At 41.0% G+C, this 57,671-nt stretch carries 57 protein-coding genes and 1 pseudogene (2 of these 58 only partly in view); 19 read left to right on the top strand and 39 right to left on the bottom strand.

The annotated features are described in order from the left end of the window. Both NSTC745_RS12710 and NSTC745_RS12715 read right to left on the bottom strand, forming a co-directional pair. Positions 1-1,471, bottom strand: partial view of a nickel-dependent hydrogenase large subunit gene (locus tag NSTC745_RS12710; RefSeq protein WP_445637454.1) — the 5' portion only. Its footprint begins 125 nt before the window's first position; only the first 1,471 of its 1,596 coding nucleotides appear in the window; the start codon lies at positions 1,469-1,471; the stop codon falls past the left edge of the window. Between the two features lie 122 nt (positions 1,472-1,593). Further along, positions 1,594-2,556, bottom strand: coding sequence for a hydrogenase (locus NSTC745_RS12715; protein WP_445637455.1), 963 nt, complete (start codon positions 2,554-2,556; stop codon positions 1,594-1,596). 830 nt (positions 2,557-3,386) lie between these two features. Between NSTC745_RS12715 and NSTC745_RS12720 the strand changes: the two genes are divergently transcribed. The 12 genes from NSTC745_RS12720 (at position 3,387) to hypB (ending at position 13,979) form a co-directional block, all read left to right on the top strand. Next, entirely contained in the window at positions 3,387-4,355 is a 969-nt protein-coding gene (locus NSTC745_RS12720) for a hypothetical protein (RefSeq protein ID WP_445637456.1), read from the top strand. 199 nt (positions 4,356-4,554) lie between these two features. After that, the gene (locus tag NSTC745_RS12725) at positions 4,555-4,821 is read left to right on the top strand and encodes a hypothetical protein (RefSeq protein ID WP_445637457.1); all 267 of its coding nucleotides are present in this window, start codon (positions 4,555-4,557) and stop codon (positions 4,819-4,821) included. Between the two features lie 8 nt (positions 4,822-4,829). Further along, complete coding sequence (locus NSTC745_RS12730) at positions 4,830-5,054, top strand: hypothetical protein (protein WP_445637458.1); 225 nt, start codon at positions 4,830-4,832, stop codon at positions 5,052-5,054. Between the two features lie 92 nt (positions 5,055-5,146). Next, a complete protein-coding gene (locus NSTC745_RS12735) occupies positions 5,147-5,995 on the top strand; it encodes a NifU family protein (RefSeq protein ID WP_445637459.1) in 849 nt (282 codons plus the stop codon). A 245-nt stretch (positions 5,996-6,240) separates the two neighbouring features. Continuing rightward, entirely contained in the window at positions 6,241-7,455 is a 1,215-nt protein-coding gene (locus NSTC745_RS12740) for a hypothetical protein (protein WP_445637460.1), read from the top strand. Then, on the top strand, positions 7,445-9,820 hold the full coding sequence (gene hypF, locus NSTC745_RS12745) for a carbamoyltransferase HypF (RefSeq protein WP_445637461.1): 2,376 nt from the start codon (positions 7,445-7,447) through the stop codon (positions 9,818-9,820). The genes NSTC745_RS12740 and hypF overlap by 11 nt, the downstream gene beginning before the upstream one ends. 34 nt (positions 9,821-9,854) lie before the next feature. Continuing rightward, positions 9,855-10,115: a HypC/HybG/HupF family hydrogenase formation chaperone gene (locus NSTC745_RS12750; RefSeq protein WP_445637462.1), complete on the top strand. Its 261-nt coding sequence runs from the start codon at positions 9,855-9,857 to the stop codon at positions 10,113-10,115. A 124-nt stretch (positions 10,116-10,239) separates the two neighbouring features. Next, entirely contained in the window at positions 10,240-11,424 is a 1,185-nt protein-coding gene (gene hypD, locus NSTC745_RS12755) for a hydrogenase formation protein HypD (protein WP_445637463.1), read from the top strand. After that, positions 11,421-11,669: a tautomerase family protein gene (locus NSTC745_RS12760; protein WP_445638590.1), complete on the top strand. Its 249-nt coding sequence runs from the start codon at positions 11,421-11,423 to the stop codon at positions 11,667-11,669. The genes hypD and NSTC745_RS12760 overlap by 4 nt, the downstream gene beginning before the upstream one ends. Before the next feature lie 69 nt (positions 11,670-11,738). Next, a complete protein-coding gene (gene hypE, locus NSTC745_RS12765) occupies positions 11,739-12,785 on the top strand; it encodes a hydrogenase expression/formation protein HypE (protein WP_445637464.1) in 1,047 nt (348 codons plus the stop codon). 19 nt (positions 12,786-12,804) lie between these two features. Then, positions 12,805-13,146, top strand: coding sequence for a hydrogenase maturation nickel metallochaperone HypA (gene hypA / locus NSTC745_RS12770; protein ID WP_445637465.1), 342 nt, complete (start codon positions 12,805-12,807; stop codon positions 13,144-13,146). After that, on the top strand, positions 13,137-13,979 hold the full coding sequence (gene hypB / locus NSTC745_RS12775; protein WP_445637466.1) for a hydrogenase nickel incorporation protein HypB: 843 nt from the start codon (positions 13,137-13,139) through the stop codon (positions 13,977-13,979). The genes hypA and hypB overlap by 10 nt, the downstream gene beginning before the upstream one ends. A gap of 64 nt (positions 13,980-14,043) precedes the next feature. Here the strand turns inward: hypB and NSTC745_RS12780 are convergent, their stop codons facing one another. The 7 genes from NSTC745_RS12780 to NSTC745_RS12810 form a co-directional block, all read right to left on the bottom strand. Then, positions 14,044-14,295 carry a hypothetical protein gene (locus NSTC745_RS12780; protein ID WP_445637467.1) on the bottom strand — a complete coding sequence of 84 codons (252 nt, stop codon included), beginning with the start codon at positions 14,293-14,295 and terminating at the stop codon, positions 14,044-14,046. A 150-nt stretch (positions 14,296-14,445) separates the two neighbouring features. Continuing rightward, on the bottom strand, positions 14,446-14,820 hold the full coding sequence (locus NSTC745_RS12785) for a hypothetical protein (protein ID WP_445637468.1): 375 nt from the start codon (positions 14,818-14,820) through the stop codon (positions 14,446-14,448). Then, a complete protein-coding gene (locus tag NSTC745_RS12790) occupies positions 14,810-15,817 on the bottom strand; it encodes an LLM class flavin-dependent oxidoreductase (protein ID WP_445637469.1) in 1,008 nt (335 codons plus the stop codon). Before NSTC745_RS12790 ends, NSTC745_RS12785 begins: the two co-directional genes overlap by 11 nt. 121 nt (positions 15,818-15,938) lie before the next feature. Then, a complete protein-coding gene (locus tag NSTC745_RS12795) occupies positions 15,939-16,274 on the bottom strand; it encodes a hypothetical protein (RefSeq protein ID WP_445638591.1) in 336 nt (111 codons plus the stop codon). Positions 16,275-16,794: 520 nt separating this feature from the next. After that, positions 16,795-17,106: a hypothetical protein gene (locus tag NSTC745_RS12800; protein WP_445637470.1), complete on the bottom strand. Its 312-nt coding sequence runs from the start codon at positions 17,104-17,106 to the stop codon at positions 16,795-16,797. A gap of 2 nt (positions 17,107-17,108) precedes the next feature. Further along, entirely contained in the window at positions 17,109-17,375 is a 267-nt protein-coding gene (locus NSTC745_RS12805) for a hypothetical protein (RefSeq protein ID WP_445637471.1), read from the bottom strand. 83 nt (positions 17,376-17,458) lie between these two features. Next, complete coding sequence (locus NSTC745_RS12810; protein ID WP_445637472.1) at positions 17,459-17,878, bottom strand: hypothetical protein; 420 nt, start codon at positions 17,876-17,878, stop codon at positions 17,459-17,461. A 916-nt stretch (positions 17,879-18,794) separates the two neighbouring features. On the opposite strand from NSTC745_RS12810, the gene cysK reads away from it, so the two are divergent. Then, the gene (gene cysK, locus NSTC745_RS12815; protein WP_445637473.1) at positions 18,795-19,754 is read left to right on the top strand and encodes a cysteine synthase A; all 960 of its coding nucleotides are present in this window, start codon (positions 18,795-18,797) and stop codon (positions 19,752-19,754) included. A gap of 265 nt (positions 19,755-20,019) precedes the next feature. Here cysK and NSTC745_RS12820 read toward each other — a convergent pair whose 3' ends face one another. From NSTC745_RS12820 to fdxB, 8 genes are all read right to left on the bottom strand, one after another. Beyond that, positions 20,020-20,535 (bottom strand): ArsC/Spx/MgsR family protein, encoded by a 516-nt coding sequence (locus tag NSTC745_RS12820; protein ID WP_445637474.1) that lies wholly within the window; start codon positions 20,533-20,535, stop codon positions 20,020-20,022. A gap of 87 nt (positions 20,536-20,622) precedes the next feature. Beyond that, entirely contained in the window at positions 20,623-21,234 is a 612-nt protein-coding gene (locus tag NSTC745_RS12825; RefSeq protein WP_445637475.1) for a cysteine dioxygenase family protein, read from the bottom strand. A 358-nt stretch (positions 21,235-21,592) separates the two neighbouring features. Beyond that, complete coding sequence (locus NSTC745_RS12830) at positions 21,593-22,078, bottom strand: hypothetical protein (protein ID WP_445637476.1); 486 nt, start codon at positions 22,076-22,078, stop codon at positions 21,593-21,595. 104 nt (positions 22,079-22,182) lie between these two features. Continuing rightward, on the bottom strand, positions 22,183-22,779 hold the full coding sequence (locus tag NSTC745_RS12835) for a cytochrome c oxidase subunit 3 (protein WP_445637477.1): 597 nt from the start codon (positions 22,777-22,779) through the stop codon (positions 22,183-22,185). 148 nt (positions 22,780-22,927) lie between these two features. Beyond that, complete coding sequence (locus tag NSTC745_RS12840) at positions 22,928-23,089, bottom strand: hypothetical protein (RefSeq protein ID WP_445637478.1); 162 nt, start codon at positions 23,087-23,089, stop codon at positions 22,928-22,930. 182 nt (positions 23,090-23,271) lie between these two features. Continuing rightward, complete coding sequence (ctaD, locus tag NSTC745_RS12845) at positions 23,272-24,963, bottom strand: cytochrome c oxidase subunit I (RefSeq protein ID WP_445637479.1); 1,692 nt, start codon at positions 24,961-24,963, stop codon at positions 23,272-23,274. Between the two features lie 147 nt (positions 24,964-25,110). Then, positions 25,111-26,085, bottom strand: a complete 975-nt coding sequence (locus NSTC745_RS12850; protein ID WP_445637480.1) for a cytochrome c oxidase subunit II — start codon at positions 26,083-26,085, stop codon at positions 25,111-25,113. Positions 26,086-26,691: 606 nt separating this feature from the next. Further along, positions 26,692-26,985 carry a ferredoxin III, nif-specific gene (gene fdxB, locus NSTC745_RS12855; protein ID WP_445637481.1) on the bottom strand — a complete coding sequence of 98 codons (294 nt, stop codon included), beginning with the start codon at positions 26,983-26,985 and terminating at the stop codon, positions 26,692-26,694. 1,069 nt (positions 26,986-28,054) lie between these two features. Between fdxB and NSTC745_RS12860 the strand changes: the two genes are divergently transcribed. Further along, a complete protein-coding gene (locus NSTC745_RS12860; protein ID WP_445637482.1) occupies positions 28,055-29,644 on the top strand; it encodes a helix-turn-helix domain-containing protein in 1,590 nt (529 codons plus the stop codon). Between the two features lie 93 nt (positions 29,645-29,737). On the opposite strand, the gene NSTC745_RS12865 is transcribed toward NSTC745_RS12860, so the two are convergent. Further along, positions 29,738-30,715 (bottom strand): sucrase ferredoxin, encoded by a 978-nt coding sequence (locus NSTC745_RS12865; RefSeq protein WP_445637483.1) that lies wholly within the window; start codon positions 30,713-30,715, stop codon positions 29,738-29,740. A gap of 930 nt (positions 30,716-31,645) precedes the next feature. On the opposite strand from NSTC745_RS12865, the gene NSTC745_RS12870 reads away from it, so the two are divergent. Then, on the top strand, positions 31,646-32,416 hold the full coding sequence (locus NSTC745_RS12870) for a Mut7-C RNAse domain-containing protein (RefSeq protein ID WP_445637484.1): 771 nt from the start codon (positions 31,646-31,648) through the stop codon (positions 32,414-32,416). A gap of 11 nt (positions 32,417-32,427) precedes the next feature. On the opposite strand, the gene NSTC745_RS12875 is transcribed toward NSTC745_RS12870, so the two are convergent. Further along, the gene (locus tag NSTC745_RS12875; protein WP_445637485.1) at positions 32,428-32,661 is read right to left on the bottom strand and encodes a hypothetical protein; all 234 of its coding nucleotides are present in this window, start codon (positions 32,659-32,661) and stop codon (positions 32,428-32,430) included. Positions 32,662-32,773: 112 nt separating this feature from the next. Between NSTC745_RS12875 and NSTC745_RS12880 the strand changes: the two genes are divergently transcribed. Both NSTC745_RS12880 and NSTC745_RS12885 read left to right on the top strand, forming a co-directional pair. Then, a complete protein-coding gene (locus NSTC745_RS12880) occupies positions 32,774-33,730 on the top strand; it encodes an ROK family protein (RefSeq protein WP_445637486.1) in 957 nt (318 codons plus the stop codon). 47 nt (positions 33,731-33,777) lie between these two features. Next, positions 33,778-34,419: an HAD family hydrolase gene (locus NSTC745_RS12885; RefSeq protein WP_445637487.1), complete on the top strand. Its 642-nt coding sequence runs from the start codon at positions 33,778-33,780 to the stop codon at positions 34,417-34,419. A 46-nt stretch (positions 34,420-34,465) separates the two neighbouring features. Here the strand turns inward: NSTC745_RS12885 and NSTC745_RS12890 are convergent, their stop codons facing one another. From NSTC745_RS12890 to NSTC745_RS12945, 12 genes are all read right to left on the bottom strand, one after another. After that, positions 34,466-34,672 carry an AbrB/MazE/SpoVT family DNA-binding domain-containing protein gene (locus tag NSTC745_RS12890; protein ID WP_445637488.1) on the bottom strand — a complete coding sequence of 69 codons (207 nt, stop codon included), beginning with the start codon at positions 34,670-34,672 and terminating at the stop codon, positions 34,466-34,468. Positions 34,673-34,734: 62 nt separating this feature from the next. Beyond that, positions 34,735-35,322, bottom strand: coding sequence for a Uma2 family endonuclease (locus tag NSTC745_RS12895; protein WP_445637489.1), 588 nt, complete (start codon positions 35,320-35,322; stop codon positions 34,735-34,737). Between the two features lie 42 nt (positions 35,323-35,364). Further along, positions 35,365-36,474 (bottom strand): glutamate 5-kinase, encoded by a 1,110-nt coding sequence (gene proB, locus NSTC745_RS12900; protein WP_445637490.1) that lies wholly within the window; start codon positions 36,472-36,474, stop codon positions 35,365-35,367. Between the two features lie 298 nt (positions 36,475-36,772). After that, the gene (locus NSTC745_RS12905; RefSeq protein ID WP_445637491.1) at positions 36,773-37,312 is read right to left on the bottom strand and encodes a YqeG family HAD IIIA-type phosphatase; all 540 of its coding nucleotides are present in this window, start codon (positions 37,310-37,312) and stop codon (positions 36,773-36,775) included. 54 nt (positions 37,313-37,366) lie between these two features. Beyond that, complete coding sequence (locus NSTC745_RS12910) at positions 37,367-37,993, bottom strand: hypothetical protein (protein WP_445637492.1); 627 nt, start codon at positions 37,991-37,993, stop codon at positions 37,367-37,369. Between the two features lie 155 nt (positions 37,994-38,148). Next, positions 38,149-38,721 (bottom strand): DUF3727 domain-containing protein, encoded by a 573-nt coding sequence (locus tag NSTC745_RS12915; protein ID WP_445637493.1) that lies wholly within the window; start codon positions 38,719-38,721, stop codon positions 38,149-38,151. 120 nt (positions 38,722-38,841) lie between these two features. Further along, positions 38,842-39,318 carry a Holliday junction resolvase RuvX gene (gene ruvX / locus NSTC745_RS12920; RefSeq protein ID WP_445637494.1) on the bottom strand — a complete coding sequence of 159 codons (477 nt, stop codon included), beginning with the start codon at positions 39,316-39,318 and terminating at the stop codon, positions 38,842-38,844. Position 39,319: 1 nt separating this feature from the next. Next, positions 39,320-40,573: a GNAT family N-acetyltransferase gene (locus NSTC745_RS12925; RefSeq protein WP_445637495.1), complete on the bottom strand. Its 1,254-nt coding sequence runs from the start codon at positions 40,571-40,573 to the stop codon at positions 39,320-39,322. A 204-nt stretch (positions 40,574-40,777) separates the two neighbouring features. Further along, positions 40,778-40,984: a hypothetical protein gene (locus tag NSTC745_RS12930; RefSeq protein WP_096534681.1), complete on the bottom strand. Its 207-nt coding sequence runs from the start codon at positions 40,982-40,984 to the stop codon at positions 40,778-40,780. A 152-nt stretch (positions 40,985-41,136) separates the two neighbouring features. Beyond that, positions 41,137-41,625 (bottom strand): hypothetical protein, encoded by a 489-nt coding sequence (locus tag NSTC745_RS12935; protein ID WP_445637496.1) that lies wholly within the window; start codon positions 41,623-41,625, stop codon positions 41,137-41,139. 157 nt (positions 41,626-41,782) lie between these two features. Then, the gene (locus NSTC745_RS12940) at positions 41,783-43,936 is read right to left on the bottom strand and encodes a pentapeptide repeat-containing protein (RefSeq protein ID WP_445637497.1); all 2,154 of its coding nucleotides are present in this window, start codon (positions 43,934-43,936) and stop codon (positions 41,783-41,785) included. Between the two features lie 55 nt (positions 43,937-43,991). Next, entirely contained in the window at positions 43,992-44,339 is a 348-nt protein-coding gene (locus NSTC745_RS12945) for a hypothetical protein (protein WP_445637498.1), read from the bottom strand. Between the two features lie 442 nt (positions 44,340-44,781). On the opposite strand from NSTC745_RS12945, the gene NSTC745_RS12950 reads away from it, so the two are divergent. Next, positions 44,782-45,213 carry a hypothetical protein gene (locus NSTC745_RS12950; protein WP_445637499.1) on the top strand — a complete coding sequence of 144 codons (432 nt, stop codon included), beginning with the start codon at positions 44,782-44,784 and terminating at the stop codon, positions 45,211-45,213. 92 nt (positions 45,214-45,305) lie between these two features. On the opposite strand, the gene NSTC745_RS12955 is transcribed toward NSTC745_RS12950, so the two are convergent. From NSTC745_RS12955 to petB, 6 genes are all read right to left on the bottom strand, one after another. Beyond that, entirely contained in the window at positions 45,306-45,677 is a 372-nt protein-coding gene (locus NSTC745_RS12955; protein WP_445637500.1) for a hypothetical protein, read from the bottom strand. 61 nt (positions 45,678-45,738) lie between these two features. Continuing rightward, complete coding sequence (locus NSTC745_RS12960; RefSeq protein ID WP_445637501.1) at positions 45,739-46,944, bottom strand: glycosyltransferase; 1,206 nt, start codon at positions 46,942-46,944, stop codon at positions 45,739-45,741. Positions 46,945-46,954: 10 nt separating this feature from the next. Further along, positions 46,955-47,944 (bottom strand): GDP-mannose 4,6-dehydratase, encoded by a 990-nt coding sequence (locus NSTC745_RS12965; RefSeq protein ID WP_445637502.1) that lies wholly within the window; start codon positions 47,942-47,944, stop codon positions 46,955-46,957. A 532-nt stretch (positions 47,945-48,476) separates the two neighbouring features. After that, on the bottom strand, positions 48,477-48,926 hold the full coding sequence (locus tag NSTC745_RS12970) for an ATP-binding protein (RefSeq protein WP_445637503.1): 450 nt from the start codon (positions 48,924-48,926) through the stop codon (positions 48,477-48,479). A gap of 704 nt (positions 48,927-49,630) precedes the next feature. After that, positions 49,631-50,113, bottom strand: coding sequence for a cytochrome b6-f complex subunit IV (gene petD / locus NSTC745_RS12975; protein WP_445637504.1), 483 nt, complete (start codon positions 50,111-50,113; stop codon positions 49,631-49,633). Positions 50,114-50,362: 249 nt separating this feature from the next. After that, the gene (petB, locus tag NSTC745_RS12980) at positions 50,363-51,010 is read right to left on the bottom strand and encodes a cytochrome b6 (RefSeq protein WP_096534690.1); all 648 of its coding nucleotides are present in this window, start codon (positions 51,008-51,010) and stop codon (positions 50,363-50,365) included. Positions 51,011-51,524: 514 nt separating this feature from the next. Between petB and ctpA the strand changes: the two genes are divergently transcribed. After that, positions 51,525-52,766, top strand: coding sequence for a carboxyl-terminal processing protease CtpA (gene ctpA / locus NSTC745_RS12985; RefSeq protein WP_445637505.1), 1,242 nt, complete (start codon positions 51,525-51,527; stop codon positions 52,764-52,766). Between the two features lie 208 nt (positions 52,767-52,974). Here ctpA and NSTC745_RS12990 read toward each other — a convergent pair whose 3' ends face one another. Together NSTC745_RS12990 and NSTC745_RS12995 are read right to left on the bottom strand one after the other, a co-directional pair. Beyond that, positions 52,975-54,285, bottom strand: a complete 1,311-nt coding sequence (locus NSTC745_RS12990) for a PAS domain-containing sensor histidine kinase (RefSeq protein WP_445638592.1) — start codon at positions 54,283-54,285, stop codon at positions 52,975-52,977. After that, positions 54,274-57,671: pseudogene (locus NSTC745_RS12995) on the bottom strand (AAA family ATPase) (its annotated part continues 1,767 nt past the right edge of the window); the annotation flags it as partial. The gene NSTC745_RS12990 and the pseudogene NSTC745_RS12995, both read right to left, overlap by 12 nt.

Here is a 57,671-nt window from a genome sequence, read left to right on the forward strand (position 1 = left end):
AAATGGGTGTGCCAATTAAAGCTTCTTCAATGGGGCCGCGCTTTCCTTGGCCGTCACGAGGGCCGATATTCCAAGTACCAGGCGCAATCACTTGGTAATTCTTAATCTTACCGCCTTCTATTTCCACCCAGTGGCACAAAGAACCCCGCGCTGCTTCCGTTGCACCCCAACCCTTGCCATCTTTTTCTTTGGGTTTGATATACCAAGGGTCGTTTAATTTAAATTCGCGCAAGCAATGTTCGGCTTGACGATATAACTTGACAATTTCGTGAAGTCGTGCTAACTGACGTACATGAATACTAGGGCCCTTCATCTGCTTGAAGACATCGAGGATGAAGGGGTCGTAGTGTTGCCAAGATTCGCCGTGTTTGCCACCTGCAACTAATTGCCGCGCTAAGGGGCCAGCTTCTAAACGCCCGAAATCTTTGTGCAGGACGGCACTTGCCCAGGAATAGGCGTTATCGAAGTCTTTGGTATTATTGGCAATGGGTTTAGTATTGCGATCGCCAGGATGAATATCCGCAGTCCCTTCATCGTACCAGGAGTGAGTTGTATTCTCGCGGGTAAAGGACTGATCCATTAAGACGTGAGTATCAGTGAAGCTGTCATAAACTCCACTTTTCATAATCATTGCTGCGTTTCGTCCTTCAATGGTCGGCTTTTGGTATTTATCCTCATGGGCTAAATATCCCCAAGTGACATATTTACCAACGCCAGCGCCATATCTATCTAAACCGATGTCCAAACCCATGCGCCAATAAAAACCCAAGTCAGACTCTCGATGATTGCGGTTTTCATCCAACCAGTCCAAAAAGTCATCATAACTTTGGATTTGTTCGTAACGTTCTAAAGAACAACCCAACCAAACTGGTTCTAACCAATTGGTGCGGAAATATTCCAGAATCGCCCAAGCGCGGGTAATATCCGTGAGGGTGGGGGCGCACATCACGCCACCAGGCACCATATAACTGCTGTGAGGCCATTGACCGCCCAATAGCGCATAAATTTCTACAGGTTTGGCAGAAATTGTCACGCCTAATTCGTAAGATTTACCAGTGAAGGCGGCAAAGCGTCTGGTAGCTTCGTCATAAAAGCGACTATTGCGGTATTTTTTATTAGTCAAATCAATGGCAAACAATCCATAAAAATAACGGGGAATACTTTGGATTGTTTCGACAATTTGACCGAGATTTCTTGCCAAAATTGCATTGCGGGGAACTTCTGTTTCCCAAGCTGTATCTAAAGCCCATGATGCCGAAGTTAAGTGAGAACCACCGCAAATTCCGCAAATTCGAGGCGTGACAATTAATCCGGCTTGGGGGTCTTTACCGCGTAAGATAATTTCAAATCCGCGAAATAATTCCGCATGAGTCCAGGCGTTGACTACTCTTCCGTGTTCGATATCAACTCGGACATCTAAATCGCCTTCAACTCTACCAACGGGCGATATATCTAATGTTTGAATTGTCATTAGTCATTTGTCCTTGGTCATTGGTCATTAGTCTTTGGTCATTGGTCATTGGTCATTAGTCATTGGTCATTGGTCATTGGTTTTTCACAAAGGACAAAGGACAAATGACAAAGGACGAATGACTAAACTGTAAAAAAGTCTTCTTCTGCCCAAGGTGGTGCTGCGTCTTTTGCCACCATTGTGAGTATGGCGTAGTCTTTTTTGTTGACTCCTGGCGGTAATTCTTTAGGAACCCCCATAACTGTTTGGGTTTTAAATACGGTTCCTGGTTTGAGGTCAAAGAAGGGAAATTCTGGTTCGGTGCAACCCAAACAAGGCATCCCGGCGCGGGTTTTGGAGGAGACGCGATTCCATAGGATGCGGTTGCAGGAGGAATGGGTCATGGGACCGCGACAACCCAAGTCATAAAACAGGCATCCTTTACGCTGACCGAATTCGGCGGTTGATGCTTTGTAGGCAAAGTGGACGTTACGAGTACAACCTGTTTGGGTATAGGTGTTGAAGAACGTTTGCGGACGATGCAGTTCATCGAGGGCGATGTCTGCTATGCGTCCAGTAGCGATCGCCACTAATATCTGCGTAATCCAATCGGGATGTGCGGGACATCCAGGAATGTTAATTACAGGTAATCCGGCTTGGGAGACGAAATCTTTGCCTAAAAAGCCGCCTTCTTGACGCTTGAGAAATTGTAACCCTTCCGATTCGCTGGGGTTGGGCGACATGGCGGGAATTCCTCCCCAGGTGGCACAGTCTCCCACAGCGACGATAAATTTGGCTGCTTTGGCGAGGTCTGTTAACCAATCTTTCATGGGGCGATCGGCAAAGCGATTCCATTCCCCAGTGCCGTTGGGAGCGTTGACAACACTACCTTCAAACACCAAAATATCTAGCGGAATTGTCTCAGAAATGCAATCCCGCAGCAGTGTTTGTAAGTTGTCGCCTAGTTCCAATCCCAAGGATGGATGCCAAAGTACCTTGATGCCAAAGTCGGCAATTAAATCGCAGACTGTCGGTTCTTCGGCGTTGAGAAATGACATGGTGTTACCGGAACAAGCACCACCTTGTAGCCACAGTACGTTAGTCATCGGCTATATGTTTTTCTATTGTTTACCAGACTCAGTGCTAAGTCCTAAGTCAGAAGTTACGAAGTTCTTCCCCTACTTCCTCATTTCCCCGATATTACCCACTCTCTACTTCCTACTCAGCACTGTGGATTGTGCATAATGTAGACGGTCAAGCTTGTAGAGTGTCACTTGTTTCTCTATATTTATTTTTCAACATAAGGTATTTTTTGATTCAACTCTCTTTTATTAAAAAAGAATTAATTATTAACATTGGCAGAGATTCCATCAAAGTAATTTAAACGATTATTTTTTTAATTTATGTAAAATCATTAACAAATAAAAAAATCCTAAAAATAAAATTGCTACTAATTTGAAATAAGAATGTGAATGAGGAGGGGTCACCAATCCCCTTATTAATAAAACCTTCTGCCTCCTGACTTCTGAATAGATTGTCAAAAAAGTTGCATATAAACAGACGGCATATATGTATGTCAACAATTCTATAAAGAATATTTTGATTGTGTATAGCAATGATACAAAAGATATTTTGAAAATATTCAGGTGTTTAAAGCTGACATTAATATTGGCAATTCCCCCCTAGAATTTGAGAAATAGAATGTTTTATATTTTAGGGATTGGGAATTGGGCATGGGGTATTGGTTATTCCCCGCGTCTTTCGATCTCCCTTATCTTCCTAGTCCCCAGTCACCAGTTCCTAAAGGGGAATTCCGCCAAAAGGACTCGAAGCCTGCGTAAATCAGTATGGCCCGTGATGAGACGCCAAAGTGTGTCTTAATCATTTGTGGGTGTCAGGAAACTCAAATTCCAGTTGGCTAGAGTATGGCAGAGTTATGACCCCTAGCATTACAGATTCAGCGGTGAAGGCTGCGATCGCGGCTATTACTTTAGAGTCAGCTTCAGCAGATGAAAAAATTCAAATGCTGATTGAAATCGCCCAAGGCTTTCAAAAAAAGCCCAAAACAGCCCAAGATTTGCGGAATGCAGTTAGCCTATATTACCGGGCTTATGAGATGTGTGGTGAGGAGTATCCCCTACTGAAAGCCAGGGCGCAAGTGGGGATGGCAGGAACGTTACAGGCAATACCGGATGTTAGCACGCAACTGCTAGTACAAGCGAAAGTCGGTTATGAAGAAGCGATACCGATTTTACAACAATTAGCTTCGCCAGAAGAATTGGCGGAAGCACAGATGAATTTTGGGCTAGTGTTACAGTCACTTGTGCCGTATAATTTAGCGCGGATAACTGATAGTATCCAAGCGTATCATGAAGCTTTGCGGGTATTTACTTGGCAGGATTACCCACAAGAATATGCTATTTTATACAATAATATTGCGATCGCTTATCTTTCCATGCCCTTAGCATCGGAACGGGAATATTTGCGTCAAGGGTTAGCAGTGCAATCATTTGAGACGGCACTAAAGCATATTAATCTCATTGACCATCCCAGAGAATATGCGATGTTGCAAAATAATTTGGGTAACGCTTTGCAATATTTAGTGAGTTCTCATCCTGTGGAGAATAACTTAAAAGCGATCGCGGCTTATGACGAAGCCCTAAAAGTGCGTAATTCCAAAGATACGCCCCTAGAGTACGCTAACACAATTTCCAACAAAGCTAACGCCTTATTCAACTTACCCGACGACCCAGAAAAACCAGAAGCAGGTAATTCTAATAACCTATTACAAGCACGTGCATACTATCAGCAAGCTTTAGAAATATTTACCAACCATCAGCAAATAGAACAAGCTGAAATAGTAGCCAAAGCATTACAAGATGTGCAATTAGAAATTAATAGTTAGAAGTTATGAGTTATGAATTTTGCCGTTGCTGAATTTGAATATAAAATTTAAAAACTAACTCTCCTCAACTCTTACTCTCTGCGACTCTGCGCCTCTGCGTGAAATAAATCATCTTCATACTCAGTAACTCCAGAATTTTTTATCTAACTTAACTCCTAACTCTTCAACCACCCAACTCAAGCCAGGAGGAAAATAAAGAATGCAAGATATATTGCTAACCATTACTACAGGAGATTTTCTCACAAATTTAGCAGCAGGCGAACTCAACCTCGCAACAGAATTTGTCTGGCTAATTACAGCAACAGTTTTATCTATGATTGGCGGCGCTATTGGCGGGATGCTATTAGCAGGTAAAGACATAGGCTATCAGTTTTCTGCAATGCTTGGTGCTTTATTTGCTCCTGCTGGCGTAATTCCTGCCATTATTATAGGTCTAGCCATACTCAATTTCTTAACTAGTTATTAGGAGGAAATATGTTACAACTCGGCTGGTATTCTGCTAAATTATTTTTTAAAGGAAAGCTACTGCGCGACCCTATATATTTTGTTCAGCAAATTACTATTGCTAGTGCTGTAGGTTCGCTACTACTTGTGTTATTTGCACAAGCACAAATACCTTTCTGCTTACCAATAACGTTATCTAGCTTAGTGACAGGAATGATTATGCCATTTCTGCTTAAAGATTTCAAAACGAAGTGAGTTGTATATTTGTCATTAGTCATTGGCCATTAAAAAGTTCTAAATAACCGATGACCAATGCCCAATGCCCCATGCCCTATGCCCCACATTCTATGTCTAACCTTGAAGAATTAGTTCAGGAAATTAACCGCTTTGAGGCAATTATATCCGAGTGGGATGAAAGCCAAAGGTGTGTAGCAGTAGGCTTGAAAAGAGCAATTGAAGCTTTGCACAAAGCAGCATTGACGAATTTCATTAAAAGCCTAAAAGAAGAATCAATGCCAGCTTTGCGTCATGCTGTTAGTGATGAAGTAGTATACGCTGTATTGCTTTATCACGAATTAGTTAAACCGCCAAAACCATCACTAGAACAGCGCATTCAATCTGCCCTTGAAGAAGTTCGCCCAGGCTTAAAAAGCCATAACGGAGATGTAGAATTAGTGGCAATTAAACCACCGGATACAGTAGAAGTTAAGTTAATAGGAACTTGCAGCAGTTGTCCGGCTTCTACTTTAACTTTATCTCAAGGAATAGAACAAGCAATCAAAAATCATTGTCCTGAAATTACGAAAGTTGTCGCTGTCAATCATGATACTGTTAAAACTGCTAATTCTAATTTCATCAGTCCATTTTCTTCGCAGTTAACTTCTAGTTGGGTAAAAGTAGCAACTCTCGAACAAGTTCCCGAATTGGGTGTGTTAGCAGTACAACTTGCTGGTACTTCGCTAATTTTATATCGCCAAGGTGTTACGTTGAAATGTTATCGTAATGCTTGCGCTCATCTAGGAAATCCTTTAGAAGGTGGTAAGGTTGAAAATGGTATTATTACTTGCCCTTATCACGGATTTGAGTATAATTTAGACACAGGTAAATGTTTGACTGTACTTGATATTTCGCTTCAGTCATATCCAGTCAACATTAAGGGTGATAAGGTTTTTGTGAAACTGCAAAAAGCTGGGTAAAATTTATCGACTATATTTTTTGTTTCACGCAGAGGAGCCACTGCGTTGGGCGGGTTCCCCGACTTGTTCGCCCTTGGCGTTCCCGTAGGGTAGCAAGTGGCGTCGCGCAGAGAAGAGGAGGCAAAGAAAAAATTTAGCAATAAGTTTGTTGATTATTTTATCTCAGAAATATCAAAATGTTACTGTTGTTACATGCTGTTAAACATTAATGTTTTTAAATATTTATCAGCCTCTATTTGCGCTTCATGGATATCCCAATTACAATTCATCCGACACCACCATTACCGCCAGAAACAATAGCAACTCCTCAAAAGTTACCTTTTTCATCTCAGGGGGCAGAGGTAATTTTAGGCAATATTATTCAAAGAGAACAATTAGTGATACCTGTAGCACCCAGCCCGACTACAATGTTTGGGCCTCGTGGTGCTTGTTTGTTCTCAAATGGCATATTGTGGGTGTCAGATACAGGACATCATAGATTATTGGGATGGCGGAATTTACCTACTAAAGATAGTCAAGCAGCTGATTGGGTAATTGGGCAACCTGACTTTTATCATGAAGGACAAAATGCTAAAGGTACAATTGGAAGAACTACTTTAAACGTACCAACTGGAATTTGTAGTTGTGTCGAAGGTTTAGCTGTAGCAGATGCTTGGAATCATCGAGTTTTGATTTGGAAAAATTTACCAGAACATAGTAATGTACCGGCAGATTTAGTATTAGGGCAAGTTAATTTTATCGATAACGAACCAAATAGAGGAACTCAACAAGCATCTGCCAATACAATGCACTGGCCTTACGGTGTTTTCTATCATCAAGGACGCCTATTTGTTGCTGATACAGGAAATCGCAGAGTATTAATTTGGCATCAGTTACCGACAGAAAACGGTCAACCTGCCGATATAGTTTTGGGACAGCCAGATATGATATCTCGCAATGAAAACGGCGGTGGTTCTCCAACCGCAGCGAGTATGCGTTGGTGTCACGATATTAATTTTTGGGGAGAAAATTTAGTTGCCAGCGATGCCGGCAATAATCGCGTTATGATTTGGCAAGGAATACCGACAGAAAATAATACTCCTTGTGCAGTGGTTTTAGGGCAGAAAAACTTTAATTCAGTGGAAATGAATCAAGGGGTTTATTATCCTAGTGCTAGTAGCTTGAGTATGCCTTATGGTGTGGGTGTGGCAGGGGAGTGGTTAGTAGTTGCGGATACTGCAAATTCTCGGTTGTTAGGATGGAGAAAGCCAGAGTCAATTCTATCACTGCAAGATACAACGGCAGATGCCATTGCCGGACAAAATAATTTTCAAAGTAAAAGTGAAAATCGTGATTTTGGATTGCCAAAACGAGATAGTTTAAATTGGTGTTACGGCATAAAATTTTGTGGCAAAACGGCAGTAATAGCTGATTCTGGAAATAATCGAATTTTGCTGTGGCAGTTTAATTATGGTGGCTGAAGAAATTAGAGTTCGCGGTACTGTTCAAGGAGTAGGATTTCGTCCTACTGTATATCGTATTGCTAAAGTTTGCGGTTTGAGTGGAGATGTTTGTAATGATGGCGGAGGTGTTTTAATTCGCGTATCTGGTAGCGAAGAAGCAATAACAGAATTTGTTACTAAATTACAAAGAGAATGCCCACCGTTGGCAAAAATTACTGAATTAATCAGAACTCCTTACAAAGGCGAATTTAACTTTGATAATTTTGTGATTTCTACTAGCGTCAATAGTGCAATTAAAACAGAAATTGCCCCTGATGCAGCGACTTGTCCGCAATGTCAAAAAGAAATTTTCGACCCTTTTAGCCGCTTTTACCGTTACCCTTTTACTAACTGTACTCATTGCGGCCCTCGGTTGAGTATTATTCGTGCCATTCCTTATGACAGATGCAATACCAGTATGTCTGCGTTTGTCATGTGTTCCGAATGTGCAAAGGAATACCACGATGTCGAAAATCGCCGTTTTCACGCCCAACCTGTAGCTTGTCATGCTTGCGGTGCTTCAGCTTGGTTAGAACGTGCTGATGGGAAAGCGGTTACTGCTTCTATGTTTTCGATGTTAGATGATGTTGATGCGGTTTGTACGCTATTGCAAAGAGGTGAAATTGTTGCAATTAAAGGTTTAGGTGGTTTTCATTTAGCTTGCGATGCAACTCAAGAAATTGCTGTAGAAAAATTGCGATATCGCAAAAGACGCTATCATAAACCCTTTGCTTTAATGGCACGTGATATTGAAGTAATTGAACGGTATTGTAATGTAAATAGTAAGGAGAAAGAATTATTAACAAGTCCTGCTGCATCGATTGTTTTATTGCAGAAAAGGGGACTGGGAATAGAAACTGAGAATAAATCTTCTGTGAATTTTAAGATTGCGGTTTCGGTTGCACCGGGGCAAAATAGTCTTGGTTTTATGCTACCTTATACGCCATTACATCATTTAATTTTGCGGCGAATGAATCGTCCAATTGTTTTAACTAGTGGGAATATTAGCGATGAACCACAATGTATTGATAATGATGAAGCTAGGGAAAAATTAGGGGCAATAGCTGATTATTTTATCCTTCATAATCGCGACATTATTAATCGAGTAGATGATTCGGTGGTGCAGGTTGTTGGCGAGAAAGTTCAAACAATTCGGCGTGCTAGAGGATACGCACCAGCAGCGATTAGTTTACCGCCAGGATTTGAGAATGTACCGTCGATTTTAGCAATGGGAAGTGAGTTAAAAAATACCTTTTGTTTGTTACGAGGAAAAGAAGCAATTCTTTCGCAACATCTGGGAGACTTAGAAAATGGTGGGGTTTTTCATAGTTATCAAGAAACTTTAAATTTATACTTAAATTTATTTGAACACGAACCAGAAATAATTGCAATTGATAAACATCCTGAATATCTTTCAAGCAAAATTGGTAAAGAATTTGCAGATAGAAATAAACTTAAAATTAACCAAATTCAACATCATCACGCGCACATTGCTGCTTGTATGGCGGAAAATAATATTCCTCTAGATTCGCCTCCAGTATTAGGTATTGCTTTAGATGGTTTGGGTTATGGGGAAGATGGTAATCTGTGGGGTGGAGAATTTCTTTTAGCTGATTACCGAAAATTTCAGCGCCTAGCAACATTTAAACCAGTAGCGATGATTGGCGGCGAACAAGCAATATATCAGCCTTGGCGTAATACTTATGCCCAATTAATAGTTGCTAATCTTTGGGATGATTGTCAAGAAAAATATGCTGATTTAGAAATAGTTCAATTTCTAAATAATAAGCCAATCAAGCTACTTAAGCAACTGATTGATAAAAGAATTAACTCTCTTCCAGCTTCTTCGGTGGGGAGGTTATTCGATGCGGTGGCGGCGGCTATCGGTATTTATAGAGATGAATGTAGCTATGAAGGACAAGCAGCGATCGCAATGGAAGCTTTAGTCAATGTTAACAGCTTAAATAATGATAAAGAAATGCTAATATATCCTTTTGAATTTAGCTTTTTAGATAGTATTTATTGTATAGACCCGCGTCCAATGTGGCAAGCTTTACTCCATGACTTGCAGCAACAAATTCCTAAAGCAGTTATAGCTGGTAAATTTCACAAAGGTTTAGCTAATACAATTTTGGAAATGACTAAGCTTCTTTGTCAAGAGAATGTAATTCATCATGTTGTTTTAACAGGAGGAGTATTTCAAAATTGTGTATTGTTAGAGCTAGTTAGGAAATCATTAGAAACGTTGGGAATAAAAGTATTGACTCACAGCTTAGTTCCAGCTAATGATGGCGGGTTATCTTTGGGGCAAGCAGTTATTACAGCTGCACAATTAAGAAGATAAACTTAATTCACGCAAAGGCTGAAAGAAGATAAAAATGTGTTTAGGAATTCCCGGTCAAATTATTGAAATTACCAACGTTAATCATAAGTTAGCTATTGTTAATGTTGGTGGTGTTAAGCGCGAAGTCAATATTGCTTGCATTGTTGATGAGGAACATCCGCCTGAAGCTTGTATTGGAGATTGGGTATTAGTGCATGTTGGCTTTGCAATGAATCGAATTAATGAGGAAGAAGCAGCAGAAACATTAAAGTTATTGGAAGAGTTAGCAGCAGCGCAGGTGGAGATTAGTAATTGAGGAGAAGAATTTTTCTCACGCAGAGGCGCGGAGGCGCAGAGAGGAAAGAGAGAATTTTGACAATAAGTCTAATAATCTTTTACCTTCTTTGTATTTCGTTTCAAAAAACTATGGTTCTATTCCTATGAAATATGTTGATGAATTCCGCGAAAGAGAAAAGGCTGAAGCGTTACGTCGAGAAATTGGGAAATTGTGCGAGGAATTAGAAAAACCTCTGAAAATTATGGAAGTATGCGGTGGGCATACTCACTCTATATTTAAATATGGTCTTGAAGAAATTTTACCCGATCGCATTGAATTAATTCACGGGCCTGGTTGTCCAGTATGCGTTATGCCAAAGGGGAGATTAGATGATGCGATCGCTATCTCTCAAAATCCTAACGTCATCTTCACCACATTTGGCGACGCCATGCGAGTTCCTGGTTCTAAAACAAGTTTACTTCAAGCCAGGGCACAAGGCGCAGACATCCGTATGGTGTACTCTCCCTTAGATAGCTTGCAAATTGCCAAAGATAACCCCGACAAAGAAGTAGTTTTCTTCGCCTTAGGCTTTGAAACCACAGCCCCCAGTACCGCCTTCACCATTTTGCAAGCCGCAGCTGAAGGAATTCCTAACTTCAGTATGTTTTGCAATCACGTTCTTGTAATTCCCGCCCTCCAAGCATTATTAGATAATCCCGATTTACAACTCGATGGATTTGTTGGGCCTGGTCATGTCAGCATGGTAATTGGTACTGACCCTTATGAATTTATTTCCCAACAATATTATAAACCAATTGTTGTTTCAGGATTTGAACCTATAGATATTCTCCAATCAATTTGGATGCTGTTGCAACAGCTAGTAGAAAATCGTTGCCAAGTTGAAAACCAATATAATCGAATTGTCCAAAAAGCCGGGAATAAAGTATCACTAGAAGCCATCAATAAAGTGTTTGCTGTACGAGATACTTTCGAGTGGCGTGGCTTGGGCGATATTCCTTATTCAGGATTAAAGATTCAACCTGAATATGCTAAATTTGATGCCGAACTTAAATTTACCATTCCTAACCTGAAAGTAGCCGACCATAAAGCATGTAAATGTGGAGAAATTCTCAAAGGAGTATTAAAACCTTGGGAATGTAAAGTATTTGGTACAGCTTGTACACCCGAAACACCAATTGGCACTTGTATGGTATCTTCTGAAGGTGCTTGTGCAGCTTATTACAAATATGGACGACTCTCCACGATGGCTAAAAAAGTAATAGCTGAAAAACCAAAAGTAACCATAACCCAAGAACCTCTTCCCGCCTGTGGTTTCTCATTAGAATAGTCCCAAAATACCATTCGAGAGTAACTGAAATGCCATTTATTACAGTCCAAATTGCCAAAGGACACTCCATCGAAAAAAAGCGCCAACTAGTGAAAGCCATCACTGATGCCCTTGTCGCCACCTTAAACTCCAAACCAGAATCGATAACCATTCACATCGATGAATTTGAACGTGAAAATTGGGCAGTCGGAGGTCAACTACATTCCGACAAACATAGTGGTAGACACGAAGAAAAAGGCAGATAAAACTCCTCAATATTCTCTCTGCACCTCTGCGTCTCTGCGTGATATTCTCCTAAAAAAACACCTACAATAATGCACTTCCGTCACCATAAAATACAAGACACTCACATAACCCTTGCACATGGTAGCGGTGGTAAAGCCATGCGCGATTTAATTGACGACATCTTTGTTAATAACTTTAATAACCCCATTCTCTCCCAATTAGAAGACCAAGCAACCTTCAACTTAACCCCACTTTTACAACAAGGAGACAGACTCGCTTTCACCACAGATTCATATACTGTAGATCCTTTATTTTTTCCCGGTAGCGATATCGGAGAATTAGCCATCAACGGCACAATTAATGATTTAGCTGTCAGCGGCGCTAAACCCTTATATCTAACTTGTAGCGTTATTTTAGAAGAAGGATTACCAGTAGAAACATTGCGACGCGTTGCAACCAGTATGAAAGCAGCCGCAACAAAAGCTGGCGTTCAAATTGTCACCGGCGACACAAAAGTTGTACATCGCGGTGCTGCCGATAAACTATTTATTAATACTGCTGGTATTGGTATCATTTCGCAAGGAATCAATATTTCTGCCCACAATATTCAACCTGGGGATGCTGTAATTATTAATGGTGAATTAGGAAATCATGGGGCAGCAATTTTAATTGCCCGTGGAGAATTAGCTTTAGAAACTAATATTGAAAGTGACTGTCAGGCGTTGCATGATTTAGTACAAACTATCCTCAATATTTGTCCCCAAGTTCATGCAATGCGCGATGTGACACGTGGAGGTTTAGCAACAGTTTTAAATGAATTTGCTGTTACTTCCCATGTGGGAATTCGTCTCGACGAAGAATTTATTCCAGTGCGTGAAGAGGTGAAAGGCTTTTGCGAAATTTTGGGTTTAGATCCGTTTTATTTAGCTAACGAAGGTAAGTTAGTTGTAGTAGCTAAAAGAAAATATGCCGAATCTATCTTATCAGCGATGAAATCTCATCCCGCAGGAAAAGATGCTTGTATTATTGGGGAAGTAATAACTTCACCTCCAGGTATTGTGTTGTTAAAAACAATTTTTGGTGCTGAACGTATTGTTGATATGTTAGTAGGCGACCAATTGCCAAGAATTTGTTAGTATTTAAGATACTTTTTATATGCATGAATTAGGAATTACCCAAAATATCGTAGCAATTGTAGCCGAACACGCCAACGGTGCAAAAGTACAACGAGTTTCCTTAGAAATTGGCAAACTTTCAGCTATTATGCCCGATGCTATTCGGTTTTGTTTTGATATTTGCACTCAAGGTACAGTTTTAGAAGGGGCGACGTTAGAAATTTTAGAAATTCCTGGTATAGCGCGATGTCAGCAATGCGGTGCAGAGATTTATCTAGATAAACCATTTGGTATCTGTAATTGCGGTAGCGTGGAATTACATTTAATATCTGGTGAAGAACTCAAAATTAAAGAAATCGAAATAGAGGAATTATGTGTGTAACCTGCGGTTGTTCTGATGATGGCGAAACCAAAATTACAAATTTAGAAGTAAGTGAAGATGAACATACCCACACTCATACTTTAGCTGATGGCACTGTAATTACTCACTCCCACAGCCACGATACTCACACAGAAGCATCTCAAGTTCATGCCAAAATACATGGCACAACTATATCATTAGAACAGGATATATTAGCCAAAAATAATTTAATTGCAGCCCAAAATCGCGGATGGTTTAAAGGTCGCAATATTCTAGCTTTAAATTTAATGAGTTCTCCTGGTGCAGGGAAAACAACTCTTTTAACTCGCACTATCAATGATTTAAAGCATCAGGTACTTATTAGCGTCATTGAAGGCGACCAAGAAACTACTAATGACGCTAAAAAAATTCAAGAAACAGGTTGTAAAGTCATCCAAATTAACACCGGAACAGGCTGTCATTTAGACGCATCGATGATAGACAGGGGTTTACAACAATTAAATCCGCCATTGAATTCAGTTGTGATGATTGAAAATGTGGGAAATTTGGTTTGTCCAGCGTTATTTGATTTAGGAGAATTTTCTAAAGTAGTAATTCTCTCTGTCACGGAAGGTGAAGATAAACCGATAAAATACCCCCACATGTTCCGTGCTAGTGACATCATGGTTTTGACTAAAATTGATTTGCTACCTTACGTGCAATTTGATGTGCAAAAGTGCATAGAATATGCGAAGCAAGTTAATCCTAAAATTCAGATTTTTGAGGTTTCTGCAAATACTGGGATAGGATTAGATAGTTGGTATAAATGGCTAACTGAAAAGATAACAAATATGTCAGCAGTAATTACGGCGTGAATGTGATGATACGCGCTTTTGGTGAAATTACAAAAATAGCCGCCACCCCTTTTTCATTAGCAATTCACTCACAAATTCGCTGTAATTCTTCAACTGTATTCATCGTTTTTATAGCCTGCTGAATCTCTTTTAATCGCTGTAAATCTGCAATTTGGTAAATCATTGGCATTAAATCTAAGCCAGTATTCCCAAATTTAATTTCCAGTGCTAATTCAATACCGAAATATAATTCCTCTCGTCGTCCGCGTTCTTCTCCACGCGCTTCTCCTTCACGTAAAATTTCTTGATACCAAGGTGACTCACGCAACATAGTCATATCCCACCTCATAATTTCCTGAAGAAAGTAGACGCACAAAGAAATTTGATAACTTGAAAAAGCCGAAATATCAAAGTAAATAATTATTTTAAAATGACAAAAACCTGCACTCCAAGAGTACAGGTGTGAGACAATATGATGTTTATTGACCTAAAGCCAATCTCGATAAGCAGAGATTTCATTGACGCCAATTTCAAAGGGCGTTCCTTTACCAAATGGTGGATAAATGCGAATTTTGGCGTTAGTAGAAAATCTCTCTAAGCGATTACCTAACTGGGGAATATTGCTGACAATATGCCAGTAAGATACTAAGTCGGGGCAATCAATAATTAATGTGAGAATGTTGGCATTTGTTGTCAGATACCACTGACAATTAGATAACAGTACTCGCGTAATGCGATCGCAGGCTAAAAAAAAGCATCTGCCTGTAGACTGTTCTAACTCCATCTGCAACATTCCATCCTCTCTTGTCACCTCAGTTGGAGGTAAATCATCGGGAGGTAGCAGGTGTAATTTAGAAGACATAATTTCGCACCTCTTGGTTGTAGCGCGTCAAACTCTCTAGGTTTTTTTGCAGATCTAAAGATGAGGGTTTGAGTGCTAGCGTACCTAAGTTTAATTCGTCCTGAAATTTCTTGATTTTGTCTCGACAAGTCTCCACATCACCGATAATTGAGTTCTCAATCAAATAATCTTCATCGAAACAAATATTTGTGCGATCGAATGGTTTGTGGCCGGGATTCGCACTATTTTGCATTACTTCGGCCGAATTAGCTTTCATTTTTTGGCTGAATTTGCGAATGAAAGGTAACGCTTCACTCACTGCCTCATCGTTAGTTTTGCCAACGTAAAAGAAGCGTGCCAGCACAAAGTTTTCTGTACCACTAGCATTTAACTCTTGATATTTGGTAATGGTACTCTTCAATCTCTGTAGAGAGAACGGCGGGCCACCCATCAAACTAAAGGAATGTTTGGCGGCAAACTCGATACCATCATCACCACCAGTAGCAACATAGACGGGAATTTTTTGTTGCAATGGTTTGGGGTAAATTGTTAGGCGATCGCATTGATAATATTGCCCGTTAAATGATACGTTAGTTTCATATAAAAGCTTCTCAATCAATGCCATCGCCTCTAACATTTTGCCACGCGATTCGCTCATTGGCGTTGCAAAATGCTTGTTTTGTAGAGGGAAAGGCCCTCCTTTAGCAACTCCAAATAATAATCGTCCATTGCACAAATTATCCAAAGTGGCGATGTCTTCTGCTACCCGAATCGGGTTATAAAATGGCAATAACACCGCCGCAGTGCCTAATTTAATAGTTGAAGTCAATCCTGCCAAGTGTGCCATTAACACTAACATGGATGGGCTAAGATTGGATTCACTAAAGTGATGTTCGCTCACCCAGGCTTCTTCAAAATCTAAGCTTTCTGCCTGTTTTATCAGCGTTACTTGCTCAAAAATGGCGCGACGAGCATCTTGGTGATGATTTTCGTAATTGCAGAAAATTCCAGTTTTCATTACTTGCGTTGATACTTTTTACCCACCGTGTGTGCTGGCTATTTAGTAGTGTGTCAAGACAACTTTGGTAGATTTAAAATCCCTGTTCTTCTCAAAGCGCCAATCTTTCATTGACAAACTACTAAGTAGCAACCCACTGCAACTCCAACCATAGGCGTGGATTATTTTCTTTGAGTTTCGACATTGGGTCGCGTAATAATCGCTTGGCATTTATGCAAACTACTTGCACTAGACCCATATTGTCTGCTACTTCTCGCAGTATTTCTTTTTGAGCTTGCACGTAAGGGATCATTTCATCAGAGCAATAAATTCCTATATATTGCAAGCGTCTTGCAGGTCGTCCCCAAAAACAGGTAATGACTTTCACATAACACCCGTCTAGTAATTCCCCAGCTTTGGGATAGTAGTGGTTGACGACTCTTGTGAATTCTTTAGCTAAGATGTCTTCAGCAATCATTTCAACTGATATTTCTGTAGCGTCGGTCACTCTAATTTAATATAACATAATCTTGTCAATTAAATATGACAATTTACTTTATTTAACTGAAATAAAATATTAAAGATGACAATTTGCTTCTCTAGTAATAAAGTCATTTTCGCTATACATTCCCTAGTAATAATCCAATTACAATCTTGTGCCAGATTTCAAAAAAGGCAAAGTAAACAATATCAGTTTCAAAGATTAAATTTTTGTACGGGGCAATTTTAAATTTGGCTATTTGATATACAAAAAAAGGTATACCCGATGTGGTACACCTCATTTTGATTCTGATTCTTGAATTCTGAATTCTGATTATTAATTTTTAATTCTTTTGATTGAGAAGTAATGCTTCAAAACCTTACATCTAAGCGGGCGATAGCTCATGAAGCTTACCTGCTTTGTTGGTTGAAGCCCCACCCGCAAGCGGCCTGATTTTTCTCCTCTGCTCCCCTGCTCCGGTTGTTGAGCGTAGTCGAAACACTGCTCCCCTGCCTTTTCACCGGGCATTGCGTTCGCAAACTAAAACTTCAGCAACAATATCCGGCAGATTTGCTAAGTCTGTAAATCCTTCAGAGCCATCAATCGGTGAGATAAATGTATAGTTTGGATCGCAAACTCCGTTGTCATACACTTGAATAAACCAGCGATCGGGAAATCCTTCTACGCCTAGTTCTACAATGTACCAACTCTCGCCAATTAACCGAGAGTTAAAGATTGTAAACCACTCTCTATTTTCTTCTGAAATGTTCCAATCTGCCATGAGTAGCTCTAAAGCTATTTGTCCGGCATCAGTTGAAGTCAATAGCATTTTTACTCCTTATTAGCAACTTCAGAATTGGGAACTTCAGGATATAAACCCAGTTGTTTTGCTAGTTCGCGGGCTACAAAAAATAAAAATTTCGCACCATCTTGGTTGCCTTCATGGGCGAACATAGTTGCTACTTGTAACATTGTTTCTACTAAACCAGAATCAATTAATTCTGGTTGAGCTTCTAAAACTTCTGGTTCCTGACCGTTAGGGCATTTTAGCAGTTCATCAATTAGGTTAAAATACAAGTGCTGGCGTTGTTCTGTCATGATGAGTTTCTGGATTTTAAGGAACAAATTTGAAGCGTATCCAGAGAGTTTAAAATCTCTAAATAAGTCTAATAATGCCTAGCTTACTGTTCAATACTTTGCTGCCACAGCCTTTCTAACATTTCAACTTGTTCTTTTAAAACAGCAGCACGATAAACGAGATATCTGTCGTAAAAGATAATACCTACCCCAACACAAATCGGGGTTAACAAGAAGAACCATTGTAGGATTGTGCCAAGTTTATATTGCTCAGTAAAAATTAGCATTTTATTAACCAGATTTGGCTCAGAGGTTTGTATATTAGTCTGAGGTAATGGTATATTTTCTGTCTGGGGAGTTGCAGCGATCGCCACACCAGCTTTGCTAACTTCACAGGCGAAATTCTGTGATTCTAATAACTCAATATGTCGCTCCCAAATAATGCCAAATACTACTAGCTCTGGAGAAAGCACCGCTAAGGTAACTACGCAAACTGTAAGAACATTTAAAAATTTGGCTTTCATCTTGTCTCCCTTGCCAGGTAGTATGCACCTAGTAAGAAAATATCTTTTGCTGTTTACTTAAAGTAGCTATCTATATATTTCTACTTTTTAAACAGTTCTGATGCTAAAATATGTGTAGAAGGTAATTTTATAATTATTAATTGTCAGTTTTTTCTCTAATTAACGCTGACCATTAACATTGACAAAATACCAAACTTTTCACAACTAATAGGAATCTTTACTTAGGAATAACGCCCTTCTATCTTAGAATGTGGTTTCATCCTATCAAAAGAGAGATTAAGAAGTCCCCCCTAGTTCGCTAAGCTTTCGCTTAGGAATGTTGGGGGGTAGAGGGGAATCTCTGCGTAAATCCTATACGATTTATATCAGCCACCTCTCCAGAAAACAGTTTACCCCAGCCCCGTTAAGATTATTAAATTCATTAAAGTAGTACTCAACGCCTGTAATTATTGCCTGATAAGTATTTTAAAAATTCATTGGGGTATAGGTGCTAGTGTTTTTTAGATGGGGTTCTAGTATTTTCGAGGTGGGGTTCTGGTGTGGGGAGTACTCAACCTCAAAGCAATCTAGACAAGGATTGAAGGCTATTTTTATGAAGTTTTAGCAGGACAAAATCTGTACTCAAAACTAAATATCAATGTCTTTTGATAAGGATAGACTCAATAAATAGAAAAGACAATTAAATTTTCGCAGATTAATTCATATTTTCATCACAAATTGAATGATGGCGACTAACATCTTGGTTATTCTTGGAAAACATCTCGGAAAAGTTCTTCTAAAACTTATATATTTTGTGTTTTAGTTAAAATACATAGGATGTGCAATCATTTGCGCTTAACTACAAAACCAATACACAAAAGCTTATTGTTATAAATAGATACTTTGGACTAAGATTTAGGATTTTAGGGGTTGAATAATGCGGATTGCTAAAGACGTAACAGAACTTATCGGACGAACTCCTTTAGTTGAGTTGAACAAAATTCCTCAAGCCGAGGGAGTAGTAGCAAGGATAGTTGTCAAACTCGAAGGGATGAACCCAGCGGCTTCGGTAAAAGACCGTATTGGCTTAAATATGGTACTCGCCGCAGAAGCAGACGGTTTAATTCAGCCTGGAAAAACCGTTTTAGTAGAGCCTACCTCAGGTAATACAGGAATTGCTTTAGCAATGGTAGCAGCAGCGCGGGGCTACAAGTTAATTTTGACGATGCCGGAAACTATGAGCAGCGAACGCCGGGCTATGCTCAGAGCTTATGGCGCATCCTTAGAGTTGACACCGGGTACTGAAGGAATGCGGGGAGCAATTCGTAAAGCTGAAGAAATTGTCGCTAAGACTCCCGATGCTTATATGCTGCAACAATTCCGCAACCCTGCCAATCCCAAAATTCACCGCGAAACCACTGCCGAAGAAATTTGGGCTGATACAGATGGACAAGTGGATATTGTAATTGCGGGAGTAGGTACTGGTGGGACAATTACTGGTATTGCAGAGGTAATTAAAAGCCGCAAGCCAACTTTTCAAGCGATCGCAGTTGAACCCAGCAACAGCCCAGTCCTCTCAGGCGGTGAAGCCGGGCCCCATAGAATTCAAGGCATTGGCGCCGGATTTGTCCCAGATGTTCTGCGCTTAGAATTGGTTGATGAAGTAATTAGAGTCAGCGACGACCAAGCGATCGCTTATGGACGACGCCTAGCTAAAGAAGAAGGCTTATTGTCTGGAATCTCCTCCGGTGCTGCTTTGTGCGCCGCCATTCAAGTAGGTAAACGCAAAGAAAACGCCGATAAGTTAATCGTGATGATTCAACCTTCCTTCGGCGAACGCTACCTCAGCACCCCAATGTTTCAAGATTTGTCCTTAGAAACTGCTGAAGTCCGTTAAAAAAATACAGAGTAGGGGCACAGCAATGCTGTGCCCTTAATTCGTGGTTGAAAAATGCTCTAAAGAAACAACGTGTTAGGGATTACCAACAAATAAATTATCCAATATTGTGGGGTGGACATCCTGTCCGCCCAGTCCATAAGGCGGGCGAGACGCCCACCCCACAAGAAAAGTTGAAATCTGCAATTCCCTTAACTGTTGCAGGTCGATGCAATTCAATTGCAGAAGGTTGCTTTTAGATAACCTTAAAAATTATCTATCGTTACTAATGGCTACAGCTGCCTTGCTTTTGATGTTCTTCTCCATGATGCTTGCAGCCACCTTGTTCGTGATGATGGTCGTGATGACCGTGTTTGCCATTGTGGGCGCAACCTTGTAAATCCTGATTCATCAGACTTTCGCTCATTTCTCGGAAGGATTCATCCACAGGGTTTAAGCCAATCCAAGCATCAATCTTTTCAACATCAAATCCTACCTCACGCCGATCGCCTACTTGCAACAAAGGACGGCGAATCAATAACGGATCTCTCAACATTAGTATTAAAGCAGTGTCGGCATCAATTTTTTCCGGCACTATCTCACCAGATTTTACCCTTGGGGAGGAACGATTAAACCAGTCGGCAACGGGGCGATCGCCAAAAAATGAACGCAACCTCTCAACCGTCCAAGGTTCTGTTAGCAAATCGTATGCTACCACTTCATGACCAGCAGCTGTGAGCAATACTTTTTGCTTAGTACCACCTTTACAGCCTGGTTTACTATAAAAAATTACTCTTGCCATACAACTACCTCTTATAGCAATTCGCAATTAAATGGGTGAAGTTAAGACGCGATTCATCGCGTCTCTACAAGGAATTTTGGATTCTCGTTAAAAATTCCTTGCGTTATTGGTAACCGGGTCAAACTCAAATCTTTCTTTCGGATCGGTTTCACCGTAAATATTAAAAGTCACAGTAGGTTCATCACCTTGTGCTTCTACACAGTGAATTGCATCGGGAGTAAAGCTAATAATATCCCCTGGAAACAGAGTTAGTTCTCCCGTATATTCAATTTTGTCTTGAGATTCTGAACTCGGAGTGCGTTGCCAAAAAGTATTTTTTTCCTGACCTTTTAACACCGCCACTACTCCCCACGTTCCATGATTATGAATAGTTGATTTGGTTCCTGGTGCAAATGTTACTGTTTGCACCGTCAACGGAAAACCCAATTCATCATATAGGAGTAAAACAGAGGTTCCAGTTTTGGGAGAAGGTTCTAAATACTGACTCCGCACCCAGTAGGAATTGACGAGCAAGCGCCTAACGAGCATCCGAATTTCTGGCAAACAACTCGATTCATCTTCTACATTATTGAGAACATCTTCCACCTCAGTTAAAAACCGATAAACGCGGTAATTATCTCTCAATAAATCCCATGCTCTCACAGATTTACAGGCTTGATAGTGACCGTCTCCCGTTAATAGCCAATCCCTACCTTTCATAACTTTTAAAATCTCATTTGAGAAGATTGGATGATAATTATCGGAGAAACATTAGGAACGCTACCTACAAATGGTGTAGTAGGTATGTAGATCGGAGGAATAATAGAGTTATTATTACTCGCAGTTCCCAAAAGGGGATAAGAGGAAGATGAAGTAGATAACCAATTGTTCATGAATGTTCGCCTTGATTGAAAAAAAGGGCATTGGGCATTGGGCATTGGGCATTGGGCATTGGGCATTGGGCAAAATCGTTCGAGTAGGAAAAAAAATGCATGTGAAAGATAAAAGGGATGCATGTAGGCTTTATTTCCTTTCCCCTCATCTCCATGCCCTATGCCCCATGCCCTATTCCCCATAATTAATCGTCTTCTTCTGCTGGACGTGTCAAAATATCTAGGAGAATTCCGGCTCCGAAATCATGCTTTTCGTCTATCTCTTTGACTCTGGTGCTGATTTCTTTTGCTTCGTCTATTGCTCCTAACTTTGCTAGAACTAATCCAGAAGCAGCATAAGCATTCAAGTACAATCGAATTTGTGGGTCTTCTTTGCGATTGACTAATATAGGCTTAAGTTGCTCCCAGTCGTCAGGGAATTTTTCTAGTTCTTTAATTTTATCTAATAATTTCGTTGTTGTTTGCAGTGCAAGAGAATAATTATTTTTATAGTAAAAAAATCTATATGCTGCTACTAAAACATCTGTATTTCCACCAGTTTTCGCTAAAGCTTGTTGAATATATTTTTCAGATTCTGATGTATTTTCCCAATTTTTAGCAGCTAGAATTAATAGATTTTTGACATCATCAGGAACCTGAAACCAGGAGAATTTATTCGTATTGAGTTGCATATTGAATTATAGGGAGATGAGGAGGTGGAGAGGTGGGGAGATGGGGAGATGGGGAGATGAAAAGAACAATTCTTAATTTATAACTCCCTACTCCCCACTCACTTTTAAAATAGTGTGAGAATGTACACCAAAGTAAAAAGAACAATCCAAATAATGTCTACGAAGTGCCAGTAAATTTCTGCCATTTCAATGAAGGTGTGATTTTTGGCAGTATATAAACCGGGAATACGCGATCGCCACAACACAGCTAAGATTAACAACAGTCCCACAAACACGTGCAAACCGTGAAAGCCTGTCATTAAATAAAAGCAGTTGGCGAAGACATTGGTAGTCATGCCGTAGCCTAAAGTTGCGTACTCATAAGCCTGACCAATCAAGAAAATTGCTCCCATGATGGCAGTAATTGTGTACCACAGTTGCATTCCCTTGACATTATTCTTCTTAATCGCCGTATCGCCAAAGTGAATGACGAAACTGCTAGACACCAGAATAATGGTGTTAATCGTCGGCACAAATAACTCAACTTCCGTTCCTTCCGGCGGCCAAACTGCCGTACTGCTGCGGAAAAACAAATAGGTGGCAAAAAATCCGCCGAACATCAGCGATTCAGAGACGAGGAATGTCAACAGCCCCCAAACTCTTAAATCTGGATGTTCTTCGTGATGTCCTGCACTTTCGTGTTCTGTTGTCGCTATAGTCATAGATTTGTTGGTAATAAAGGGACTGGGGACTGGAGGCTGGGGATTGGGGATTGGGCTAAAATCTTGCATGATTTTTAACTAGCCCACCCAAAAATAAATCAGGCGTTGCGAGTTCTAAAGCTGAAGTTCCGAGTTCTAAGCTTGGAGTTCAGAGTTCTAAACGAGAACTTTCTGGTTCTAAACGAGAACTTTCTGGTTCTAAACGAGAACTTTCCAGTTCTAAGGGATTACCAACAAATAAATTACTACTAGTTGTGGGGTGGACATCTTGTCCGCCCTTCCTTACAGGCGGGCGAGACGCCCACCCCACAAGATAAGTTGAATTTTTTTTGATTTGAAAATCCCTAAGCTTGAAGTTTCGAGTTATAAGCTTGGAGTTTTAAGTTCCAAGCTTAAAATTCCAAGTTCTCAAATGACTCTGCTACCTAAAGCGCCTACCTCAGCGCTTCTGTGCGTTTAAATTTCAACTCTCAATTCGCTACGAAAGCTTTACTAAACACTAGCTTCCGGTGTCGCTGCTGGCTCTACTTCATTACTATGATTATGACCGTAGTCATAAGGGCCATGAGTCACAACTGGCAATACTTCCCAGTTCTCAATCGCAGGTGGCGAACTAGTTGTCCATTCCAAAGTCAAACCATTCCAAGGATTATCGCCTGCTGGCTGTCCCTTAATCCAACTTTGAATAATGTTGATGGTGAAGGGAATTACTGATATCCCTAAAACAAAGGAACCAAAGGTACAAATTTGATTCAGGTCGATAAATTGGGGGTCATACATTGCAACTCTTCGCGGCATTCCTTGTAAACCCAATTCATGCATGGGTAGGAAGGTTAAATTTGTGCCGATTAAGGTGAGGAAAAAGTGAATGCGTCCCCAGGTTTCATTCAACATCCGTCCGGTCATTTTGGGGAACCAGTGATAAATACCGGCATAAATGCCAAACACGGAACCGCCAAACAGAACGTAGTGGAAGTGTGCAACTACATAATAAGTGTCGTGGACGTGAACATCAAAGGGGGCTGTTCCCATTGTCACGCCGCTTAAGCCGCCCATGACAAACATGGATAACAAGCCAATGGCAAAAAGCATCGCGCTGGTGAAGCGAATTTTACCACCCCAAAGGGTAGCAACCCAGCCGAAAATCTTCACGCCAGTGGGAACGGCAACAAGTAAGGTGGAGATGGTGAAAAACATCCGCATCCATCCGGGTGTACCGCTGGTAAACATGTGGTGTACCCAGACGAATAAACCGACGACACAGATGGCTACACTGGAATAAGCGATCGCTTTATAACCAAAAATCGGCTTGCGAGAATGAACTGGAATCACTTCGGACATAATACCGAAGATGGGCAGAATCATTAAATATACTGCCGGGTGGGAATAAAACCAGAATAAGTGTTGGTAAATGACAACGTTACCGCCTGCATCTGGTTTAAAGAAGGATGTGCCAAAGTTGAGGTCAAACAATAGCAGAATTAAACCTGCTGCTAATACAGGTGTGGACAGAAGCGCCAGAATGGAGGTTGCCAAGATTGCCCAGCAAAACAGGGGAACTTGATCCCATTTCATGCTGGGAACCTTCATCATCAAAATGGTGATGACAAAGTTCAGCGAACCCAAAATTGACGAAGTTCCCACCAAAACGATCGCCAATATCCACATTGTTTGAGCGATGGGTGCTGTCACCAAACTCAATGGTGGGTAAGCTGTCCAACCTGATTGCGAACCACCAAATAGGAAGCTACCTAATATAAGCGCACCTGCTGGTGGGTTTAACCAAAAGGCGATCGCGTTCAGCTTCGGAAAAGCCATATCCCTAGCACCAACCATCAAGGGTACTAAGAAGTTACCAAAACCCCCAATGGCACTGGGAACAATCCACAGGAAGATCATAATCGTCCCGTGATTGGTCATGAAAGCGTTATACAGATTCGGGTCTAGCCAATCTGCATCAGGCGTTGCTAATTCGACGCGGATGGCCATCGCCATCAGTCCGCCGATGAGATAGAACACAAACGCCGTTACCAGATATTGAATACCGATAACTTTGTGGTCAATATTAAATGTGAAATAGTCTTGCCACTTCCACGCCTTTTGATGAGAAGTGTGGGCGATCGCCAGAGTTTCTGGCTTCTTTTCTTCTGGTGGAGTGTTCGGTGGAAATTCTACCTGTGTCATATTTTTGTCCTTTGTCGTTTGTCATTTGTCATTTGTCCTTTGTTATTTGTCGGTTGTCATTTGTCTTTTGTCGGTTGTCATTTGTCCGTTGTCATTTACTAATGACCAATGACCAATGACCAATGACTAATGACCAATGACCAATGACTAATGACCAATGACCAATGACTTCAGAGTTGCAGCACTAATCCCCATATCGTGGACGTGAGGTGCAAGAAACTCTGATGTTGATAACTCAGCAGGGTTAACTGCAACAATTTGTGAGTTTTGCTTTTGAGCAACTTGGTTTTCTGTCAACCAGGTTTGATATTCTTCTGGTGTGTGGACAATTACCTGTGTCCGCATAGATCCGTGGTAACCACCGCACAATTCAGCACAAACTACGGGATATGTGCCTGGTTTGGTAGCGACAAATCGTAGTTGGGTGGGGATACCGGGAAGTGCATCTTGTTTCAGCCGGAAGTTTGGCACCCAAAATGAATGAATTACATCGCTTGCTGAAAGGTTGAGTTGCACATCAGCACCAACGGGAATGTGCAATTCTCCGGAAGTAATGCCAGTTTCTGGATAGTTAAATATCCAAGCGTACTGAATGCCTTTGACATCGACAACTAAGTCAGCTGGTTTGCCTTCGGTACTAGGAGAGGCACCAAAACCGATTTTCGGCGCTGTTGTTGCTTCGGAGGTGTCATTGAGAGTAGCTGCAATTGCACTCCCACTCGCATGATTAACGTGAGCTACCGAATGGGGATGATCCACTGCTTCAAAGCCTCCCATACGGTTAAAAACATCTACGCTGTAGATGCCTAAACACAAGACAATAATTGTGGGAATTGCTGTCCAAAAAACTTCTAAAGGCAAGTTGCCTTCTACTGGTAAGCCATCGGTGTCATCTCCCCGACGCCGACGATACTTAACCAAAAAAATCACAATTGTTCCTTCTACTACTAAGAACAGAGCGATCGCAATTGTAAACATCACATTGAAAAAACCGTCTACCAAAGGCGCTTGTTGCGATGCTTGTACCGGTAGTAGAGTGTGGTTGTGACCAATCCAAATACTAATTGCTGTGACTACTATCCCAGCAACCAGAGTCCATAGTGAAACAGGAACTTGTTGCATACATACTACCTGCTCTGTAAAGCGTCTTTTAACGTGCGATTTTCTGGGTATTGAGCATTAGGCAAACAGGGCATTGGTGATTAATTCTTATCCCTCACTCCCTTATCTTCCCCATCCCCTCATCTCCTCATTTCCCCATTCCCTTTCACAGGGCAGTGTTTTTTGTTTTCACTTATTAACTTTCTAACGTGCAGCAATAAAAAATGGGGGAAACTTCCAGATTTTTTTCATATCTTTCCCCCAGAAAATTTTCAATTATATTTCAACTCCTATGACAAAGGAAGCTCAAGGCTTCCACAAAAGATAGTTGTTCCAGAGGACACTGTTTGTTTTAAAATCATTCGGGATATACTAACAGCAAGTTTAAATTTGTCAATAATTAACATATTACGATTTACGCATTTGTCTACTGCGAACTTTTTACTAGTTCCAGTAAATATTAAGTACAACACTACAAAGACAAAGCATAAAATAAAAGCCTTTTGCCTTTTAACTTCCGTGCAGCGGTACTAGCATTCCCCTCTAGTTACCTTGCTTAAGGCATTTGCCTTTTCTACAAACAGTGCCTCCTTGGACGAACAACAATATTGGCTAACTCCAAAAAGCTTAATTGTTTAATGCAACATGGGTGTAGCAGTTCTTGGGACAAATCCGGGAACAAGCTTCACAACCGATACAGTTTTCTGGAGAGCTAACTGTCATTACTTTACGTTCAATTTCTTCATCATCTTCATCTTCTACGAATTCACCTTCTTCATTGAGTGCCTTCAAACCTAGTACATTGTATCCGCATACTTTAATACATCTGCCACAGCCGATACATTTGTCTTTGTCAATTTCTTGAGCAAATTTAGGTGTCCAAGCTTTACCGCCAAATGTCAAACCTGTTAGTTGTGCCATGAATTATTCCTCGGCAATTTTGCCTTGTAATCTATTCCTACTTTAACCATTATATTATCCTAATATTTGCTTTTTCTGTTATTCAATAATGATTTTCTTTCATCAACATTTGATGACTTTAAATCTAAAAATGTATTATTTTTAGTTCAAGGTTTATAGATGAAATTAATTGCCAATAATTCTGATGTAAATTCTACCGATTAAATGTTTGTTAGACTGCAACGGCAATAACTGTGATTTTAAAAATATATATATCTGTCTATAAAAATGATGATATTCTTTTGCAAATATTTTGATATTTTGGACAGTAAATATCTAGAAACAGTATTAACAGATACTAAATTAAATGTTTATTAGTTACATTTAGATATCTGCAATATGTATTTTTGAAAGCAACATTTTGCATTTGTTGTTTCATCTAAATATTTAAATAAATGCTGACAAAATAAAGATTATTATTTTTCCTTGTTGAATCATAGGAAACAGAGCCTATCATAAAGAAACTGTAAACTTTATAGCAGAATATTATGAAGCATTAAATATTAAAATTATTAATAAATAAGTGAAAAGGTAATCATCCGAGATTTAAATGCTGACTAAAAATACTTTGGTTAAGGTTTTACGGTTAAAGATAAAATGTTCGTTTAGTACATATTTTCATAAATGTTAAGTTTTTTTCTAAGCTCATTACGAACAACTTAATTATTTTATTTATGAAATGTATAGTTAATAAAGAAGTAATCTTAGGCTCGGCTTGAAAGCCTTACACAGCTTTCAATTGGATGCAAAGTCAAATACGGATGTGGGGAATTTCGTGTGGTGAGAAAAGATTATTCTCGCCATAAAGATAATTGGTAGCGATTGATTAAACAAGAGGGTAAAAGGTTAAAGGGAAAAGGGAAAAGGAATCAACTCTTCTCTTACGAGACGCTAGCGCGAACGCACACAAGAGGCAAGGTTTTTACCTTTTCCCCTTTCCCCTTCCCCCTTACCCTTCTTGATAAACAGGACTCATCCAGGGGAGACCTGAGACAGACATCTCAACGATTAGAGTGGGAACAGAGCCATTATGCCTTACACGATTCCTAACAACAGTTGCGTTGGATGTGACAACTGCCGCCCCCAATGTCCTACGGGTGCAATCAAACTAGAGGACGATGAATATTGGATCGATCCTTATCTTTGTAACAATTGTGAGGGTTATTATCCGAAGCCGCAATGCGTAATTGCTTGTCCAACTAATTCTCCGATTCCTTGGCAGGCGAAAAAGGGGAGATGCAAAGTTGAGCCGAGAAATACTACCAGCTTAGACTTGTTTTCTAACGGAAAGAATAATCCATTTGCTTCGGCGATCGCCATTTGGGAAGCTTGCAATGTATTGGCGCAGCGCACATCCTTAAATTGGGAAACTGACGAAGAAGGTTACTTGTGTTATAAGAGACAAGTCAACCAAGGCAAAGGAGCGATCGCTTTTCACATCCAAGATCCCTTTAAGGTAAATGACAAAGCTAGAGATTTAGCCGCAATTGAGGGATTGGATATTAGAGCCGCTTGCATACATCTAATTTTTGCGGCTTATGCCACAGCTTTAGATCGGCCTTGGGAACAAGAATTTGCGATCGATGAACGCCAAATCGAAAAATATTTGGGGATGGAGAAACGCAAAGATTTAAACAAAGCTGCCAAGCTAGCCTTAATGAAAAATCTTGTCCAGCAAGCTTGCTCGTTGATTATCTCCATCGACTGGCCTCAACAAGGCCGAGTTAACGGATTCTCTGTTACACAAACCCGTTTATGGCACTTAGTGGACATCGAGCACCACTTTCAAGAAGACGCTCTCGGATGCAAATATCTGATTGGGCTAACTTTTAAAGTCAAAGCCGGTATTTGGGCAGAATATTTCTTAAACAAACAAGCATGTAAAGAGCGAATCGCATTCTATCAATATGGCAGCCTTCCTAAAACCCTGCTAACCACAGTTATGAGCATTTGGCAGCAACATGAAGGAGCAGTGCGACTCATGTTGTGGTTGTTGTTCAAAACCAAAATGGGCAAAGAACAACGCATCACCGTTCCCACTTTGCTGCGTATTGCTTACGGTGAAGAAAAAGTCGGCGTTGCATCCAGACAACGCGAAGAACGCAAACGCTTGCTACGAACTTTTGAAAGCGATTTGGAAATTCTCAATCATTACGGAATGAAACCAATCTTCGATCCAGTTACCTACCCACCAGAAATTCAACCTTTGTGGGCGAAGTTAATGGATATCCCCGAAGATCCAGACGAAGCATTAGAATTTTGGACAAATGATGGCGGTGCAGAAACTCGCCTCACAGACACAGGCCCTCGTGGTAAGTGGAATCTGCTGATGAATGCGCGGATTTTAGCTTTTGAACTACCACCAGAATGGGAACAACAAATCTCAGAATCCCAGAAAAAGCAGCGGCGAACTGTTAAAAATAAAAGAAAGCCTACAGCCACAGGCGATTTGTTAGGCGAACAGATTTTGGAAGCGCGAAAAAATTTGAACCTCTCGCAAAGAGAATTAGCCAAGCTTGCAGGTAAAAGCCAAAGCTGGATTCGAGATATCGAAAATGGTCGTTTAAAAGCCAAATTAGAAGACCAAGCACTGTTACGAAAAGTCTTGAATATGGCTTAAGAAGAATTCAGAATGAGCAATCAAAACCCTTGTAGAGATGTAAAACTTTACGTCTCTACATCAACTAATTGCATTCTGAATTCTGAATTCTGTTTATGCACTATAAGTCATTACTTTACTCGAAGTAAGCCAAGCATTAGCTATAGCATACTTAGTAATTACTGACTCTTGTGTAGCATTGCACGAACTCTTAATTTTTTGAGCATTGGTTACATCTTTCACAAGTTTCGCTTGGTAAGTGTAAAGAGAACCAGAAGCTTTTTCAAAACTTAGCTCGCCTAGAATCGTATTATTATCTAAACTTTGCTCTAAGATTTTTCCTGCAACTTTGTAATTAAACCAATCCCATCCTTCACTCAGAATTAGTTCTTTTTCCAAAGTTTGAAGTGCAGCAGGCAAAACTCCCCAGCCTCGATAGACTTTATCCAAACATTGAATATCGCCAGTACGAGTCAAAATCGATTTGAATGAATCTAGGTCGAGATTACCGTAGTATCTTCCTTCTGGCAAGTCTATAACTGTTGGTGCAAATCGATGTCCGCCAAAGTGCGATGATTTCCAAATTCGCACATTGTCTAAGTTCAAATCAGAAATAGCCGCTGTAGCATGAAAATGAAAGGGATTTCCATATCTGGCACAGCACTTATCATGGCTACCGTGGGTACATACTAAGATATCTCTAGTTGCAGTAGTTTCAACTTCAGAATTAGAGCCGATACCCCATAACCATTTTTGCACAACTGCTGCTACCTGCTCAATATTTGGTAGTATAAACTCTTGTTTATCATATCCATTAATCAACCCGTCTTTTTTCTGATAAATTAAAAGCGTAGTCTGGTTGATTTTGTGTGATAAATCATTAGCAATTAAGAGGAATCTAATTGGTAGTTTAGCACGTTTTACTTCCTCTATTAAAATCCTCAAATTCTCAGGCACCCATTTAGAGTTAAAGGCTTCTGATGTCCAAGGCGGAGGACACTCAACTAAAATATAAGTTTGGGAATTGGTGGCGCTACCAATAATTTCTTCTCCTGCTTGCCGCGAACGATCGGAACAAAAAAAGGTATTCATCTAACTATACTCATTAGTGTATTTTATGGACAAAATGTGTTGGTCATTACAGTTGTGTTCTTCGCTACAATATCCTTGGTCAAGGAAATAAAAAAGAACAATATGCATTTCCCAGTTAAAACTAGGTAGCCACTTTATAACATCATTGTTGATTAATGTAGTGGCAATTAATCAATTCTCCACAATAGAGATAAACAGTGTCAAGAGACATTTTTCCGTAGTAGCAAAGTTAATTTTGTATTTAATTTTATTGATATTTGGTATTTCATAAATTTTCCCTTACTGAAACTCGGCTTTTGTAAACTTAATTTTTTTAGCAAAATCAAATATTTTAATGTATCTATCTAGGTATACATATTGCAAATTTTTCTCAATATTTTGAGAAAAATAAAAGTAATTAGGATGCCGTAGGCTTTCCCAAGCCAATATCTCACTCGCCCTTTCTATTTCAAAGCGAGCAAAATGCTTACGCCACAAAAATCATTCCTAGATTCAGCAATGCCAAATAGTTAATCGATCTGTAAATGTTTTGTACTACATCCGCGATATGTTATTGAGCGAGACTAGTGACTGGTTATTTAGCAGCATCACTAATATCAGCATTAACAAAACTAGTATTTACGTTGCTACCTAATTTGACTCCCTGAAAATCACATCAGGATTTGATTTTAGGTATATGTCTTGACTGTAACTGAAGTCAATAATAAATGCAACTACTTGACAATTGTTATATTTTCTTTACAATTTTGTGTCTCCAAAAGCTTGGTTAAATTAGGGTAAATAAGCATTTCATCGTCAAAAGGTGTTACTAAAACAAGGATTGATACTTTTTAAATAATAGACAATAATTCTCAATTCTGGCAACTGTACTAAGGGTGCTTAGTTGTGCCTACGAACTGTAACTAATGACTAATTCCAAGATTTTTAGCTATGGCGATCGCATATTTCTACTTTCACGCAGAATTGAATCATTTTTTACCACGGCATCAAAAACAAGTGAGAATTTCTCATTCTTTTGAGGAAAGAGCCTCGATTAAGGACACCATCGAGTCGTTGGGGGTTCCTCATCCAGAAGTGAATTTTATAAAAGTTAATGATGAGTATGTAGATTTTTCTTACATTGTTGCGGATGGAGATATTATCAACGTTTATCCAATTTCTAGTAGGAGAGATATTACACCAAGTATTTATTTGCTACCAGAACCCCTCAGTAATATTCGTTTTGTTTTAGATATTCATTTAGGTAAACTAGCAACATCTCTAAGACTTTTAGGTTTTGATAGTTTATACCGCAATGATTACGAAGATGAGGAATTAGCAAAGATATCTTCCAACGAAGCACGAATTCTTTTGACTCGCGATCGGGGTTTATTAATGCGTAGTTTGGTAACGTATGGGTATTATGTCAGAAATACTAACCCCGAAAAACAAATCCTGGAAATATTGCAGCGCTTCGACTTATTTAAATTAGTTTCGCCATTTAAAAGGTGTTTGCGCTGCAATGGATTATTAGAATCTGTAGAGAAGGAATCCATCATTGAAAAAATACCAGAAAATGTGCGATGCCTACGGCGGCAAGCTACGCAAGTTGAAGAATTCCAGCGTTGCCAAAGTTGCGCTCGCGTTTATTGGAAAGGTTCGCATTACGAACGATTACAACAGTTTATTGATGGAGTACTTGAATCAAAAAGAGGTGAGTAAATCAGTAATGTTCATAAATCCAATGAAAGACCGCTTGCATTTGGAATGTTGGCAGCAGCTCCAACATCTTTTGTAGTTACCTGTTGCCGATTAAAATCATCACTAAGGGGATCTTCCTCGATATCTCCGCTAATTTCTTCTGGTTCTAGGGGAGCAGCCTCCTTTGCTTCATCCAGATTGATAGAACCAGGAGTTTCTTTTGCGTGAGACAAATCGATGAGCGGTTTTGATTGTTCGGAAGTCATGAGTTGTTAATTTATACAGCTTTCTTTAGTGTTGAATTTACTTTCAGCGCAAACATCATCCTTGAGAAAGAAACTATATGTAGTAATGTTCTTAGAAGGAGTATAAAAAAATATGACAATTTTAGCTCTCGATTTTGGCGGAACTAAACTAGCGGCTGCATTAGTAAACATCGGTTCGAGAGAGTGGTTGCGTTACGAACGCCGCCTGTCGCCAGCGAATGCAGATGCTAGCACTGATTTGGAAATTATGCGATCGCTAATTTACTCTTTACTACAAGATACAAAACCGAGTGCGATCGGTGTTAGCTTTGGCGGCCCTGTAGATGCTTCCACGGGAACGGTGCGATTATCTCATCATGTCCCTGGCTGGGAAAATATTCCCCTGAAAAACTTATTGGAAGAGGAGTTTGGTGTGAGCGTTGGTGTCGATAACGATGCTAACGTTGCTGCTTTGGGAGAACATCGCTTTGGGGCGGGACAAGGTTACGATAGCTTGTTTTACATAACTGTCAGCACTGGTGTGGGCGGTGGTTGGATACTCAACGGCCAGCCTTGGCGCGGTGTGGGTGGGATGGCTGGCGAAATTGGACACGTGGTTGTAGATCCTGCTGGGCCGATTTGTTTGTGCGGGAAGCGGGGATGTGTGGAACGTTTGGCTTCTGGACCTTATATGGCGCAAAATGCGAGGGAAGTTTTGGAAAATCAACCTCACAAAGTTGGGCAGCTGTTGAGAAATTTAGTCGGGAATGATTTAACGTTAATCACGGGACAGTTGGTGAGTGAGGCGGCGGCGGCTGGCGATGATGTGGCTAAGGAAGTTTTGTACAAAGCTGCTTGGGCGCTGGGTGTGGGTATTGGGAATGTGGCGAATTTAATGAATCCGCAGCGCTTTGTGTTGGGGGGTGGTGTGACGAAGGCGGGGGAGGATTTTTGGCGGGTGGTGCGACGCGTGGCGCGGGAAACTGCTTTACCAGAAGTTGATTTTAAAGTTATACCGGCGGCGTTGGGTGATGATGCGCCGTTGTGGGGGGCTGTGGCGATCGCTTCCATAAGCATCTCGAATTTATAAATTAAATTGTTGTCATGCTGTTAGTGAAGCGCGTGCGGAGTGTATAAGTGCAAACACAACTGATTATTTTTGACTGTGATGGGGTGTTAGTAGACAGCGAGACATTGGGGAATCGTATTCTTGTCGAATTTGTTGGAGAATTCGGGCTAGTACTCGAACTTAAAGAAGCTATTTTGTTATTCAAGGGTTGCAAAATGGGTGATTGCGTTGCTGTTATTGAGCAAAGACTTGGAAAAAAGCTGCCACCAGATTTTGTGACTCAGTTTCGTGCCCGCACTGCTGAAGCATTCGAGCGCGAACTGCTTCCTGTCAAAGGCATAGAAGCGGCTCTAGACAAAATAAACTTACCTATTTGTGTTGCTTCCAGTGGGCCGCTGGAAAAAATTAAGTTAGCTTTGCGTGTCACTAATTTGCTGCCTCGGTTTGAAGGGCGTATCTTTAGTTCCTATGAAATCGGCAGTTGGAAACCAGCACCAGACTTGTTCTTACATGCAGCTAAAAGTATGGGCTTTCAAGCTGCATCTTGCACTGTTGTAGAAGATAGTATTTTGGGTGTGCGTGCGGGTGTTGCTGCTGGTATGAGAGTTTTAGGTTACACCCATCAAAGTGAGGCTACTCTACTTGAAGAATATGGAGCGCATGTCTTTCACTCTATGTATCAACTGCCTTCTTTGTTGTCACACTATTAGAAAGCAAAGTAAATAATAATTCTGTTGGTGAGGGCGATGTCTGTGTTCAGTCAATTTCACCATGTAAATTATCAGGTGTTACTCCTGACAATAATTCATCGAGATCATGTACTTTTTCACTTAAGCAAGGTAAGTTACTCGTAATGCTTTGCAACACTAACGATTCTATACATTGCCCAGTTAACTCAGCAAGATGATGCAATCGCTCAAACAAAGATTCTGGAATTTCTAACGTCAATTTTTGGTTTGGCATATTTGAGAAGATTAAATTGTCGTGTTTCTTAATTATCAGTATTACAGGAAAAATTAATATTTTTACTGTTGAATCCCCTGACGAAATTCTCTAAGCGCTTCCAATGGAGACGACAACAACAAACAACGATTGAGCCGAGATAAATCTAATTCTGGAAATAGCTCACTTCTAACAACTTTCTCATATTCTTCTTCTCGTAAACAATAAACTTCAAAAGTACCATCTTCCCAAAACCAAACTTCTGGCACTTGCATTAATTTGTACTTCTGTAATTTGATGGGGCTACCGCTAGTAATCACCACTTCAATGCACAAATCTGGTATCGGTTTATCCGTTCCAAAGCAATAAGATAAATCTGCTTGATATTCTACTATCTCAGGAATAATCTGACTAAAACTACCACTAGGAAAAAATTCAATGCTTTTAACTTCAAAATAAGTAACTACTAGTGCAGCAATTAAACACTTAATCGCCTCGTGAGGTTTACCAATAGTCACAATTTCTAAAACTCCCTGACAATAAAACAGCCGCACGCCTGGGACATTTTCAAAACTAGCTTGAATCGCTTTAAATTTTTCCCAACTTAATCCACCTCGGAAGAAGCGTTGTTCTTCTGGTAAATTCAGAGAATTTTCTAACGTTTGAGTCATAATATCTTTCACTCTCCCGATTAGTAGTCACTTATTTATATCCTAAGTCAAAACCAAATTATCCCGATGAATCACAGTTTCCGCACCCGCATAGCCTAAAATTGTAGAAATTTCTCGTGAATGATACCCGCGAATTTTTTGCAGTTCATTACTGTTATAATTCACAAGCCCTCTAGCAATTTCGTTACCGTTGCTGTCACACAATTGGACTGCATCTTGTGTGTCAAACTCTCCTTCTATTGCTTTAATTCCCGCTGCTAATAAAGATTTTCCAGCTAAAGAAATTGCCGCGCTCGCACCTTCATCTAAATACAATTTTCCCGCAGGTACAAGTCCGTAAGCTATCCAACGTTTACGCGCAGAAGTTGGTTCTGGTTGCGGTTCAAAATGCGTTCCAATCAATTCACCTTGGATAATTTTTTCTATATTCTGGGGAAATCGTCCTTGGGTAATTACAGTCCGTACTCCAGCCGCGATCGCAATTCTCGCAGCCGAAATTTTTGTCACCATACCACCGGTACCCCATTGAGAACCTTGGGAACCTGTTTGTATTTGTAATTGAGCTAATTCTTTAATGCTACTAACTAAAGCGATCGGTCGCGCATCTGGTACGGAACGCGGATCGGCTGAGTAGAGGCGATCGACATCAGTCAGTAAAAATAACCAATCAGCTTCTACTAAACTTGCAACCAAGGCCGAAAGGGTGTCGTTGTCCCCAAATTTTAGTTCTTCTACTGCTACGGTATCATTTTCATTGACTACAGGAATCACTCCCAACCCCAATAATTCTTGAAAAGTATTGTAAACATTGAGATAGCGGCTACGCTGAACTAAGTCGCTGCGAGTCAATAATACCTGAGCGATCGGCTGTTGCAAAGTATTAAATAAGTCATCATATACGCGGATTAATCGCCCTTGTCCAACTGCTGCTACAGCCTGTTTGAGAGCGATCGCTTTGGGACGTTCGGTTAAGCCTAACCGCGCACAACCCACCCCGACAGCACCAGATGAAACCAAAATTACTCGGTGTCCCTGGCGTCTTAAACGGCAAAGTGTCTCCGCCAAAGTGGCGATGGTAGAAAGTGCTAATAGTCCGGTTTCTGGTTGGGTAAGGCTAGAAGTGCCAATTTTGACAACAATCGTTAGTGACATCAAAAAAGTTAAGAGTCATTGAATTTTAGATTTTAGATTTTTTCTTCGTCCAAAATCCAAAAACCAAAAAATATGTAATACCCAATTTCCAATGCCCTATGCCCCATACCCCATAACCAATTTGTAAAGCGCCAGCGTTCTATAAGTGAACGCCGACGCTTTACGGGTTTATATTTATTTATTATGCGCTAGAGTCTTTTTTAGCTGACTCCATGTTATTAATACTTATGATCCCCGATTTTTGGATTCCAGTAAGATTCCTTAACCATTTCTTTAGATTTACTTTCCTGATGATTTCTCAAGTTTTGTGAATTTTATTTTTCTTGGGGGTAATAGATGCTCCGAGTATTTCAGATACCCAAACTTCAAAATTTCGGACGGGATGAGAGCGCAAAGCCGCGTCTGGATGAATAATCGGTTCAACTAAAATGGTAAACATTCCTAAGCGATTACCTGCTAAAACATCAGTAAACAAGCGATCGCCTACCATCGCTACTTGATGCACTGGTAAATTCATTGCTTGCAGTGCCGCTCTAATTTTACGTCGGGAAGGCTTAGCTGCACCCAAATAGTAGGGTAAATTGAGCGATCGCGCAATTCCACCAATTCGCGCTTCACTTAAGTTATTGCTCACTAAGCACAATGCAGTACAAGCACGGATTTCCTCTACCCAGCTTTCTAGCTCTGGGGAAGCCGCCCCCACTCTAAAGGGTACTAAAGTTTCATCCACATCCAACACCAGCCCCTTAAGACCGTACTGTTGGATAATGTCCAGTGTTAAATTTAACACAGAACCTTCTAAAATTAAATCAGGCTGTAAAAGATTGTTCCAGGTCATAATCAACAGGCAAATGTAAATAGCTCCAGACAAAAGAGCATAACCTAATAAAGTTTAGTTAGTCGAACTCCACCCTGGAATATCTCCACGAACACTTTGAGATAAAATCCCTAAAATTTTATCTATCTCTTTGATGTAATAATTATTCAAATCAATAAATATCTCGTTTGCTTCTAACTTCAAAAACTTCCAAATCTCTCCTGTTGTTACCGCACCAAAAATTTTTTTAATTTGATTTCCTTCTTGTTGATTAAACAATTGTGCTGCCAACATTGCCGCCGCACATTGACCTAATCCGCCTTTAATGTTTTCATTTTTTGCTTCAAAAATCATCGCCACAGGCGCATTAATTGTTAGTTGTTCTTTAGAAAGACTGATAATAAAATCACAATAACCATTCAGACCTTTCTCTACATCTACATTAAAATCTGTTCCAGAAAATAAACTAATTGGATAATTAGCCCTACGTCTTACCTCCAATAAAATTGGTGTAATAATCATTTCTGAACGAGCTTTTTCAGTATTAATTGCTAAAGCCAATTCTGTGGTTTCTTCTAAGGTATTTGTGAGTTTATCGCTTGGCTGTAGAGGTTCTATATTGCCACACAAATCAGTTTCTTCATCAATGCTGATGCTGAATGACTTTTTAAATTTACTTAATGTAAAATCGCTATAAGCCATTTTCAGCACCTCATAGCAATTTGGTATTTTAGATTAGCCAATGTCCTTTTTTGAAGCTAGAGGGCGATATGACAGATCGCACAACAAGGGCAGAAAAATATTTCTTTCCCAGTCATCGGTCAACCCTATTTTCAAGACAGCTTTAACGTTCGATTTTACTCTACTTCATTAAAAAGATGTTCCTCTAGGAGCGGTTGTACTTGACGAAACTCCTCTGGTGAAAGTAATTCAGGTTCACCTGTTTTCGATATTCGTGCAAAAAACAATAGCGGATCTAGAGGTGTATAGATTGCATATTCCCGATCTTCATCATAGAAGCTAGCCAATAGCTGTAATTGCTCTGGTTCCAAATCTGCTTCTTCGTCTTCAATTTCTAAAGTAAACAGTTCTGATTCTTCAACTGGTGGTAAATCACCTGCAACTGTCAGAGCATATGCTGTATTCTTTAGTGTTAAGTTTTGCTCGGATAGTACAGCTTGGGCGTTGCTAAAAATTTGCTCAATGATGGCATCATCTTCTACAAGAACTGCTTCTTCTTCCTCATCTTCACCTTGCCAAGAAAAAATTTCTACAGGGGAATCAACAGGAAGAAGTAAAACATATTCTTGCCCATCTACCTCTAGGGTATGCTCTATGTAACATTCGAGCGATCGCCCTTTTTCATCAGTCAAAGTGATGGAGCCGGTATGAGCATTATCATTTTCTTCAGGAAATTCAGAGGAAAACATGGTCAAAATTTATAACTTTAATAAACACCAACAACTTTGTAAATCGTTCAGCTATCAAATAGCTTTACACGTAAATCCAAATGCTGGGTAATAGTTTTCAGAATATCATGTTAAAAGGTATCAATACTCAATAGCCGCCACTGAAGTATGGGAATTACTACGCTTCATATCTAGCCATTGTTGCAAAATCAAAGATGCTGCCTTGCGGTCAATTAAACCTTTATGGCGTGATGGAGAGCGATTCTCAGCTATTAGCAGTTGTTCCGCTTGAAATGAAGTTAATCGTTCATCTACATATTCCACAGGCAAATTCAGCGCTTTGGCAAGTCTTTTGGCAAACTTTTGGACATGACGCGCTTGAAATCCTAGTGAGCCATCCATTGAATAAGGTAAACCGATAACCAAGACTTGCACCTGGCGTTCGTTAATTATTTGCCGGATTTGCTCGACATCCTGCTCAAAAGATGTACGTTCAATTGTAGCGATCCCCGCGGCAATTAAACCCGTGCGATCGCACCCTGCCACACCAATTCGCTTGCGACCGCAATCTAATCCCAAAGCTGAAATAAAAGGTTTTCCTTGCTCTTGGGGTATCACACTACTTCTCCTGCGGTGCATCTGATTCGGGAATCGCCGATGCTTCGATGCTAGTGTTTTTTACCGAAAAATTAATCGGTTCTGATTTGCTTGGCTGTGGTTTCTCCGACGATGGTGACTTTGGTGGTTGTACCCAAGACATGCCCCCCGGTATGGGTTTGCGAGCCGGTTGTAAACCTTGTAGCATATCAGTCCACTGAATCCCTTCTAAGGAGACGAATTTTGACTCCCGTAGCTTGTGCCACACAGAGCGAGACATAATTAGCGTATGTTCTATGCGTTTTGCTCCAATTCGCTCCAAATATTCTTCTCGCTCTGCCTGATAATCTGAGGAAGCTAATTGTAAGCCTTGCTGAGGAAAATCTTGGGCAATACGAGCCAGTTGAGATAGTAATTCTGGATACAACCAGGTGTAAGCCGGGTGAACCGTCAGCGTCGCAACGTGGGGGACTTCGCCCTTGCGATCGAGTTGCACCTGAAAATAGCCGATGGCGGCTTTGCGTTGCGGTTCAAATACGTAACCACTGACTACTTCTGTTTTGGTTACCCATTGCTTGACAGCATCCATTAAAGCGCCGAACAAACTGGTTTTAAAATCGCGGGTATTGCGGTCAAAAACTTGACGCACCAAAGGTGGCATCGATGCCGTATCTAACTGATATAATAACTGGGCATCAGCATTGCTCACTGGCAAAAGGTTGGGCAAATCTGGCTCTGCTTGCGCCAATTCCACCAGTAATTCCGGCTCGATTTCCCAATATGTCATTTCTGCCAGACGCTGAAATCCATTTTGTCGATACAGTGCCAGCCCTTCTATATCGTTGATGTTAACTTCCAGTAGCCAAGTGCGAGCTTCCAAAATCGATTCAAAGCAATGGCGCAAAAGCTGTGAGCCAATTCCTTGTTTATCGCCACCACGTTCTAGTAGCACTCGATCGATCCGCCAAGTGCTGCGCGTGCGGTTAAAAGGTGACACTTGAATCATTCCTAAAAGCATCCGCCCTTGCTCTGCTACATAAGCACAGAGGCGATACTGTAGCGGGTTAGGAAACCAACTCAAAAATTTGAGTAATCCATACCAGCGACGTAACCACTGCATCTGGCTGATGGCAAAATTGGCTCCCTTGGGAGTAAGGGCTGAGAATGACTCTTGAGTTATGCGCTCAACTCCGTCCAGATCGCGGTATTGGAGTGGTCGGATGACAATGCTGAGATTTCGGGGAAGTAATGAAGTCATTTTAATTCGAGCCGCCATTTAGCCTTAACTAACTGCTCTTTGTCGGAACTGCTGCAATCATCTTAACTACTTTCTGCTCTTGACTATTGCGCCAAAAGGGTGATTTTAGTAACTTAATACTTAAAAAAGCAGAAAAAGCAGATTTTGTGAGAACGCCATTGGCATTAACTCGACAACATCTGCCTTTATTTTATTTGAATTTTGATTAAAGTATGTGTATATTTATAAGCCTTGTCGAGAAACTAGCTTTTCAAAGTGGGCTTGGGTTTGATGGAGTAGTTGCTGGCGGCTATCGAAGAGTGTTTGCTTCAGGGGTGGAACAAGATTACGAGCTTGTAAAGTCATGTGTAGTTGTAGGTTAGCCACATATTCACTGAAATCTTGATTCATTTCATCTGCGATCGCATCCGTTAAGAAATTGGATTCCATTGCCACTGTGTTCTCCTGTGTTAATCCTGTGCTGTCTCTGGACATCATCAAAAATTATCACGTTGTGTGGACTAACTTCTTAGTTCGCAATGAACTTTAACGCTTCTTTAGAGATAGCCATCTCTACGACGGGCTACGCCAACACCAACCCATCAAAATCTTAAACCAATCCCACCTTGCACAGAAATAGCAGTACCACCACTATCGCGGTAAGCATCAAAAGCGATGATGGCGTTCCCAAAAAGCACAGTATTGCTATTCGGAATCATGTAATCAATTCCTGGCTGTAAAGCAAAACTAATTTTATCGCCCACAGGAGAGGAATCACCAGCAAACACCAACCCAGCACCCAAATAAGCATCAGCTTGCCAATTCAAAGGTACATCATAAGAAACCGTCGGTACAATTGCCGTACCATTACCAATTAAAACTTGGGCACGCAGAGAAATTGGTGCTTCCAAAAGCTTGTAACGCCCAGCTATCACCCCCCCAATTTGCACGCCATCAGTAATACCAATAGTCGGGCCGATACCAATATAACTGCCATAGGCTACTTGAGCCTGCGCTGGTTTAGCACTCATAGCTAAACTCAAGGCCAAGCCAGCCCCCAAAACAGAAAGCGGATATGGAACAAATTTCATAGCCCAATTCCTCACACCATTTTTTGTAATTTGTCATAGGGCATGGGGCATCGGGCATCGGGCATTGGGGACTGGGGACTGGGGATTGGTTATTAATTCTTATCCCTCATCTCCCCATCTCGCCATCTCCCCATCTCCCCATCTCCCCCATTCCATTCTACGGGCAACGAGGATGAATGCCACCTTGTGTACAAATATACGCTAGCTGCTTGGGATCTAAATTTTTGGCTTGAGAAAAATCAACGCCTTGGACTACAGCGGATACTGAGCCTAAGTCTGGAGTTTGGACAAATTGATCGGCTGGATCTTGTTTGCTAGGAGCGAGAATTGTTCCTTGGAAATTTGCTCCTGCTACATTCGCCCCCCGCAAATCTGCAAGACTGAGGTCAGCATTTTGCAAGTTAGCGTTTTCCATCTGAGCAGAACGCAAAACAGCACCAGTTAGACGAGTGGCGCTCAGGTTCGCATTGCTGAGATTAGCTCGATCCAAATATGCCCCTGATAAATCTGCTCCTTCCCAATCGGTGTTAGTTAAATTGGCAAAGGATAATTGTGTTCCTATGGCACTGACGCGACCTAAACGGGCAGCGTATAAATTCGCTTCGTTTAACTTAGCGTCACCTAAATCTGCTCCAGTTAAGCTGGCTTGCTCTAAGAGTGCATTTCGCAGATCGGCTCCCACTAATTGGGTGCTGTTGAGTCTAGCCTCATATAAACGAGCGTTGGATAAATTGGCTCTGTTAAGCGTGGCGCGGCTCAAATCGGTACGGTTCATCATGACTCGGCTGAGGTTGGCATCAGTCAGATTAGCTTGCTGCAACTGAGCTTGGCTTAAATCAGCCATCACATCGTCGAAGGTATCCCAGCGTCCATCTTCACCTATACCCCGAAAGCGGGCGCCCTTAAGATTAGCTTGGTTCAAATTTGCAGATTTTAATTTAACTCCTGACAAATCAATACCATCTAGTACCAAGTTGAATAAGGAACTGCTTGGAGTACCGCTTTGACCTAATTGGATGCGGCTCAAGTCAACACCCTCAATTTTTCCGCTGTAAACAGATAGAATTTTATTGATTGTCCGCTGATTTCTTTGTAGCCGTCCTTGGCGGAGTTCTCGTTCTGGGCTTGCACCGCTGCTCAAAGACTCTAGTTCGCTCACCAGAAACTGATTCTTATTTTTTAATTCTGGGATGGCTTTGGGGCCGACACTTGTCAAAGCTTGTTGAATCGTATCCACGAGGCTAGGATTGGTTTCCTTCACCAAGAGATCCGCGAGAAATTGAATCGATTGTGGGTCTTTGACGCCACCCAATGCCAAAATTGCACTTTGACGTTGTTCAGTGGTAGCCCCAGAATCGGGACTTAATTGTTTGACAAGTTCCAGGAACTGTTGCCCGTTGATTTGCTTGGTTGCTCGCTGGGATTGTTGAACTTGGATATAAACTTGAGTTCCGATTAAAGTTGCCAACACAGCAGTCATGCTCGTCAGCCCTACCCCAAACAAAGTTAAATTGGGATTTTGCTGTATCCGCCGCCATAGACGAGGTGTCTTGGTTGGTGCGGCGGCGGCTAATTCTTCTCCCTCCTGCCATTCCTCTGCTGGTTGGTCGCTATCGCCAACAGACTGAGGTTGTCTGTTAGCTAAAAGTGAAGAAGGGCGAGTAGCATCTATACTGTAAGTACCTGCAAGTCGGTCGTGGAGAGCGCGACGCCCTCCTTGGCGGGACGGTAAAGCTATTGCTTCACCCAGCACCATCAACACAGCTAAAAAAGTGAATAATCCTAAATTCGGAAAAGCAAAGCTATAACGCCACAATAGATAAGCGATAGAAACGGGTACAGTCCAACGACCGACTCCTTCTCGAATCACAACCGCTCCCAAACCAGGGGGCGCTCCTTGCTCGTTGACAACCCGTATTCCTAACCAGCGTTTGGGAATTGTGCTACCAGTCTTAGCCAGTAAATACAATTGCCACCAGGAAAGAGTTACAGGCGCTAATAGGGCTATTGTCCACAAAAAATTAGTCGGCCAGGCTACGTTACGGATACCATAGCTAACAGGCAGAGCCAATGGTCTGGCGATCGCTCTTTCCGTTGTTACCAATACAGGATTGAGCGGCACTCGATTCAAATCGCTTCTCGAATCGACATAGACACCAATGCCAAAGGGAATCAACCCACTGGTAACTACTAGTGTGATTTCAGCCGCCCAAGCAGCAAAACGCCTGCTGGCTAGCATTAGCGAATTGGCTCTTTCCGGTTCTTGTGACTGACCAGATTGATTACTTCTCCTCACAGTTGGTGTCGTCATTGCATAATTCCCTTTGACATTATTTCTAGGCCTTGATTGGCAAAATTAAAATAGACTATTGCTTACGTTGAAAGCTACTAGACACAAAAAATTTGTATCCAACATACACTAACACTGCTAAAAGTGCCAGACTGATTACAGATGCAACCAGTTTAAACACAGCTTGCACTATCGCCAAGCCCAACAGCACTGCTACACCCGAAAATACCAGCTTTTTTGTAGCTGATAAATTGCCAAACCAGATGCGAAATCGCTCCAGTTGCAAATTGAAGTTAGCAAAGCTAAACTCAAATGTCTGTTTTTGTTCTTCTGGTGATTGAGGAACCACCTGTGGTGAAGAATTAATTTCTGCCTCTAGCTTATCGAGGCGACGCTGCAAGTCTTCTTCTCTTTGAGGATTCATCTATTTTTTCTACCTCAGCTAGGACACTTACTCAACAACATACCAACCAAATTTTATTTTGGTGGTTGTGTTAGTGATTTTAGCTAATGTCTGTGTATGCAAGACCTTTATCAGCAGGGAGAAATTATGTTTTTTTCTTGTTATTTTTCAACCTGCTTTCTGCACCTAGTACTATTACTGGTAATAAATGTAAAATATAGTATCAATACAAATCTGAGTCAATGATGAAGTGCTAAATTTTCCACTTAATAGTGACTGATTAGATCGATTCATTAACTATATATTTATAGCCCAGACTTTTCTGAATTCTATAATCAATCCTCAATTTATAAGTATTAAAAGATACGGCAGCCTTGGGAACCAATTAGGAATTGCTATCGTCTATTGTATTCAGAGTATATATAACTATATTGCTCTAGAAAAATCTGGAGCATTAATAAAAATGAAGACTTTTAGTCTATTAACAATTGTTCCTACAACTTTAGCGATCGGTTTGATTTTCACTGAGGCTAATTTAGCACAGACACCAAATATAGAAATTAATCGGAATCTGCAACCAGATCCGCTAATTTTGAACGGAAAGTCTGGGGGATCTGTCAAAAGCAACTGTGGCAATATCACCACTGCACCCAATCAAATTATTCAAGTTAAGGAGTCACTGCCTTACCTACGATTAAGAGTAGAGAGCCAAGGGAAGCCAACACTGTTGATTGACGGACCTGGAGGAAAGTTTTGCGTACAACCAGATAGCTACTCTGGAGGCAAGCCAGAACTTTCTGGTTACTGGCAGGCAGGAAGATATTCGCTCTATGTAGGCGAACTCTCTGGGCAACAGTATAACTACATCCTTTCAATTTCGCAACAAAAGAAATAATGCTTGTCACTAGTCATTTGTCCTTCGTCAGTTGGCATTTATCCTTTTTCTAAAACTAATGACCTGTTTGACCAATGACTAATGACTAATGACTAATCTTCCAATGATTGAGTTGGTACTTCAACTGCTTTGACATCAATAGTGCCTGCTGGTGTGATGCGCTGAAAATGACTATTTTGTACTAACAACGACTCACCACAGTTAGGACACTGCACTTGGCTGTTATTTAAACCTGTAAATTCATATCTACAGACGGGACACTGGTCAGCAACCAAGTTACGTTGCAACCACCAACGAAAACCAAAGAAAGCCACAAGGGGTGCCAAAAACAGCAACCCAAAAATAATTAGCAACGAATTAACCAACCAACCCAAGCCCAGTGATGCTAGCAACCAAGTAACTGCTAGCAGAGTGAGCCAGGGTCGGAGATTTAAAAGATTTAATTGAAATGACTTAAAGCTCATTTTTTAAGTTTCGTCCTGCTCTCCCTCTAGGATAGCGATTTTGGCCATCAGTCATTATTCATTATTCATTAGTCATTAGTGATTTGTCACTGGGGCTTAGAGCTGAGGATAGAAGCAAATATTGTAACTTTTGTTGGAACGCATCCAAACCAAACAGAGCGATCGCTTGTTCTCGTAGCCACTGTCCATTACACCGTTGGTCATTACCTTGCAGCATTTCTATACAAGCTGCTGCTACAGCGTCAGGATTGCGGTGTGGTACTCGCCATCCAAGTTTACCATCCTGCAAGGGGTCAGCCGATCCATCGTCGTCACCAGATAATACAGGTACTTGACAAGCCATTGCCTCTAAATAAACAATGCCGAAGCCTTCTTGGGAAGGCATAATATAGGCATCAGCAAGGCGATAATGTTCCATTAATTCTTCTGTGGCGACGAAACCAGCAAACACAACGCGATCGCTTACACCTAAGTCTTTGGCAAGTTTAGCTAATCGCGGTTGGTCATCACCACGACCAATTACTAAATATTTGACTTCTGGGAAAACCTCAGCGATTTGTGGTAGGGCGCGAATCGTGACATCCACGCCTTTGTAAATATCCCCTGACCATAACCGCGCCACTGTCATTAGCACCTTAGCACCAGTTAAGCCATACTTTTCAACTAATTTTGGCTGTTTGTCACCGGGAGTGAATTTATCGCTATCAATTGCACAAGGCATCATCTGGATAGTTTTAGGGTCTAGACTATTGGCAATACAAGCGCGATCGCGGCTGTAGCGACTAATTGTCCAAATTCCGGCTGCCGATCCTAAGGCGCGGCGTTCTTGATTTTTCAGCGGTTCCCAAACTTCTTTACCGTAAGTTAATACGGTGTAAGGAATCCCCAAAGGTTGGCAAAGGGTTTGGATTAATACTGCTAAGTTAATGTGACCGCAGAAAACTTGTTCGGGACGGTTTTGCAATAGACACTTCAGTAAAGCCGCTGCCATTTTGACTCTTCCCAGCTGGGGAGAGCTATTTTTAAAGTAGTGAAATTTTAAATTTTCGTCTTCAAAAGAATTTAAGCAATTGGCACTATCTCGCAGCAAAAAGACTTCCGCCTTATAGCCTTGATTTAATTTTAGATAAGCTCGAAAAATATCTTTTATATATGATTGAATACCGCCTTCGCGAGCAAAAATTTCTAAGAACACGAAGACGTGGTTAGTTTTTTTGTTAACTTTATTACCTAATTTTAGGTTTTCTGTCACTGTATTAATGAGCATGTTTGGTTATTTACACTCTTGGCAAGGGGGCGATTGCACCGCTTTCTAATCGTTCTAAATCTGTTTTTACCATTGTTTCTAATAGTTCTTCAAAGCTTAGTTGAGGTTCCCAGCCAAGGTTTCTTTTTGCTTTACTAGGGTTAGCAACTAGTTGAAAATGCTCGTCTTGTCGCAATAAATTAGTATTTATAATTACATGATTTTGCCAATCCAATCCCACGGACTCAAAGGCTGTAGCCACTAAGTCTCTGACGCTGTGTAGCTTACCTGTGCCAATAACGTATTCTTCAGGTTCATCTACTTGCAACATACGCCACATTGCTTCTACATAATCACCTGCAAACCCCCAATCGCGCTTGGCATCTAGGTTACCCATTTCTAAGGTGTCAGTTAAACCCAATTTAATCGATGCAACTGCTAAAGAAACTTTGCGCGTAACAAACTGAGGTGCGCGTAGAGGAGATTCATGATTGTATAAAATTCCGCTACAGGCAAAGAGTCCATAGCGCTGTCTGTGATGCACCATTGTCCAATGGGCGTGCATCTTGGCGGCAGCATAGGGATTTTTCGGACGGAAAGGAGTTTCCTCATCTTGAGGCGAAGAGAAAACATCGCCAAACATTTCTGAACTGCTGGCTTGATAAAATCTGGTAGACAAACCAACGTGTCGCACTGCTTCTAAGAGCCTGGTCGCTGTACCAGTTATCAGATCTAGAGTCCCCAAAGGGTCGTTCCACGAATCTGGTACAAAACTCGGAGCTGCCAAATTATAAATTTCTTGGGGACGCAGTTGTTCAACAGCTGTCAGCAGTGCCGTACTATCCCTCAGATCTACTGTAAAAATTTCTACTTGAGTTGCTAGCTTTCCTAATTTTGTCAAATTAGGCTGTCGATGCGGGGGTACTAATCCTACAACTCGGTAACCCTGGTTAAGGAGCAAATGGCTGAGATAGTAGCCATCTTGACCAGTAATTCCTGTAATTAGGGCTGTCTTAGTCATATTTTGTCCCCTATGTATTCTATCTCTCTATTAAGCACTACATGGCACTTGTTGGAGAACAAAAGTAAGACTCTCAACACTGCTGACAAATCTTAGCAAGGGAGCTTCTATAACTCGAATGCTATCTTTACTGCATTCAATAATTCTTTTTATACAAGAATACTCTTTTATTATTCACAAAAAAATCATAATATTTAAGCAATTTCACGGAAAAAACATATTAAATTAATTCACATATTCTTGAAAAAATAGTATAATTTTGTCAATCAAATAAGCGTTTATTTAAGTAACTACTGGCTATGATAATACATCTGTTCTCAAACAGATAGTTCAAGATCGGCCAAAACTCTTCTTGGCATTACCGCTGGGAAAGGTTTATAAAAATAAAAAGGTAAAAAAGGGTATGTTCGGTCTTAACTTTTCCAGAGGTATGGCTTTAACGGACTAAGGACAGGAAATTATTACGTACTTTCCACAAAATCTCAAATCAGCATTAAAAGGATTTTTGCCTTAGCTTATCCTTAAGAATGCTTCACTTTGACTTTTGTACTTTTGTAGAATATTTGACAATCAGCAGACAATTTCTACCATCTGCACCACGCTCGTACACTACACGGTCAGCCAAACGCCGCAGGAGAAACCATCCATATCCGCCTATTATAAGACTACCTGGCTCTGGCTCTGGGATCGCATCTGGATTGAAAGGTTTTCCATGATCCCAAATTCTAATCTCTAGGCGATCGACCCACAGAGAAACGTCGATGTCAATGGTTGTTTCCGGTGGTAAAGCATGATGAGCATGACGAACAGCGTTGGTAAAGCCTTCTGCTAATGCTAAATTGAGACGTTCGAGTTGAGTTTGTGGCCAGCCAAGTTGAGACAAATGTTGAAGAAAAAATTGCTCAAACCATTCTTGCACATCGTCTAAGAGGCTGAGTTCGCTCCTAACCGTCAGATGGTCTTGGTGCACTACGGTAAGCATTAACTGTGACTTGAATGAAAGTAAACCCAAGTTGCTAGCGATCAAATTTTGCCCTTTTTGCAAAATTTTTCTGACATCTAAAAATCTAAATTGACATATTCTGCCTAACAAAATACAAAACATGAACAATTTTGGCATTCGAGGGTTGTAACTGGCAACTTACGTAAGAGCTAAATCAAAATTATTTATATTTGTTTACCGTGCCAATTTTAGATTTTAGATTTTAGATTTTAGATTAAAAATTATTTCGGTACTCCTGCAAAAAAGCAAGTTACATACCCCGCCACTAGTCGGCTGAACAAATCCTTCGATCCAAAATTTAAAATTTTTAAGCCCCTATCCAGAGTGGTTGGGGTTAATCCAAAATCTAAGGATTGACTTTTAGTGATTTGAGATTTTGGAAGTTCCACCTAAGGCTTCTTTAGCTTGAAACTTCAAAGGGGAATGCTAGACAAAGGGAGAGCTACAAAAGTTCAAAAATCAAAAGAAGATTCTAATCAATGACTAGATCGATAGTACTAAATCACTTATAGATTCTAAATTTTGACTCTTTTATACCCAATTCTGACGCTTTTCCACCCAAAACGTCAAATCCAAGATTCAAGCTGGATTATTAAAATTGACGCCTGTTTATTTTTTCAAAAGCACATCTGCAATATGCTCTTAAAATTCACAGGCGTCAAAGCACTTTTTGGTGACTAATTTTAGAATAGTCCCAAGGTCAAAGATTTATCCAATGGCAAGGCAGCACCAATACCTAGCCACAGGGTAACAAAGGTGCCAAATAGGAACACTGTGGTTGCAACTGGACGGCGGAAGGGGTTTTGGAACTTATTGACGTTCTCAATAAAGGGAACGAGGATTAGTCCCAAGGGTACGGAAGCCATTGCTAACACTCCTAAAAGTTTGTTAGGAAGCGATCGCAAAATTTGGAACACTGGATACAGATACCACTCTGGTAAAATTTCCAATGGTGTGGCGAAAGGATTTGCTGGTTCGCCAGTCATCGCGGGGTCTAGCACAGCTAGAGCCACAATTGCAGCAAAGGAACCCATAATTACAATGGGAAACACGTAAAGTAGGTCATTAGGCCAAGCGGGTTCACCATAGTAGTTGTGACCCATACCTTTAGCCAGTTTGGCTCTTAACTTGGGATCGCTGAGGTCAGGTTTTTTCTGCGTTGCCATTTTTAAATGTGTCCTGCTTAAGTTGAATTAAAGCATTTGTGAAAGCTATCGGCTATTAGGCAACTCTCGCAAGCGGCGTTGTGTCTCGTCTGCGGTCAGCCGCTTCGAGGATGCCTAAAGCTTTCTGCTTGGGATGCAAGTGTTTGTTTTTTGTAACTTATGTAGAATTAATTTCTTGTGTTTCATAAGTTTAAAACAAACAACTCGATCTGGAAACTGACAAATGTTGCCTTTTGCTAATCTTTGAGATTACAAAGGCCCAGAAATACCTTGTTTGCGGATCATCAAGAAGTGAAACAGCATGAAGACTGCAATTAACCAAGGCAAAACAAAGGTGTGTGCGCTGTAATAACGAGTCAATGTTGCTTGACCGACACTAGAACCACCGCGCAATAGGTCGGAGATTAGAACGCCAACCACGGGAATTGCTTCTGGTACGCCGCTAACGATTTTCACAGCCCAGTAGCCAACTTGATCCCAAGGCAGGGAGTAGCCAGTAACTCCAAAGGAAACGGTAATTACAGCCAGGATGACACCACTTACCCAGGTCAATTCGCGGGGCTTTTTAAAACCACCAGTCAGATAAACCCGGAAGACGTGCAAAATCATCATCAATACCATCATGCTGGCAGACCAGCGATGGATGGAACGAATTAGCCAACCGAAGTTCACTTCATTCATGATGTACTGAACTGAGGAGAAAGCTTCAGCAACTGTTGGCTTGTAGTAGAACGTCATGGCAAATCCAGTGGCAAACTGGATCAAAAAGCAAGTCAGGGTAATTCCACCCAGACAGTAAAAAATGTTGACGTGGGGAGGGACGTACTTGCTAGTAACGTCTTCGGCGATCGCTTGAATCTCCAGGCGTTCCTCAAACCAGTCGTAAACGTTGGCCATACAATCTCAAGTTCCTAAGAATCGGTTGCGTTTGATAAATTCCGAAGTTCTAAATCGGCGACGAAAGTTTTCAGGGTCTCAAGCTTCGGCATCTTACGAGTTCGGCTTTAGGCTTTCCCCCACTAGATGCCACAGCTTAGAGTAGCAGCATAACCCTTTGCGGACTCTCTAGAAGCCGCCGAGTCGTGACTTCTCTCCCAATTAGCAATTTTGGGATTTTAGTAAAGGGGACTTTTTGTTTGTCAGCTTTCAAAGTGCTAAGAGTTTTCAGAAACTTTACACTCTGTAAAGATGGAATGTATTGCGATCTCTTTATGCTCCAACACAGAAAAATGCGGACACAAAGTAGATTTTATCGTTTGCTGAGTGGGATGGACTGCATCAGTTGAGTAAACAACTTGATGAGAAGAATGCACCACTTCTATAAAAAAAGTAACATAATCGAGAGATAGATTTCATCAACAACAGGACAACAGGGCATTTCTAGGCAATTTGGGTTGAGGTGGAATTGATAATGGGGTTCATGAACAAATTTTTTCGAGTTGGATTTTCACTGCTAATGGCGTTTTGCTTGTCTTTGGGTATAATTACCCAGCCTGCACTGGCTTTGACGGCACAACAAAAGCTAGTTTCTGAAGTTTGGCGAATTGTCAATCGTACTTATCTGGATGAAACGTTTAACCATCAAAATTGGGCGGTAGTCCGGCAAAAAGTTCTGGAGAAGCCGCTTAGCGATTCCAATGCGGCTTATACCGCCATTCAGACGATGCTCAAGAGCCTCGACGATCCTTTTACCCGCTTTTTAGACCCAGAACAGTACCGCAGTTTACAGGTAAACACTTCTGGAGAACTGACGGGGGTGGGATTGCAAATTGCTCTCAATGCGGAAACTGGTAAGCTGGAAGTAGTGGCTCCCATAACGGGTTCGCCAGCGGAGAAAGCGGGGATTAGACCGCGCGATCGCATTCTCAAAATTGAAGGCATTCCCACTGAAAATTTGACTTTGGATGAAGCTGCGACGAAAATGCGCGGCCCCAGTGGCAGCCTTGTGACTCTCCTCATCGAACGAGACGGAGAGCCAGAAACTGAAATTAGATTGACGCGCGATCGCATTACTCTTAATCCTGTGGTTTCGGAATTGCGTGTTTCTGGCCAGGGTACGCCCATTGGCTACCTTCGTCTGGCTCAATTCAATGCCAACGCCTCCACGGAATTGGCAAACGCTATTTCTAGTCTAGAAAAAAAAGGAGCTGCTGCCTACATTCTAGATTTGCGAAATAATCCTGGGGGGTTACTGCAAGCCGGAATTGAAATCGCCCGTTTGTGGTTAGACTCCGGCACTATTGTCTACACTGCTAACCGACAAGGCATTCAAGGTAGTTTTGAAGCCTATGGCCCTGCCCTAACCGACGATCCTTTGGTGATTTTGGTGAATCAAGGAACTGCCAGTGCTAGTGAAATTCTTGCTGGGGCACTCCAAGATAATGGGCGTGCCCAACTTGTGGGGGAAACGACTTTTGGTAAAGGCTTAATTCAATCTTTGTTTGAATTATCAGATGGTTCAGGTTTAGCAGTGACAATTGCTAAGTATGAAACTCCTCAACATCGGGATATTAATAAACTAGGTATTAAGCCAGATAAAGTGATTTCCCAAACACCCCTAAACCGCGAACAGATTGGCACAACTGCGGATTTGCAATATCAAGCAGCGTTGGAACTATTGAATGAAAACTCGGTTGTGGCGGGAAAGACTTAAAAACTTGAGTGCTGTACCCGATCTAGTTGTGGAAGTGCTTTTTTAGGTAGCGAAAATGAGCGCGGCGATCGCAAAGTCAAACTGCGGTTTTATTTCCTTAAGGGGACAAGGAGAAGTGGGGACGACTAAGGCAAAAAGTTTTCTCTTGCTTCCCTTGTCTGGCCATCTTCCTGGATATCTGAAGCTGTTTACTAAAAATAGCCAAAAATTATACCGGAATGTCAATGATAAATTCTGTTCCTTTCCCAAGAATAGAGTTGCAAGTTAATTTTCCTCTGTGGGCTTCTTCGACAATTTGACGAGCGATCGCCAACCCCAATCCGGTTCCTTTACCAACGCCTTTCGTAGTAAATAAATGGTCAAAAATATTTTGTTTTACTTCTTCGCTCATCCCCTTGCCGTTATCAGCAATAATAACTTTCACGCAGTTATTTTCTAGGAAGGTTTTAATTCTAATTAAATTGGGATTTAGTTGAATTTCCTCAAAACTGCGTCCGTGATTTGAGTCTTCCAAAGCATCAATAGCATTGGCTAAAAGATTCATAAATACTTGATTTAGCTGACCGGGAAAACATTCGATTTGTGGAAGATTACTATATTCAGTTAATACTTCAATGGCAGGACGTTGTTCATTTGCTTTGAGACGATGTTTCAAAATTAAAATCGTGCTGTCAATGCCTTGGTGGATATTAAACGGAACTTTGTAATCTCGATCGGCACGGGAGAAGGTGCGGAGGCTGGTGCTAATATTTTTGAGTCTGTCACAGGCCAGTGTCATAGAATCAATTACTTTGGGTAAGTCTTCTAAGGTATAGTCCAAGTCAATTTCTTGGGCATGTTCGAGAATTTCTTCGCTTTTGTTCGGTAGACTTTCTTGATATAGTTTGAGATGTTCAACAAGATCCGCAATAGTAGGTTTAGTTTGTTTGAGACTTGCAGAAATAAAACCAAGGGGATTATTCATTTCGTGAGCGACACCAGCAACTAAATTACCCAAAGCAGACATCTTTTCACTTTGAATAATTTGTAATTGGGCGTTTTGCAAATTAGTTAGAGCTTGTTCTAAATCGTGCGATTTTTGCTGCAAAGCAAGTTCTGATTGTTTGCGTTCGCTAATATCTCGCATCACAGCTACCGCTCCGAGTTTGTTACCCGCAGCATCAACTATTGCTTGTCCGCTGGCTAACAAAATTCTCTTCGAGCCATGCTTGGGTGCAATTATCATTTCAACATTTTCGACAATTTCTCCTTGAAAGGCGCGAAACAAAGGAATTTCTGTAGTTGATAAAGGTGTTTTACCATCAGGTTGATAGAGATCGAAATTTTCTGCCCATTCTTCTGGTGCTAAGGATTCTACTGATAAGCCATGAAATTCACGAGTTGCTTTATTAAATAAAGTCAATTTACCAGTAGCATCGCAGACAACAATGCCATCAGTAATATTGTGAATGATGGCATTTAAAAATTCTCGTTCTTTGGCTAGAGATGTTTCGGCCTGTTTGCGATCGCTAATATCAATTACTACCCCATCCCATAAAATTGCACCATCGGCTTGTCGCTCTGGACGAGCGGCAGATTGAATCCATTTCACCGTTCCTGAAGGGAGGATAATTCGCCATTCTTGTTCAAAAGGTGTCAAAGTTTGGGCAGAGTAAATCATTGCTTGTGTAATGGCTGGGTTATCGTCAGGATGATGCATGGCGTAAAGGCTATGCGTCCCCGCCATCACCAATTCTGGCTCTAACCCGTACAACTCCAAACAGCCAGAACTAACGTAGGGTGTTGAAGTTGAACCATCCGCAGCCAGACGGAATTGGTACACCATACCAGGAATATTATTTGCCAAATTTTGGAAGCGGGTTTCACTAGCTTGCAATTTTGCTAGAGATTGTGCCAATTCTTGAGCATAGCTCTGAGAATTGCCATAAAGTTGGGCATTTTCCAGGGAAATGGCAGCTTGGGCGCAGAGTAAATTGAGCAATTCGACGCGATCGCTGGTAAAGGCTCCAGTAACTAGGTTGTTTTCCAGGTACAATACACCAACCAACTTACCCTGATGCAAAATAGGGCTACACAAGATACTCTTGGGCTGCTGTCGCTGAATATAAGGATCATTAGTTAATTGTCCATGTACTCTAGCATCAATAATCACCGTAGGCTGTAAGCTGCGTTTGACGGTATTAATCAAACTAATCGGCACATCCTGGCTGTCTTCAAGAATTTGTGGCTTCAGCAGTACTGGGGAAAAATCAGTATAAGTGACGGATTGCACCATCAACTGTTCTCCATACGACAGCAGCAACACGCATTTCTCGGCTCCAGAATTTTCAATCAGAATGTTTAGCAATGTCGAGAGCAGTTTTTCCAATTCGATTTCCCCAGAAAGGATTTGGAAAGCTTTGAGAACGGCAGCTAAATCTAAAGCTACAGAGACGCTGCTACTACTAGAACTGGCCGAACTAGTGGAGGTGATAGTCCCTAAGTTGAAGATAGTTTCAGAAGTGGAGAAGGGAGAACGGGTTTGCTGGAGAATGGCGGCGAGTAGTTGGGGATAGCGTTTTTCTAAGTCGGCTACTTTGGCTTTGGCACCCCAACGGGCATAACCATAGTAAGCTTCGGTCATGTATTCTTGAGCAATGCGCCCTTTACCCCAATCCAGGTAGAACTTAGCGGCTAGTTCGTTGGCAAGTGCTTCTTCTTGGGTGTAGCCGTGTTCTTTAGCTAGAGTTATAGCGCGATCGTAATAGTCCATTGCATCGGCTTTGTTACCCAGAATGCGATACTGTTCTGCTGCTACCAAATCAAATTTATGTTGAAAATTCATCGGCGCATCGATCGCCCATTGTTTCATTTTTTCCTGATTATTCGTAACTCGATTCAGGAGGTTTTCTCGTTGCAAATCTGCAACGGATGGGTAGATTGCCAAGTGCGTCAAGGAATCATAGAAATAAGATACTGGTACAACGAAAAGACCCGGCACTCCATCTAAATACTGTTCGGCTTGCAGTGCATTTTTGCGTGCTTGTAGATAGTCTTCAAAAAAGTAGCAAAGAATAAGTTTGTTGAAATAAAAGTGATGCAACCCGGTTCGATCGCGAGCATCCAGAAGCTTTGGTAAAGCTATTTCCTCGTTGTAGACTTCACCCTGTAAGACGCATGGATGTTCTGAGGAATTTAGCAAGTTCAAGACTGATTGTTGAAAGATTTGATGAAAGCTTAAAGCATTTTCTTGCTTGAGTCGGACAAGGATATCACTAATGGTTGCCATTTCTTGTGCAACTATTGTCAATTCTTGTCCCATCAGATACGCGTGCTGGTATTTATGTATAACAGCATGGGTAGCAAATACAAAATTGCCTCCTTCGAGACCACTTTGGTAAGCATCCGAAAGAATTGGTAAAGTTTCTCTAACATGAACTTTACCATGATTTATACAAACTCCCACCACAAAGAATGTAGAGCCTTTGATGTCTGGAACATTGAATTTTTCTGCTAGATTTAAGGCTATTTTTCCAATTTGATAAGCTGATTTAATATTGTGAAATACTGCATTTAAAAGGATACCGTAACAAGCGTAACCATAACTTGAGAATGGTGAATTGCCATAGTTTATTGATAAGTTCACCAGTTCAGATATCACCAATGGAAATAGTATCGGTGCAGCTTGATAGGTAGCAGGGCCAATAGTGGCTAACATCCTTGCAGCGCATAGATGCTCGATATCTGTCATCAATGGTAAGTTAATCAATTCTTCGATATTCTTCCTCTGCAAATTGCTTACAACTTGAGCGATCGCTTGTTGAATATCTGACGCTTCGGGTGCTTGTGGTATCGTTACTCCTAGAAGTTGCAAAGCTTCTAATCCAATTTTGACTGCTTCTAGCTTTTTAACTTGTGCCATATAAGCTTGGATTTTGACAGCATAAACTTTCATTTTGTCAACAGAAGTTTTTGCCTCTTGCATAACAATATCTATCCATTGCTCCATCTGACCAAAATCACCGCTAAGATATGCGGTTTCTGCTGCTAGTTCGTGCAATTCTAGGGTGAGGTTGTAGTGTGTTTGCCAGCAATACTCATCTTGAGATTGAGAACAATTTAGTAAAGCAATACCTGTAGTTGAATACTGATAAGCGGCTGTATAAGCTGTTCCTGCTTGCAAATTGAGTTCAGCGATTTTTATTTGTGGCGGCCGCTCAATAATCAAGGATTTTCCAATGTGGCGGCTCTGGCTTTGTGTCCTGCTTGCAAATTGAGTTCAGCGATTTTTATTTGTGGCGGCCGCTCAATAATCAAGGATTTTCCAATGTTGAGTTGATTGACAATCTCAAACAAATTTTCATCTAGTTTTGTGGCTGGCGTATTGTTCAGCAGCAGTTGTCCAATTCTCAAGTGCGTTGCTTGTTTTTGCTCCTCAGGAATCAGAGAATACGCCGCTTGTTGAACGCGATCGTGCAAAAATTTATAAACTGTCTTTTGTCCTTGGTCATTGGTTATTTGTCTTTGGTCATTGGTTATTTGTCTTTGGTCATTGGTTATTTGTCCTTGGTCATTGGTTATTTGTCCTTGGTCATTGGTTATTTGTTGGAGTTCGTCTTTGAATGACAAATGACTATTGACTAATGACTCTTGTTGATAAAATTTGTAAACTTCATTTGTGGGAATTATAAGTCCTTCTTGCAATGCTTTCCACAAATCCTTAGCGGTTTGTGTCTGGGACTTTTGATAAACGATCGCCAATGTACTTAAATCAAATTGACTCCCAATACAGGCTGCTAGTTTGAGAACTTCCTGAGTTTTGGGCGACAACTTTAAAAGTTGAATTGCCATAAACTCAACGACATCATCTGTGAGGGCGAGCGATCGCACTTGTGCCACATCACATTGCCAGAAACCCGTATGCCA

This window comes from Nostoc sp. DSM 114161 (genome assembly GCF_052692665.1).

Bases quoted from the DNA above. Each gene is read 5' to 3' on its own strand.
- NSTC745_RS12800 (WP_445637470.1), bottom strand. From the start codon at position 17,106: ATGCTATTGACTTCAACTGATGCCGGACAAATAGCTTTAGAGCTACTC.
- NSTC745_RS12750 (WP_445637462.1), top strand. From the start codon at position 9,855: ATGTGTTTAGGAATTCCCGGTCAAATTATTGAAATTACCAACGTTAAT.
- NSTC745_RS12905 (WP_445637491.1), bottom strand. From the start codon at position 37,312: ATGACCTGGAACAATCTTTTACAGCCTGATTTAATTTTAGAAGGTTCT.
- proB (WP_445637490.1), bottom strand. From the start codon at position 36,474: ATGTCACTAACGATTGTTGTCAAAATTGGCACTTCTAGCCTTACCCAA.
- NSTC745_RS12915 (WP_445637493.1), bottom strand. From the start codon at position 38,721: ATGTTTTCCTCTGAATTTCCTGAAGAAAATGATAATGCTCATACCGGC.
- NSTC745_RS12795 (WP_445638591.1), bottom strand. From the start codon at position 16,274: ATGATTGCTGAAGACATCTTAGCTAAAGAATTCACAAGAGTCGTCAAC.
- NSTC745_RS12935 (WP_445637496.1), bottom strand. From the start codon at position 41,625: ATGAAATTTGTTCCATATCCGCTTTCTGTTTTGGGGGCTGGCTTGGCC.
- NSTC745_RS12850 (WP_445637480.1), bottom strand. From the start codon at position 26,085: ATGCAACAAGTTCCTGTTTCACTATGGACTCTGGTTGCTGGGATAGTA.
- NSTC745_RS12880 (WP_445637486.1), top strand. From the start codon at position 32,774: ATGACAATTTTAGCTCTCGATTTTGGCGGAACTAAACTAGCGGCTGCA.
- hypA (WP_445637465.1), top strand. From the start codon at position 12,805: ATGCATGAATTAGGAATTACCCAAAATATCGTAGCAATTGTAGCCGAA.
- NSTC745_RS12890 (WP_445637488.1), bottom strand. From the start codon at position 34,672: ATGCCAAACCAAAAATTGACGTTAGAAATTCCAGAATCTTTGTTTGAG.
- NSTC745_RS12875 (WP_445637485.1), bottom strand. From the start codon at position 32,661: ATGACTTCCGAACAATCAAAACCGCTCATCGATTTGTCTCACGCAAAA.
- cysK (WP_445637473.1), top strand. From the start codon at position 18,795: ATGCGGATTGCTAAAGACGTAACAGAACTTATCGGACGAACTCCTTTA.
- hypE (WP_445637464.1), top strand. From the start codon at position 11,739: ATGCACTTCCGTCACCATAAAATACAAGACACTCACATAACCCTTGCA.
- NSTC745_RS12740 (WP_445637460.1), top strand. From the start codon at position 6,241: ATGGATATCCCAATTACAATTCATCCGACACCACCATTACCGCCAGAA.
- NSTC745_RS12735 (WP_445637459.1), top strand. From the start codon at position 5,147: ATGTCTAACCTTGAAGAATTAGTTCAGGAAATTAACCGCTTTGAGGCA.
- ctaD (WP_445637479.1), bottom strand. From the start codon at position 24,963: ATGACACAGGTAGAATTTCCACCGAACACTCCACCAGAAGAAAAGAAG.
- hypB (WP_445637466.1), top strand. From the start codon at position 13,137: ATGTGTGTAACCTGCGGTTGTTCTGATGATGGCGAAACCAAAATTACA.
- NSTC745_RS12950 (WP_445637499.1), top strand. From the start codon at position 44,782: ATGAAGACTTTTAGTCTATTAACAATTGTTCCTACAACTTTAGCGATC.
- NSTC745_RS12725 (WP_445637457.1), top strand. From the start codon at position 4,555: ATGCAAGATATATTGCTAACCATTACTACAGGAGATTTTCTCACAAAT.
- NSTC745_RS12720 (WP_445637456.1), top strand. From the start codon at position 3,387: ATGACCCCTAGCATTACAGATTCAGCGGTGAAGGCTGCGATCGCGGCT.
- NSTC745_RS12790 (WP_445637469.1), bottom strand. From the start codon at position 15,817: ATGAAAACTGGAATTTTCTGCAATTACGAAAATCATCACCAAGATGCT.
- NSTC745_RS12865 (WP_445637483.1), bottom strand. From the start codon at position 30,715: ATGAATACCTTTTTTTGTTCCGATCGTTCGCGGCAAGCAGGAGAAGAA.
- hypF (WP_445637461.1), top strand. From the start codon at position 7,445: ATGGTGGCTGAAGAAATTAGAGTTCGCGGTACTGTTCAAGGAGTAGGA.
- NSTC745_RS12925 (WP_445637495.1), bottom strand. From the start codon at position 40,573: ATGGCGGCTCGAATTAAAATGACTTCATTACTTCCCCGAAATCTCAGC.
- NSTC745_RS12715 (WP_445637455.1), bottom strand. From the start codon at position 2,556: ATGACTAACGTACTGTGGCTACAAGGTGGTGCTTGTTCCGGTAACACC.
- NSTC745_RS12945 (WP_445637498.1), bottom strand. From the start codon at position 44,339: ATGAATCCTCAAAGAGAAGAAGACTTGCAGCGTCGCCTCGATAAGCTA.
- NSTC745_RS12965 (WP_445637502.1), bottom strand. From the start codon at position 47,944: ATGACTAAGACAGCCCTAATTACAGGAATTACTGGTCAAGATGGCTAC.
- NSTC745_RS12895 (WP_445637489.1), bottom strand. From the start codon at position 35,322: ATGACTCAAACGTTAGAAAATTCTCTGAATTTACCAGAAGAACAACGC.
- NSTC745_RS12910 (WP_445637492.1), bottom strand. From the start codon at position 37,993: ATGGCTTATAGCGATTTTACATTAAGTAAATTTAAAAAGTCATTCAGC.
- NSTC745_RS12835 (WP_445637477.1), bottom strand. From the start codon at position 22,779: ATGACTATAGCGACAACAGAACACGAAAGTGCAGGACATCACGAAGAA.
- ctpA (WP_445637505.1), top strand. From the start codon at position 51,525: ATGGGGTTCATGAACAAATTTTTTCGAGTTGGATTTTCACTGCTAATG.
- NSTC745_RS12780 (WP_445637467.1), bottom strand. From the start codon at position 14,295: ATGACTATGTTGCGTGAGTCACCTTGGTATCAAGAAATTTTACGTGAA.
- NSTC745_RS12930 (WP_096534681.1), bottom strand. From the start codon at position 40,984: ATGGAATCCAATTTCTTAACGGATGCGATCGCAGATGAAATGAATCAA.
- NSTC745_RS12940 (WP_445637497.1), bottom strand. From the start codon at position 43,936: ATGACGACACCAACTGTGAGGAGAAGTAATCAATCTGGTCAGTCACAA.
- NSTC745_RS12955 (WP_445637500.1), bottom strand. From the start codon at position 45,677: ATGAGCTTTAAGTCATTTCAATTAAATCTTTTAAATCTCCGACCCTGG.
- NSTC745_RS12870 (WP_445637484.1), top strand. From the start codon at position 31,646: ATGGCGATCGCATATTTCTACTTTCACGCAGAATTGAATCATTTTTTA.
- NSTC745_RS12820 (WP_445637474.1), bottom strand. From the start codon at position 20,535: ATGGCAAGAGTAATTTTTTATAGTAAACCAGGCTGTAAAGGTGGTACT.
- hypD (WP_445637463.1), top strand. From the start codon at position 10,240: ATGAAATATGTTGATGAATTCCGCGAAAGAGAAAAGGCTGAAGCGTTA.
- NSTC745_RS12825 (WP_445637475.1), bottom strand. From the start codon at position 21,234: ATGAAAGGTAGGGATTGGCTATTAACGGGAGACGGTCACTATCAAGCC.
- NSTC745_RS12785 (WP_445637468.1), bottom strand. From the start codon at position 14,820: ATGTCTTCTAAATTACACCTGCTACCTCCCGATGATTTACCTCCAACT.
- NSTC745_RS12960 (WP_445637501.1), bottom strand. From the start codon at position 46,944: ATGCTCATTAATACAGTGACAGAAAACCTAAAATTAGGTAATAAAGTT.
- NSTC745_RS12970 (WP_445637503.1), bottom strand. From the start codon at position 48,926: ATGCTTACCGTAGTGCACCAAGACCATCTGACGGTTAGGAGCGAACTC.
- petB (WP_096534690.1), bottom strand. From the start codon at position 51,010: ATGGCCAACGTTTACGACTGGTTTGAGGAACGCCTGGAGATTCAAGCG.
- NSTC745_RS12860 (WP_445637482.1), top strand. From the start codon at position 28,055: ATGCCTTACACGATTCCTAACAACAGTTGCGTTGGATGTGACAACTGC.
- NSTC745_RS12810 (WP_445637472.1), bottom strand. From the start codon at position 17,878: ATGAAAGCCAAATTTTTAAATGTTCTTACAGTTTGCGTAGTTACCTTA.
- NSTC745_RS12730 (WP_445637458.1), top strand. From the start codon at position 4,830: ATGTTACAACTCGGCTGGTATTCTGCTAAATTATTTTTTAAAGGAAAG.
- NSTC745_RS12830 (WP_445637476.1), bottom strand. From the start codon at position 22,078: ATGCAACTCAATACGAATAAATTCTCCTGGTTTCAGGTTCCTGATGAT.
- fdxB (WP_445637481.1), bottom strand. From the start codon at position 26,985: ATGGCACAACTAACAGGTTTGACATTTGGCGGTAAAGCTTGGACACCT.
- petD (WP_445637504.1), bottom strand. From the start codon at position 50,113: ATGGCAACGCAGAAAAAACCTGACCTCAGCGATCCCAAGTTAAGAGCC.
- NSTC745_RS12805 (WP_445637471.1), bottom strand. From the start codon at position 17,375: ATGACAGAACAACGCCAGCACTTGTATTTTAACCTAATTGATGAACTG.